Source organism: Nonomuraea mesophila, assembly GCF_004352805.1.
GTDB lineage: Bacteria > Actinomycetota > Actinomycetes > Streptosporangiales > Streptosporangiaceae > Nonomuraea > Nonomuraea longispora.
In genome coordinates, this window is sequence record NZ_SMLD01000080.1 from 1 (window position 1) to 40,915 (window position 40,915).

A 40,915-nucleotide genomic window follows, 5' to 3' on the forward strand; every position below is an offset into this window, starting at 1 on the left:
GGTTCAGGCGGGGGCGCCATGGAGCATCTCCTTCACGTGGTGGCAGGCGGCGTACCGGCCGGTTCCGGTCCCGAGCGGCGCGAGCACCGGGCGGGTGCCGGTGCACACGTCGCTCGCCCGCTCGCAGCGAGGAGCGAACGAGCATCCGGGCGGGGTGAGCGCGGGGCTGGGCGGCGCCCCGGGGATGGCGCGCAGCTCCGCCGCCGGCCTGTCCAGGTCGGGCACGGCGGCGAGCAGCGCGGCCGTGTACGGGTGGGCCGGCAGGTCGTACAGTTCCTCGGCCTGGCCGCTCTCCACGATCCGGCCCGCGTACATCACCGCGACCCGGTCGCTGACCTCGGCGGCCACTCCCAGGTCGTGGGTGATGAGCAGGACGGCGGTGCCGAGCTCGCGCCGCAGCCGGTCGATGAGCTCCAGGATCTGTGCCTGCACGGTGACGTCAAGGGCGGTGGTCGGCTCGTCGGCGATGATCAGGTCGGGTTCCAGCGCCACCGCCATGGCGACGAGGATGCGCTGCCGCATGCCTCCGGAGAACTGGTGGGGGTAGTCGCCGATCCGGGTGGCCGCCGCCGGGATGCCCACCAGGTCGAGCAGTTCGACCGAGCGTGCCCTCGCCTCCTTGCGGGACAGCCCCTGGTGCACGCGGAAGAGCTCCCCGATCTGGTCGCCGATGCTGAGCACCGGGTTGAGCGCCGACAGGGCGTCCTGGAAGACCAGGGTCATGGCGCTGCCGCGCAGCGCCCGGCGTTCCTCGGCGGACATGGCGAGCAGGTCGCGTCCGCCGAGCCGGGCGGTCTCCGAGCGCACCTCCACGCCGGGCTGGTCGAGCAGCCCCATGACGGCCTTGGCGGTGACGGACTTGCCCGAGCCCGACTCGCCGAGCAGGGCCAGCGTCTGGCCGCGCTCGATGGTCAGGTCCACCCCGCGTACCGCGTGGATCTCCCGCCCGCGCGCGGTGAACGTGACGTGGAGGTCGCGGATCTCCAGAACCGGTGACTCGCCCACCGCACCCCTTCCTCGCTGCGCCGATCGATTCACTGTGCCGAATGATGGCGTGTGATTCTCTTCTGACGCCGAAAAACACCATCGATGTTGTCTTATGCGCCCGATCCTGGCAAACTTCCGGCAATCGGACAAGAGGGGATACCAAGTGCTGGAAGCCGCGAAGAGCTACAAGGGCTACCGTTCCTACCAATACCTGGAGGCGGGCACCGACTACCGCGCGTTCGACCTGGCGCCCGAACTCGGCCGGGTCCCCGCGTACCAGGGGCCCGAGCTCACCACCGAGCAGTCGGAGCGCGCGCGCCGCCTGCTGACCGACAACCTCGTCGTCTCCCTGCACGACCACCCGTCGGTGTTCCCCGACGACATCCGCCAGACCGTCGACTACAACCGCACCGCCCGCCACCACACCGGCTACGAGGGCCTGGCCCGCTCCGGCATGACCGTCGTCTTCGACAACCTCATGGACGGCACCTGCTGCATCACCAGCCAGGCCGGCTGGAAGTGGAACGACGTGGTCGCCGACATCGGCATGCGCCTGTCGGACCTCGCCCACCAGGACTACGTCATCAAGGTCGAGCGCCTGGCCGACGTGCACGAGGCGCACTCCAGCGGCCGCATCGGCCTCGTGCTCGCCCTCGAGGCCGCCACCATGATCGAGAACGAGGTCGACAGGATCGACATGCTGTACGGCTTCGGCGTACGGCAGATGGGCATCGCCTACAGCGAGGCCAACACCCTCGGCAGTGGCCTCAAGGAGCGCGGCGACGGCGGCCTGACCCTGTTCGGCGAGAAGGCCGTGCGCCGCATGAACAAACTGGGCATCGCCATCGACGTCTCCCACTCCGGCGACCAGACCTCGCTCGACACCATCCGCCACTCCTCCAAGCCGATCCTCATCACCCACGCGGGCGCCCGCGCGGTCTGGCCGACCAACCGCATGAAGCCCGACTCCGTCATCAAGGCGGCGGCCGAGCGCGGCGGCGTGATCGGCCTGGAGGCGGCCCCGCACACGACGCTGTCGCCCGACCACCCCCGTCACAGCCTGGAGTCGGTCATGGACCACTTCACGTACTGTGTGGACCTGGTCGGCATCGACCACGTCGCGTTCGGCCCCGACACGCTCTTCGGCGACCACGTCGGACTGCACGACACGTTCGCCGAGCACCTGTCGCTCAACGAGGCGCACGCCGGCATCGCCTACGAGAAGGTGCCGTACGTCGACGGCCTGGAGAACCCCGCCGAGTGCTTCTGGAACATCATCGCCTGGCTGGTCACCCACGGTTACTCCGACGAGGAGATCACCAAGGTGGTCGGCGGCAACGTCATGCGCGTGCTGGAAGAGGTCTGGATCTGATGAGACGTGCCACCGTCCTGGGTGCGCTGGCCGCTCTGGCCGTCGCGCTGTCCGCCGCGTGCGCCCCGAGCGTGCCCGGCTCGTCGGAGTCGACCGGCGGGTCCGGCGCGCCCGCCGAGGCCGGCCGGCTGACCATCGGCACCACCGCCGACGTGGTCAACTACAACCCGCTGGTCGGCAACAGCCGTACGGACTCGTGGGTCACCAGCCTGATGTACCCGCACCTGACCCAGATGGACGGCGACGGCAAGCGCGTCCCCTACCTGGCGACGGAGTGGTCCTACTCCGACGACGGCAAGACCGCCACGGTCAAGCTGCGCGACGACATGAAGTGGTCCGACGGCAAGCCGGTCACCGCCGACGACGTGGTGTTCTCGGTGACGGCGGTGCAGAAGGAGAAGTTCGGCGTGGTCGCCGGGCTCATCACGGCGCTGGACAAGGCGAAGGCCGTCTCGCCCACCGAGGTCGAGTTCGCCCTCAGCCGCCCGGACGGCACGTTCCTGGACAACGTCGGCTTCTGGCTGCCGATCGTGCCCAAGCACGTGTTCGAGAAGGCGCCCAGCGTGCAGAAGTTCGCCAACGACTCCGACTGGGTGAGCGCGGGCCCGTTCAAGCTGACCAAGGTCGAGCGCGGCCAGCGCTACATCATGGAACGCGTCGACGACTTCGGCCCCGGCAAGCCGGCGGTCAAGGAGGTCGTCTTCCGGGTCTTCCCCGACGTGAACACCGAGGTGCTGGCCCTGCGCAACGGCGAGATCGACCTCATCGGCAACGTGCTGCCGCCCGCCACCGCGGCCGAGCTGAAGAACGACCCGAAGGTCAAGCTCCAGGAGATCCCGTCGCTGGGCTGGGCGCACCTGCAGTACAACACCAAGCGCAAGCCGCTGAACGACGTCCGCGTCCGCAGGGCGCTCGCGCACGCCGTCGACTACGAGGCCATCAGGAAGATCGCGCTCAAGGGCTACGCCAAGTCGTCCAACTCCAGCGTGCTCACCCCCTCGCTGCCCGACTACGCCGACCCCGCGGCGAAGGAGTACGCCTTCGACCCCGAGCAGTCCAAGAAACTGCTGGCGGAGGCGGGCGTGAGCAACCTCAGCCTGAACATGATCTACGACCAGGCCGACCCGAACATCGCCCGCTGGGCCCCCATGGTCCGCGACGCGGCGAAGAAGGCCGGGATCACGATCAAGCTGCAGGGCCTGGAGCGCAACACCTACCTCGACAAGACCGCCAAGCGGGACTTCGACATCTACGCCGGCTCGTGGGCGGTCATGGACAACCCGCCCGCCAACCTCGGCCTCGCCTTCAAGACCGGCGGGTTCATCAACTACGCCCAGGTCAGCGACCCCAAGCTGGACGACCTGATCGACCAGGCCCAGCGGGCGCTCACCCAGGAGGAGGCCAGGAAGCCGGTCCAGGAGGCCGCCAGGATCATCCACGACCAGGTCTACGACAACGTCCTCTACGTGGAGACGTTCAACATCGCCCACTCCACGAAGTGGACCGGCTTCAAGCCGATGCCGAGTGAGCTGCTGTCCATCCTGAACCCGCTCTCCCTCGCCGCGGCGAAGCCGGCGGGCTGATCCCATGCGGTTCATCGGCATCCGGCTGGCCCGCGGCCTGCTCACCCTCTGGTTCGCGGTCACGGTCACGTTCTTCCTGGTGCGCCTGCTGCCCGGCGACCCGGTACTGGCCGTGGCCGACCCGAACATGACCGAGGAACTGCGCCGGAAGCTGCTCGCCGACTTCGGCCTGGACCAGCCGCTCGGCGTGCAGTACCTCAACTATCTCGGGCAGCTGCTGCAGGGCAACCTCGGCATGTCGTTCCGGCAGTCGGTCCCGGTGACCACCGTGCTCATGGAGCGGCTGCCCTGGACGCTGATCCTGACGATCTCGGCCATGGTGGTGACGATCGCGCTGGGCATTCCGCTCGGCGTGCTCGCCGCCACCCGGGCCAAGGGCTGGATGGACCGCGTGATCCAGCTCACCGGCGTCACCGCGCAGTCGCTGTTCGTGCCGAGCGTCGGCATCTTCCTCATGTACGTGCTGGGCGTCTGGCTCGGCTGGTTCCCCATCGGCGGGGCGGTCGACCTCGACGCCACCGGCTTCGCCGCCACCCTCAGCATGCTGCACCACCTGGTGCTGCCGTGCCTGTCGCTGGTGCTCATCCAGCTCGGCGGCTACGTCCTGACGATGCGCACCACGCTGATCGACGCGCTCGGCGAGGACTACGTGTCGCTGGCCAAGGCGAAGGGCGTCAAACCGGGCAAGGTCGTGTGGAAGCACGCCCTGCGCAACGCGCTGCTGCCGACCACCACGATCGCCGGCCTCCAGCTCGGCACCCTGGTCGGCGGCGCGGTGCTGACCGAGACCATCTACGCCTATCCGGGCATCGGCCGGGCCGTCTTCGAGGCGGTCGGCCAGCTCGACTTCCCCGTCCTGCAGGGCGCGTTCGTGTTGCTCGCCGCCGCCGTCGTGGTGGCCAACCTCATCACGGACGTGGCCTACGGAATCCTCGATCCCAGGGTGCGTACCTCATGACCACGGTCGAGCTCACCCCCCGTCAGCGGACCTGGTCCGCCTTCCGCCGCAACCCGCTCGGCGTGGGCAGCGGGGCCGTGCTCCTCCTGCTGTCCCTGGTCGCCGTCCTCGCGCCGCTGCTCGCGCCCTTCCCCGAGGGGTACGGCTCCGACACCTCGCAGCCGCCGTCGGCCGCGCACTGGTTCGGCACCGACGACATCGGGCAGGACGTGTTCGCCCAGGTCGTGTGGGGCACCCGGGTCAGCATGGCGGTCGGCCTCAGCGCGTCCGTGCTGGCCATCGTCATCGGGTTGCTGATCGGCGTCAGCGCCGCCTACTTCAGGCGGCTCGACACGCCGCTCGGCGTGCTGGTGGACCTGTCCCTGTCGCTGCCCATGCTGCCGCTGATGATCCTGGTGGCGGCGCTGGCCGGGCCGAGCGTGCGCACACTGGTCGTCGTCATCGCGCTGTTCAGCTGGCCTGAGGTGGCCCGCGTGGTGCGCTCGCAGGCGCTGGCGATCGTGCCCATGCCGTTCGTGTCGGCGGCCAAGGTCGTCGGCGGCTCGTCGTGGTGGATCGTCCGCAAGCACCTGCTGCCCGGCGTCGTCCCCGTCGTCGGCGTGTCCGTCGTCCTGACCACCTCCCGCGCCGTGCTCGCCGAGGCCGGGCTCTCCTTCCTCGGCCTGGGCGACCCGAACAGCTGGTCGTGGGGCACGATCCTGCACAAGGCGCAGCAGTCGGGCTCCCTCGCCTCCGCCTGGTGGACCACCCTCTTCCCATCGGCGGCGATCTTGCTGCTGGTGTTGTCCACGACCCTGCTCTCCGTGGCCTACAACGACGCGCGCAACCACAGGAGCGATGCATGACCTTCTCCCAGAAGCTGCCCGGCGCCTTCTACGCCGGAGCACTCGGCCGGGTCCGGGCCGAGATGTCCGCCGAGGGCCTGGCGGCGATGGTGCTCGACGACCCGCTCGACGTCGCCTACCTGACCGGCTTCCACCACTTCCCGAACGAACGCCCGGTCGCCTGCTGGCTGCCGCTCGACGGAGACCCGGTGCTGCTCGTGCCCGACCTGGAACGGGAGTACGCCGCGGACCAGGGAGCGCGGGCCGAGATCGTCGCCTATCCCGAGTTCCCCGGCGTCAGGTCGCCGTTCGCGGTGCTGGCCGGGCACGTGCGCGCGCCGGGCCAGGCCGCGTACGCGCCCTCCACCAGCGTCGCCAGGGCGCAGGCACTGGCCGAGGCGTTCCCCGGCACCCGCTGGTCGGCCTCCAACGCGGTCGGCCGCGTACGGCTGCGCAAACTCCCCGAGGAGATCGCCCTGCACGAGGAGGCCGCCCGCATCGCCGACGCGATGATCGAGGCCGGCGTCGAGCTGGTCAGGGCGGCCGTCGAGGCAGGCGGCGACCTGCCCACCGAGACGGAGCTGGCCTCCCACGTCATCTCCCACGGCAGCTCCCTCATGTACGCCGGGCACACGGACGTCGTCGTCGTGCCCATGCTCACCGGCGGCCTCGTCTACGGCGGCCCCAACTCGGCCCAGCCGCACCGCCTGCCCGGCGGAGACCGGCTGCGCACGGGGGAGACGTTCATGCTCTCGCTCGGCTGCGCCGTCGGCGGCAGGTTCGTCGAGAGCGAGCGCACGTTCGTCATCGGCGAGCCGAGCCCGCGGCAGGCCCGCTACTACGAGGCCGTCCGCGAGGCGCAGGAGACCGGCACCGAGGCGCTCGTCGCCGGCACCACCTGCGAGGAGGCCAACCGCCGCTGCCTGAAGGTCATCGAGGAGGCCGGGCTGGCCGAGCACATCCGCCACCGGCAGGGGCACGGCATCGGGCTCGGCTTCCACGAGCCGCCATGGCTGTCCGACGGCGACGCCACCGAACTGGCCCCCGGCATGATCCTGTCCAGCGAGCCCGGCGTCTACGTGCCGGGCCACGCCGGCTACCGCATCTCGGACACCGTCCTGGTCACCGAGAGCGGGCCGCGCCGGCTCACGGCGTACCCGCGCGAGCTCACCGACGTCATCATCTGAAAGGCAGCCTGTGTTCGTCGACATCAACGACAACCCGCTCAACGTCGAGATCCTCGGCGACGGCGAGCAGACGATCATCGCCCACCACGGCGCCCCAGGACTCGGCTCGCTCGCCGAGCCTCGGGCCAGCTTCGGGCGGCTCGCCGACGCCTACCGCGTCGTCGTCTTCGACGCCAGGGGCTCGGGCGGCAGCGGCCAGGCGGGGCCGTTCACCCACGAGCAGTGGGTCGCCGACGTCGAGGGCCTGCGCCGCTGGCTCGGCGCCGAGCAGGTGATCGTCGCGGGCGGTTCGTACGGCGGCTTCATCGCCATGGAGTACGCCGCCCGCCACCCCGGCCGGGTGAGCGCCGTCGTGCTCCGCGACACCTCGGCCGACAACGCCAACCAGGAGCCGGCCGTCCGCAACGCCGCCGCCTCGTCCCGGGTGCGCATCGACCCGGCCAAGCTCGACCGGATCATGTCCGGCACCGTACGCGACGACGACGACCTGCGCGACTGCTGGCGGGAGATCCTGCCGCTCTACGACCACGACTACGATCCGGCCAAGGTGGAACAGCGGGCGGCCGCCACGCCCTACCACTACCGGACGCACAACTACGCCTTCGCCGTGAACCAGCCCGGCTACGACATCAAGCACCTCCTGCCCGGCATCACCGCCCCCACGCTGATCACCGTCGGGCGGCACGACTGGATCACCCCCGTCGAGTGCAGCGAGACCATCGCCGCGCTCATCCCCGACGCCGAGCTGCGCGTTTTCGAACGATCGGGCCACTCGCCGCAGGTCGAGGAGGCCGAGCTGTGGGAGGCCACCGTCCGTGACTTCCTGTCCAGGGTGCGCGAACGGTCCTGAACGCGCGATGATGCCACCGATGGAAGATCTCGACGACCTCGACCGCAAAATACTCGCCGCGCTGCACGTGAACGGCAGGGCCAGCTGGACCGACATCGCCCAGCTGCTCGGCATCTCCACCACCACGGTGGCGCGGCGGGCCCAGCAGCTGTTCGCGGCGGGGCTGGCCCGCGTGGCGGTGCTGCCGCACCTGGAGTGCGACGGCCCCGTCAACACCTTCATCGTGCGGCTCACCTGCGCGCCCGGAAGCCAGCTGCGGGTCGCCGGGCTGCTCGCGGCCAACCCCGACATCCGCTACGTCACCATCGTCACCGGCGGCTACGACATCGTCTTCGAGCTGGTCGCGCCCAAGGACCGCGACCTCTACTCGATGCTGGTCGAGTTCGTGCACGCCGTCCCCGGCGCCCAGCAGAGCAGCGCCGACCTGGTGCTGCACACGTACAAGGTCAGCTACGACTGGAGCGTTCCGGTGCTGGGGGAGCAGGCGGCGTCGTTCGCGGTGCCGCCGCGCGCCCGCACGTGCGGGCGCGGCCACCTCGACGACGTCGACCGCGAGGTGCTGGCCGCGATGCGGGAGGACGGCCGGGCCAGCTTCCAGTCGGTCGGGCGCCGCCTCGGCATCAGCGAGAGCACGGCCAGGCGGCGGCTGGAGAGCATGCTGGAATGCGGCTGCGCCACGGTGGCCACGTTCATCCCGGCCGCCGCCCTCGGCTACGAGGCCGAGATCCTGTTCTGGTTGTCGGTCGAGCCCAGCATGCAGGACAGCGTCGCCGAACGCCTGTCCGGCGAGCGCGGCGTACGGATGATCGCCTCCATGCTGGGGCAGGCCTCGCTCATGTGCGAGGTGATCGTGCCGACCACGGCCGACATCCACCACTTCACCTCCCGCACGCTCGCCTCGATCCCCGGCATCCACTCCTGGACGGCCGGCGTGCAGGTGCTGACCGTCAAACGCGGCTTCCTCATGGTGCCGTGGGCCGAAGACCGGATCGCCGCCGCCCTGGCGACGTAACCGGCGTTCCCCGGCGAACGGCGCGCCGCCGCTCCGGGCCGGCGCGGGCTCCCAGACACCGGGTTCGTACAGCATGGCGACCCCGGCGGCTTGGTGTGTCGGCGTCATGTTCGAAGGCAGGGTGGGCGGCCTGGGCGCCGTTGACGGCGGGGGCGGCGATGACCGGCAGGCTCAAGCCGATGTCTTCGACGATCAGCTCGAGCGCCAGGGTGTCACCGACGCCGGCCGCCCACTTGTTGATCGTGTTGAGCGACGCCGGGCACACGAGAAACCGTCTCCTCGCGCCGGCTGCTGCGCGGAGGTCGAGGTCAGATGTCGGGGTGCAGGTCCCGGCGTTCGAAGCCGCGTACGGCCGCCACCGTCAGCGCCAGTGCGACCGCCGTCAGGACGATCAGCGCCGTCGGCCCGGCGGTGGTTTCGGGGTAGTCGGGGCTCAGCTCTACGACGGACAAGCCGAGCAGCCAGCCGGGCAGCCCCAGCGCCCGCCCGAACAGCGAGGCGAAGAACGCGTACGCCACGACCGCCCAGACCAGCCCCGACCACCGGGGCGCCAGGCCGTAGAGCAGGAACGCGACGCCTGTCAGCAACGCGATCGCCGGCAGATGGACGTGCGCGCCGGCAACCAGCCGCAGCACCTGCGCCGCCTCTCCGGTAGCCGCACCGTAGGCGAGCCCGGTGCCCAGACCGGCCGACAGCAGCACTACGGCGCTGCCCGCGACGGCGACCGCGAGCTGGGTCAGGACCCACCGGTGGCGTGAGACGGCCGCGGCCAGCACGGCGTCGGCACGCCCCGAGCCCTCTTCGGCCCGCGCGCGTGACCCGCTCAGCACTGCGTACACGCAGGTGAACAGGGCCATCAGCCGCAGGTAGTAGACGAACACGTGGTCGGCGAACCGCTCTGAGCCCCCGCCGCCGAACAGTTGCCGGTAGACGTCGCTCTGCACGGTCTGGGCGGCGTCCAGCGCGCTCACCATGCCGCCGCCGAACAGGCCCAGCACGAACACCCCCGTAGTCCAGGCGCCAAGTGTGCCGCGCTGCAGCCGTACGGCCAGGGAGAAGGGGCCGCGCAGCCGGGCGGAGGCGCGCGCGCGTCCGGGCCGGGGCCGCAGTGACCCGCCGCCGAAGTCTCGGCGGGCGCCGAGCAGGAACGCGGCGGCAACTCCCGCGGCGGCGAGCGCCACCAGGAACAGCAGCGGCCACCACCGCTCCTGCGCGTAGGGCCGCATCGCCTGCGCCCACCCGATCGGGGACGACCAGGACAGAGCACCACCGGAGATGTCGCCGATGCCGCGCAGCACGAAAGACAGCCCGAGCACGCCGGCGAGCGTGATGCCGGTGACCGCCCGGCTGTGCTGGATGAGCTGGCCGACCGCGCCGGCGATCGCGGCGAAGGCCATGCCCACTGCGGCGACGCTCGACCCGAAGGCCGCCGATCCGGTCACGGGCAGGCCCATCCCGGCCAGCCCGGCGGCCAGCACCAGCCCGAGCGCCACGTTGGCGGCCGCCGCGACCGCGAGAGCCGCGGCCAGCGGGGCGTGCGGACCGACCGCGGCCGCGCGGACGAGCTCGGTGCTCCCGCTCTCCTCCTCCGCCCGGGTGTGCCGCACCACCAGCAGCACGCTCATCAGCGCGGCCAGGATGAAGACCGAGGAGCTGTCGTTGGCCACGAGAGGACCGAGGTTGCCCACCGTGGCCTCCGCCAGTCCGTATCCGGGACCGGTCGCCGCCAGCACCGCCGGGTTGTGCAGCACCGCGTCCACCCGGTCGGCCAGTGCCTGGTCGGCGCTGAACAGGTCGGCGTAGGTGCCGGCGTTTCCCAGGACGAGCCCACCGGCTAACAGGATCCACAGCGGGAGGCGCAGCCGGTTCTGGCGAAGGATGAAGCGCGCCAGCGTACCGGCCGCGGTCACGGCGCCACCCGCCGGGACCGGGGCGGTGGTGCTCATCGTGAAGCTCCTTCGGTGGTGGGCCGCTGGTCATAGTGGCGCAGGAACAGCTGCTCCAGCGTGGGCGGCCGGCTGACCAGCCCGCGCAGCCGGAAGCCGGTCACGTGCCGCATCGCGGTATCAAGGTGCTCGGCGTCGACGTCGAAGCTGGCGTGGGTGCCCTCGATGTGGGCGTCGTGGACACCGGGCAGGGTCTCCAGCCCGATGAGCGGTTCGACGGTGTCGATCTCGATGGTGGTCCGGGTGAGGTGCCGCAGCTGGGCCAGCGTGCCGCTCTCCACGGTGCGGCCCCGCCGGATGATCGTGATCCGGTCGCACAGCGCCTCCACCTGGCCGAGAATGTGGCTGGACAGCAGGACGGTGCGGCCCTCGTTGCTGACCTGGCGCACACAGTCCTGAAAGACCGCCTCCATCAGCGGATCCAGCCCGGAGGTCGGCTCGTCGAGGATGAGCAGCTCGGCGTCCGAGGCCAGCGCGGCGACCAGGGCGACCTTCTGACGGTTGCCCTTGGAGTAGGTGCGGGCCTTCTTGGCCGGGTCCAGGTCGAAGCGGTCGAGCAGGCTCGCACGGCGCCGCGCGTCGAGGCCGCCGCGCAGCCGGCCGAGCAGGTCGATCGCTTCGCCGCCGGTGATCGCAGGCCACAGGGTGACGTCGCCCGGCACGTAGGCGATGCGTCGGTGCAGTTCCACGGCGTTCTTGCGGGGGTCGCCGCCCAGGAGCACCGCGCTGCCCGCGTCGGCGCGCAGGAGGCCGAGCAGGATGCGGATCGTGGTGGTCTTACCGGCACCGTTGGGCCCGAGGAACCCGTGCACTTCGCCGGCCTGCACGGTCAGGTCCAGGCCGTCCAGGGCGCGGGTGGTTCCGTAGACCTTGACCAGGCCGGACAGCCGGATCGGATCAGCCATCTCGGTGGCGCGCGGCGCGCCGGTCCTGGCGATACTTCTCCCACTCTGAGATGAGTCGTGCACCGAATTCCTCCTCCATGAAGGTGTAAAGGTCCAGGAACTCCTCCAGCCGCTCCCGCCTGGCCGGATCCTCCCCGACGGCCTCCAGGCCGAGCTCGGCGAGCTGGCGGCCCCAGGCGAAGAACTTGCCGCGGTCCTCGATCATGCGCGACGCGTCCCCGCTCCCCTTGAGCTGGTAGTAGTGCTCCCGCGTGCCGGGGATCGGGGCACGCTCGACGAACTGCAGCTGCTCCAGCTGCCGGATCATCGGGCTCACCGAGGCCTTGCTCAACTCGACGACGTCGGCCAGCTGGGTCAGGGACTGATGCGGTGGGTCGCAGACCTGCAGCCAGCCGTGCAGGCGGCCGGCGGTACGCGAGACGCCCGTCGTCGACGCGAAGAACAAGGCGTAACGCTCGACGAAGTCGCGTTCTTTGGCTGTTGTCAATGTCCACCTCTATAGGATCTTTCGGATGTTTCTTAATGATCCTATCTTATGGAGGACGCCCGTGGGCCCGTTGGCCGGATCTACGGCCGGGACATGCTCGCCCCGGCTCGCACCAGCGCCGAGCAGGCAGGAGTGAACAACGTGGAGTTCCCGCACGGCCACATCGATGACGTCCCACTGTCCGCGGCCGCTGCCGACATCGTCATCTCCAACTGCGTCACCAGCATCTGACAGGCGAACTCCCGTACTGACCGAGGCCACCCGGTGCTCAAGCCCAGCGGCCGGCCGGACATCGCCGGCGTCATCACCGACGACGACCTGGACGACGACATGGACGTTGCCGCCCGCACCGCCGCACACGTCAACGGGTCCGTCAAGCCCGGGTCGTCGCAGCACAGTGACCAATCGCCGGCTGCGAGTACCCCCAGCCGACGGGCCGGCAAAGCGCGGATAACCCGTTTCGGAGCGCATGACCTGCGGAACTCCAGGCGTCGATAGACGCCTGGGGGGCTCCATGGAGGAAGATCCGCGCTGACTCGGCGCCTGCTGGAGTGAGTGACGGGTCTGTCGGCCGGGCGGCGATCCGGGCGGTGAGGGCCGTGAGGATGCAGACGACCCAGGTGATCTGCCGGCCGCAACGCAGGGCCACGGAGTAGAGGACCAGCAGGTAGGCCACGATCACGGGGGACGTGTAGGGAAGGGCTTCTGGCGGTCCGGCCGTCTTGGCACCCAGAGGACGAGGGGCATCGACACGAAGGCGACCCGCCACGCGGCCAGCGGCCACCGGTCGCGCAGCGCCACGAGCAACGCGACCGCCAGAGCGGTGAGGTAGGTGAACTGCTCATCGATCGGCAGCTGAGCTTGGAGGTTCCAGTCGTTCGCTGCTGGCTCGCCCGTCGCTCCACCTCGGCGAGTCACCCCTGACGTTCTCGTCGCCGGGCGCGGCGTCGGCCTCCGTCGCGGGCGCGTTGGACGGAGATCGCCTGGTCAAGGATACGGTCGGGCCCACATGCGCCGCGTCACACCAGGGGTTGATTCCACCGTCGCCCTCAGGTATCTGATTACATGATTACGATCGCCGTGAGCGAACATCGGCAAGGAAGGGAACAATCCGAGGCTCCGATGAATTGAGTCAGGTGTACTCAACCCTTTGGAGTTCGCATGAGTGAGAGCTTGATCCTTCCGGTCCTGCCGCTCGACGACGAGGTCGTCCTGCCGGGCATGGTGGTTCCGCTGGACCTGTCCGACTCCGACGTGCGCGCTGCCATAGACGCGGCCCGCGCATCCGATGGCAACAAACCGCGGGTCCTCCTCGTTCCCCGCATCGACGGCCGTTACGGCGCCATCGGCGTGCAGGCGGTGGTCGAGCAGGTCGGAAGGCTGCCCGGCGGCGAGCCGGCCGCCGTGGTGCGCGGCGTCGACCGTGTCCGCGTGGGCACCGGCACGACGGGCCCCGGCGCGGCCCTGTGGGTCGAGGCCGACACGATCGACACCGTCGCCGCCGGCGAGCGCGCCCATGAGCTGGCCAGGGAGTACAAATCGCTGGCCACGACGATCCTGCAGAAGCGCGGCGCCTGGCAGGTGGTCGACCAGGTCAACCAGATCGACGACCCCTCCGTGCTGGCCGACAGCTCCGGCTACACCCCCTGGCTGAGCACGGCGCAGAAGGTCGAGCTGCTCGAGGCCGCCGATCCGGCCGACCGGCTGGCCAGGTTGGTCGAGTGGTCGCGCGAGCACCTCGCCGAGCTCGACGTCGCCGAGACGATCCGCAAGGACGTCCAGGAGGGCATGGAGAAGCAGCAGCGCGAGTTCCTGCTGCGCCAGCAGCTCGACGCGGTGCGCAAGGAACTGAAGGAGCTCAACGGCGACTCCGAGACCGAGGAGGAGGACTACCGCGCCCGCGTGGAGGCGGCCGACCTGCCGGAGAAGGTGCGCGAGGCCGCGCTCAAGGAGGTCGACAAGCTGGAGCGGACCCCCGACCAGTCGCCGGAGACCGGGTGGATCCGCACGTGGCTCGACACGATCCTCGACATCCCGTGGAACGACCGCACCGAGGACAACTACGACATCGTCGGCGCCAGGGCCGTGCTCGACGCCGACCACACGGGCCTGTCCGACGTGAAGGACCGCATCATCGAGCACCTGGCCGTGCGCAAGCGCCGCCAGGACAAGGGCCTCGGCGTGGTGGGCGGCCGCCGCAGCGGCGCCGTGCTCGCGCTGGCAGGCCCTCCCGGGGTCGGCAAGACCTCGCTGGGCGAGTCCGTGGCCCGGGCGATGGGCCGCACGTTCGTCCGCGTCGCGCTCGGCGGCGTACGTGACGAGGCGGAGATCCGCGGCCACCGGCGCACCTACGTCGGCGCGCTGCCCGGCCGCATCGCCCGAGCCATCCGCGAGGCCGGCTCGATGAACCCCGTCGTCCTGCTCGACGAGGTCGACAAGGTCGGCGCCGACTACCGCGGCGACCCCACGGCCGCCCTGCTGGAGGTGCTCGACCCGGCCCAGAACCACACGTTCCGCGACCACTACCTCGAGGTCGAGCTCGACCTGTCCGACGTGCTGTTCCTGGCCACGGCCAACGTCCTGGAGGCCATCCCCGGGCCGCTGCTCGACCGGATGGAGGTCGTCACCCTCGACGGCTACACCGAGGACGAGAAGGTCGCGATCGCCCGCGACCACCTGCTGCCCAGGCAGCTCGAACTGGCCGGGCTCACGGCCGAGGAGGTCACCGTCGACGACGCGGCGCTGCGCAGGCTGGCCGCCGAATACACCCGCGAGGCGGGCGTGCGCTCCCTGGAGCGGGCGGTCGCGAGGATCCTGCGCAAGGTGGCGGCCAGGGACGAGCTGCCGGTCACGGTCGGCGACGACGACCTGGTGGGCTACATCGGGCGGCCGAAGTTCGTGCCGGAGTCGTCGCTGCCGGAGTCCCGCCAGCGCACCTCCGTGCCGGGCGTGGCCACCGGCCTGGCGGTCACCGGAGCCGGGGGCGACGTGCTCTACGTGGAGGCGTCGATGGCCGACCCGGAGACCGGCGAGACCGGGCTCACGCTCACCGGCCAGCTCGGCGACGTGATGAAGGAGTCGGCCAGGATCGCGCTGTCCTACCTCCGCTCGCACGGCGCGGAGCTGGAGCTGCCGGTCACCGCGCTGAAGGACCGCTCGGTCCACGTGCACTTCCCCGCGGGCGCCGTACCGAAGGACGGCCCTTCGGCCGGTGTGACGCTGACGACCGCGCTGGCCTCGCTGCTGTCGGGGCGGCTCGTCCGCGGCGACGTGGCCATGACCGGCGAGATCTCGCTCACCGGGCGGGTGCTGCCGATCGGCGGTGTCAAGCAGAAGCTGCTGGCCGCGCACCGCGCGGGCATCACGACCGTCCTCATCCCGGCCCGCAACGAGCCGGATCTGGACGACGTGCCTGAGGAGGTCCGCGACGAGCTGACCATCCACACGGTCAGTGACGTGCGCGAGGTGCTGGATCTGGCGCTCACCCCGGCCCAGGTCGCCTCCTCCGTGGCGGCCTGACCCGCCCGCTCGCGCAGTTCGCCGGACGACAGCGGCCCCGTGATCATGGGGCCGCTGTCGTCCGTGGCGCGGCACGGGCCGGTTCTCCGTGACGCGCCCGGCGGCAACCATGACCGTCGCCGCATCGCCAGAGATGTCTCTCGCGGGAGCGTGACGTAACTCACGGTGACGCGCCGGAATAGGGCGGGCTCACGGCGTCGTTGGCACGGGCGTGAACGAGGCATACGCGAACGACCAGGGCGCCCTGCGGGGCGTCGCGTGTTGTCGCATGCGTATGGGGCGAATGCCGGCCCGTTAGAGCATCCCCGTCCGCCCGTTCTCCTCGAAGGTCGTCATGATCACACCCGGTTACGTGCTGCGCAGGCTGAGCCATCGGCCCTTCCACCCCGGCATGCGCTGAACGCCTGCGGCTCCCCGTTCGATCCTGTACGTTTCCGCGGCCCCCGACGGCGGCCGCCCTTCAGTGGTGGGATGATCCGTGATCCACGCTTCCGGCCTGCGCAAGCACTATAGCGCCACCGTCGCCCTGGACGGCGTCGACCTGCACGTGCGCGAAGGTGAGATCCACGGCGTGCTCGGCCGGAGCGGCGCCGGCAAGAGCACGCTGCTGCGCTGCGTCAACCTGCTCGAACGCCCCACCGCGGGCACCGTCACCGTCGCGGGCCAGGACCTGACCGCGCTGGGCGATCGCGAGCTGAACCGGGCCAGGCAGCGCATCGGCATGATCCACCAGCACTTCGCGCTGCTCTCCTCGCGCACGGTCGCCGGCAACGTCGCCTTCCCGCTGGAGGTCATGGGCGTGCCCAGGGCCGAGCGCCGGCGCAGGGTCGCCGAGCTGCTGGAGCTCGTCGGCCTCGGCGGGCGCGGCAAGGACCGCCCCCACCAGCTGTCCGGCGGGCAGAAGCAGCGCGTCGGCATCGCCAGGGCGCTGGCGGGCAACCCGTCGGTGCTGCTGTCCGACGAGGCCACCTCCGCGCTCGACCCGGCCACCACCCAGTCGATCCTCGCCCTGCTCAAGCGGCTCAACGCCGAGCTGGGCCTGACGATCCTGCTCATCACCCACGAGATGGACGTCGTCAAGACCGTCTGCGACTCGGTCGCCATCATGGCGGAGGGCCGCATCGAGGAGTCGGGGGCCATCGCCGACCTCATCAGGACGCCCGGATCCCGCCTGACCAGGGAGATCTTCCCGCTGCCCGAGCCCGCCCAGGCCGGCACGGTGACGCTGACGTTCACCGGCGACCCGGGCCGGCCGGTCGTGTCGGAGGTCGTGCGCAAGTTCGACGTGGACGTGAGCATCATGGGCGGTTCGATCCAGGAACTGGCGAGCGGCCAGGCCGGCCGGTTGCGCGTCGTGCTCGACGGTGCCGACTCCGGCGCGGCGCTGGCCTACCTGCGTGACTCCGGGCTGATCGTCGAGGTCGCGGGGGAGACCCGGGAAGGCAGGGCCGCATGACCTGGGAAGAACTGCTGCCGCTGCTGTGGCCGGCGACCGTGGAGACGGCGCTGATGGTCGGCTGGTCGACGCTGTTCACCGCGCTGCTCGGGCTGCCGCTCGGCGTGGCGCTCGTGGTGTTCGACCACGGAGGGCTGCGGCCCGTGCCGGCGCTGAAGTCGGCGCTCGGGTTCGTGGTCAACATCGGGCGCTCGCTGCCGTTCATCGTGTTGATGATCGCCATCATCCCGTTCACCCGGCTCGTCGTCGGCACCACGATCGGGACCGCCGCCGTGGTGGTGCCTCTCACGGTCGGCGCGGTGCCGTTCTTCGCGCGGCTGGTCGAGACGGCGCTCAGGGAGGTCGGTACGGACGTCGTGCAGGCCGCCCAGGCCATGGGCGCGGGCCGCGCCGCGATCGTGCGCAAGGTGCTCCTGCCCGAGGCGCTGCCCGGCCTGGTGGCGGGCCTGACCGTCACGGTGGTCGCGCTCATCGGCTATTCCGCCATGGCCGGCACGATCGGCGGCGGCGGGCTGGGCGACCTGGCCATCCGGTACGGCTACCAGCGGTTCGAGACGCTGGTGATGATCGTCACCGTCGTGGTGCTCATCGTGATCGTGCAACTCCTGCAGAGCCTGGGCGACTGGGTCGCCAGGCGCCTATCGCACAAGTAAGGGAAAATCATGAAATTTGGTCGCATTGTGGGTGTGGTTGCGCTGGCGTTGTCGCTTACCGCATGTGGTACGTCGCAGTCCGCCACGACCGCCGCCGAGTCGGCCGACGACGTGCTCAAGATCGGCGCCAGCCCGGTGCCGCACGCCGAGATCCTCGGCTTCGTCAAGGACAACCTGGCCCCGGCCGCCGGCCTCAAGCTGGAGGTCGTGGAGTTCACCGACTACGTGCAGCCCAACACCCAGCTCGACGAGGGCCTGCTGACCGCGAACTACTTCCAGCACAAGCCGTACCTCGACGACTTCAACTCCTCCAAGGGCACCGAGCTGGCGTTCGCCGCGCCGGTCCACCTGGAGCCGCTCGGCCTGTACTCCAAGAAGATCACCGACGTGAAGGCGCTGCCCGCGGGCGCCACGGTGGCCGTACCGAACGACGCCACCAACCTGGGCCGCGCGCTCAAGCTGCTGGCCGACAACGGCGTGGTCAAGCTGAAGGATGGCGCGGGCACCGCCGCCACCGAGCGCGACGTGACGGAGAACCCGAAGAACCTGCGCTTCCAGCCGCTGGAGGCCGCGCAGCTCCCGCGCTCGCTGGAGGACGTCGACGCCGCGGTGGTCAACGGCAACTATGCGATCGAGGCCGGGCTCAAGCCCGCGTCGCAGGCGCTGGTGCTGGAGAAGACCCAGGGCAACCCGTACGTCAACGGCCTGGTCGTGCGGGCGGGCCACGAGAAGGACGCGAACATCGTGACCCTCGGCAAGCTGCTGCGGGACCAGCGGGTCAAGGACTTCATCCAGCAGAAGTACGCCGGCTCCGTGATTCCCGCGGAATGATATTGAGAAACGGGTGTGGCGGCCGGGAATAACGGACGATCAATTCCTTTCGAACGGCAAGCCATTTGTAAGCGGTGCGCAATCGGCCGGGCGTATTAAAACGGGGTCAGCAAAACCTCTCCCGAGGAGGCCCAAGTGCGATTCCTTACGCGAATCATGCTCGGCGTCGTCGCCACCGTCCTGGTGGCGCTCATCGCTCCGGCCGCCGCGAACGCGACGGCGGGCAGCACGGCATCCGACACCCGCTCGTACCACGTGAGCTGGGGATCTTATTACTCCACCGACCACAAGGCCAAGGCGTCAGGCCACGTGTCGGTCGACAAGAAGCGCGTCAAGCACTGGTACGTGAAGTGGGTTCCGGTGAAGAAGCGCGTGTGCTGGGAGGATTCCAAGGGCCACAAGCACTGCAAGTGGGTCGTGAAGAAAATCAAGAAGCACGTGTGGGAGTGGCGTTACGAGCGTTCCTACACCGTGCACAGCACCCTCTCGAACCACAAATGGCAGGGCCGCAGCAAGTGTGCGTGGGAAACGTTCAAGGTCGTGCGTGAGAACGGTTCCTCGTACGTCGAGCAGTTCCGTAACTGCGGCAGGCACCCGAGGCACTTCTCCTTCCACGCCGAGGACGCCGCCCGCATCTACGTGGACGTGATCAGAGGCAACCACCACCACTCGACCGGCCGCCACAGCGGCTGGCGGAACGTCTTCCACGCGGCCGCCTGACGCGCCCGCCCACGAGCCGCGGCCTCGACGACGAGGCCGCGGCTTCGCCGTACCACGCCAGAAGCCCGCGAGCCGGGGTTCTGGCGTGGTGGCCGAGCAACCGAATACTGTTCTGTTCATGTATCCGGGAGCCATCGCAGCAGCCACCCCAGACAAGCCCGCTGTGATCATGGCGGGCTCCGGGAAGGTTCTCACCTACCGCGAACTGGACGAGGAATCAAACCGGCTGGCCCACCTGTTCCGCGCGGCGGGACTGCGGCCGGGCGACCACATCGCCTTCATGCTCGCCAACCATCCGCTCTTCCTGGCCATCGCCTGGGCCGCGCACCGCTCGGGCCTCTACTACACGCCGGTCGGCTCGCGCCTGCAGGCCGACGAACTGGCCTACATCGTCGGCAACTGCGGCGCCCGGGTGTTCATCTCGAGCGCCGACCTGGCCGGCGTCGCCACCTCCGTCACCGAGGCCACGCCGGGGGTCGAGCTGCGGCTCATGCTGGACGGCGTGGCCGAGGGCTTCGCGTCCTACGAGGAGGCGGTCGCCGGTCAGCCGGTCACGCCCATAGCCGACGAGTGCCTCGGGGCGGACATGCTCTACTCCTCCGGCACCACGGGGCGCCCCAAGGGCGTCAAGCCCGCTTCCTCGCACGGTCCGCTCACCGAGCCCGGGATGTTGCTCAAGCTCATCGAGGCGCTGTTCGCGCCGTCGTCCGACAGCGTCTACCTCTCGCCGGCGCCGCTCCATCACGCCGCGCCGCTGCGCTACTGCCTGACGTTCCAGCAGCTCGGCGCGACGGTCGTGGTGATGGAACGCTTCGACCCGGAGCAGTACCTGGCGCTGGTGGAGAGGTACGGGGTGACGCACTCGCAGCTCGTGCCGGCGATGTTCATCAAGATGCTCAAGCTGCCGCCGGAAACCCGGGCAAAATACGATATTTCCTCGCTTAGGTATGCGATCCATGCCGCCGCCCCCTGCCCGGTCCCCGTCAAGGAAAAGATGATCGACTGGTGGGGCCCGATCATCCACGAGTACTACGCCGGCACCGAGGGTAACGGCTTCGTCTACGTCGGCTCCGAGGACTGGCTGCGGCACAAGGGCACGGTCGGCCGCTCCCTGCTCGGCATCGTGCACATCTGCGACGAGAACGGCGACGACCTGCCGCCGGGCGAGCACGGCACGATCTTCTTCGAGAACGGCGGCCGCTTCGAGTACCACGGCGACCCTGACAAGACCCGCTCGGCCCAGGACCCGCGGGGGAGGGGCTGGACGACCCTGGGGGACATCGGCTACCTCGACGACGACGGTTTCCTCCACCTCACCGACCGCCGCTCGTACATGATCATCTCGGGCGGCGTGAACATCTACCCGCAGGAGGCCGAGAACGTGTTGTCGGTGCATCCGAAGGTCGCCGACGTCGCGGTGTTCGGGGTGCCGGACGAGGAGATGGGGGAGCAGGTCAAGGCCGTGGTGGAGCCGGCGTCCATGGAGGAGGCGGGCCCCGGGCTGGAGGCGGAGCTGATCGCGTACTGCCGGGAACACCTCGCCCCTTACAAGTGCCCGAGGTCGGTGGACTTCCGCGAGCGCCTTCCCCGTCATCCGACGGGCAAGCTCTACAAACGCCTGCTGCGCGACGAGTACTGGCCGGCGCGAATGTAAAGGTCCGGTCACAACCTCCCGCATGCGTGCCGCGGCTCCCACGGTGCCGCGGCACCCCGTGGCGGAAAAAATCCTCCACGATCTCGCTCCATGCGACCAGCCCTTGACCAGCGGTGATAAACCACATGTCAACGGCCTTCTGACATCGCCGATCACGGCCTTAAACAGCTCTTACGCGAGACTTGGCACTCTTGAGTCATCGGGACTTGAGGGAGATGACAGATGGACGCGAACGAGCCTCGCGAGCAGAGCTCCGGCGGGTGGAGCCAGTTCGGCGCCGCCCCGCCGTCCGCCGGGGGCTTCCCCCCGCGCGACACGCACAGGATGGAGCAGCCGGCTCCGCCGCCCCCCGCGCCGCCGAAGAAGCCGGGGTTCTCCGCCGGCAGGAAGGCCATCGCCGGGCTGGCCCTGGCGGCGGTGGCCGTCGGCGGCGGCGTCGTGGGCGCCGCCGTGGCCACCTCGTTCCAGCCTGAGCCGGTGGCCGAGTCCAGCACGCCGAGCCCCGTCTTCAAGCCCGCCGCCGACCCGATGACGGTCGCCGACGTCGCGGCGAAGGTGCAGCCGACCGTGGTGATGATCAAGGGTCAGACCCGTGAGGGCTCCGGGGTCGTGCTGTCGGAGGACGGCCTGATCCTCACCAACAACCACGTGGTGGAGCCCCGCGGCGGGCAGATGACCGTCAAGTTCAGCGACGGCAAGACGGCCAAGGCCACCACGGTCGGCACCGACCCCGCCACCGACCTCGCAGTCATCCGCGCGGAGGGCGTCTCGGGGCTGGCCAAGGCCACGCTCGGCGACAGCGACAAGCTCAAGGTGGGCGACGCCGTGCTGGCCATCGGCAGCCCGCTCGGCCTGGCCGGCTCGGTCACGGCGGGCATCGTCAGCGCGCTCGACCGTACGCTGACCACCGGCGACGAGCCGCGCCAGCAGCTTCCCCCGTCCTGGCCCCAGCAGAGCCAGGAGAGCAGCGGCACCACGATCGGCGGGGCGATCCAGACCGACGCCTCGATCAACCCGGGCAACTCCGGCGGCGCGCTGGTGAACGCCGCGGGCGAACTGGTCGGCATCAACACCGCGATCGCCTCCGACGCGGCCGGCGGCGGCGTCGGCTTCGCCATCCCGGTCAACACCGCCAAGCAGGTGTCCGAGCAGCTCATCACCAGCGGCAAGGTCACCCACGCCTTCCTCGGCGTGAGCGTCACCGACGCCACCGGCGACGTGCCGGGCGCCCTGATCAGGCAGGTCACCGCGGGCAGCCCGGCGGAGAAGGCCGGTCTGCAGGAGGGCGACCTCATCACCAAGATCGCCGGGAAGGCGGTTGACGGCGGAGATACTGTGGTGGGACAGGTCAGAGGTTTCAAACCCGGCCAAGAGGTCAAGATCACATATATGAGGGACGGGAAGGCCGGCGAGGCCACCGTGACCCTCGAAGAGAAGAAATAACAGGACCCCCTCATGGACGGGTGTGCCGTTGAGATCGCTGCGGACTCGGCGGCACACCCCCCATATCAGGAGAACCGGCGGCCCTCGTCGCGGCGGTAGGCCCATCCTGCGGCCACCGCCGCCGCCAGGGTCCACACGGCGAGCATGATCACCGAGACCACATCGGGGCTGGTGCCCGCCGTCACCGCCCACAGCAGCTCGGCCGCGCCTCTCGTGGGCGTGTACGGTGAGACGACCGCGATGAAGTCGGGCAGGTAGGCCGGTGGCAGCAGCAGCCCGCCGAGGATCGCGAGCGGGAAGAACAGCAGCTGCGACACCGCGACGACGGCCTTCGACGTCAGCATGTAGCCGAGGAACAACCCCATCAGCATGAACGGGATCCCGCAGACGACCAGCGCGCCCAGCCCGGCCAGCAGCCTGAGCGGTGTGATCGTCGCCTCCGTGAGGAACGCCGCCACCAGCAGCACGGGCACCACCGATGCCAGCATGACGGCCAGCGTCGACACCATCCGCCCGGCGAAGCGGGGGAACGGGCCCGCGGGAAGCGTGCGCAGGTAGGGGTTCCACGGCTGCTCGCGCTCCATGGCGACGGCGATGCTGAGCCCGATGAGCGCCCCCGACGTCGCGCCGAAGAACATCATCGACGCCGACGCCATCGTGGCCGCCTGCGCTTGGTCGCCCGCCATCGGCACCACGAACACCACCATCGAGAGGGACGGGAACAGCGCGCTGGCCAGAAGCCCGATGGGCACCCTGAACTGCTCGATCATGAGATAGCGGGTGTGCGCGGCGACCAGGCTAGACATGCGCGACCTCCTTCGAGGTGATGGCGAGGAACGCCTCTTCGAGCGTGGTGGGCTTGATCTCGAGGCCGGTGAACGGGGTGCCGCCCGTCACCAGCTCGACGACCAGCCGGTCGGGTTCGGTGGTCACCAGGCTGATCCGGCCGTCGCCGGCGCGCTCGGCGCCGAGCACGCCCGGCAGCCCCTCCGGGTCGGGCAGATCGGCGGTGAACGAGACGCGCCGCACCCCCACGATGCCGCGTACGGACTCCATCGTGTCGTCGGCCAGCACGCGCCCGTGGCCGACGACGACGACCCGCCTGGCCAGCGCCTCGATCTCCTCGATGTAGTGGCTGGTGACGAGCACGGTGCCGCCCTCCTCGTGGAAGGAGGCGATGCCGTCCCACAGGGAGCGCCTTGCCTCGACGTCGAGCCCGGTCGTCGGCTCGTCGAGGAAGACCAGCTCGGGGTTGCCGGTGAAGGCCAGCGCTACGGCCAGGCGCCGCTTCTGGCCGCCGGACAGGCCGCCGACCTGCCGCTTGATGAGGTCGCTCAGACCGAAGCGGGCCAGCAGCTCGTCCTTGTCGCACGGCTCGGGGAAGTGCGCCGAGACGAAGTCGATGATCTCCCCTACGCGTAACGTCTCAGGCAGCCCGGTCTCCTGCGGGGTCATCCCGATGCGCCGCCGCATGGCCGGGTCCTGCGGCGAGCCGCCGAACAGCGTGACCGTGCCGGAGGTCGGGCGGCGCAGTCCCACGAACAGGTTGATGAGGGTGGACTTGCCCGCGCCGTTGGGGCCGAGCAGCCCGACGATCTCGCCTGCGCGGATGTCGAGCGTGACGCGGTCGAGAGCGAGCACGTCTCCGTAGCGGCGGGTGACCTCGGCCGCTCGGGCGATGACGGTCATGTGACGCCTCCGGCGTTGTCGAGCCCGGCGTTGTCGAGCAGGGCTCGGATCTGTATGGTGTATTCCTCGAAGGCCAGCCGCCCGCGCCTGGTGAGCGCCACGAACGTGACAGGCGTACGGCCCTTGTGGGTCTTGGTGATCCGCACGTATCCGGCCTCCTCCAGCTTGGTCAGGTGAACCGACAGGTTGCCTGCGGTCATGCCGAGCAGTTCCTTCATGGAACCGAAGGCCATCTCGTCGCCGTCGGCGAGCACGTTGAGCGTGGCGACCACCCGCAGCCTGGCCTGTGCGTGGATCACCGGGTCGAGGTCGGGGGGCGTCTTGTCCGCGCTCACGCCGGGCGCCTCCGCAGCCACACCCCGGCCACGACGAAGCCGCCTCCCAGCAGCACGGCCGTCAGCAGGGCGTGCCAGCCGGCGCCGAGCAGCACGCCCACCGCGTTGACGGCGGCGACCCAGGCCCCGATGAAGAACATCGGCCAGTTGAGCCAGAGCGCGCCGCCGGCCATGTGCAGCACGCCCACCACCAGCAGCGACGTGCCCGCCCAGAGCAGGCCGGTCTCGTCGGACGGCAGCAGGGGACCCATCCGGAGGCAGATGACGACCATGAGGATCATGCCGGCCATCCACGCGTAGCCGTACATCGCGCCGCGGGCCGTGCTGTCGCCCCGGACGAGGTTGTTCATCCGCACGATGCCGATCGCGGCGATCGCGGCTGCCATGAGCTGCGCGCACATCAGCACCGCCAGCGCCTGCATCTGGGAGATCGGCGCGTACGACCGGCCGTCCAGCCCGTAGTGCAGGAAGAACGCGGTGAAGCCGAGCAGCCAGGCCACGCCCCAGGGCGCGTAGAGCAGCAGCGGGTCGCCGTAGAGCCATCTCGTGGTGGCGGCGCGCTGCTCCTCGATGACGCGGAGCATCTCCTCGGGATCCGCCGTCCGGTCGTCGTCTACCACTGCAAACTCCTCGCTATCACAAACTGGTTTGTATCGTAAACCAGATTGCGTCGCCAACACAACGCCGCGAGGCGAGGGTCCGCGTGGTGCGGGTCTAACGCCTGGTCAGGACCTCGGACTCCCACAGGTCCCGGTAGTAGCCGGGCGCGGAGACGAGCTCCTCATGGCGGCCGCGCTGGATGACGCGGCCCTCGTCGAGCACGATGATCTCGTCGACCGTCTCCAGCCCTTTGAGCCGATGCGTCACGAGCAGCGTGGTGCGGTCCCTGGTCACGTCGAGCAGGTCCGCCATGAGCCGGTCGGCCGTCTCCTCGTCGAGCGCCTCCGCGGGCTCGTCGAGCAGCAGCACAGGAGGGTCGTACAACAACGCCCTGGCCAGGGCCAGCCGCTGCAACTGCCCGCCGGACACGGTTCTGCCGTCCTCGCCCAGCTCGGTGTCCCAGCCGGTGCGCTCCACCCACGTGCCGAGCCTGGCAGCGCGTACGGCGCGCCACAGCTCCTCGTCGTCCGCCTCCGGGCCCGCCAGGCGCAGGTTGTCGCGGAGGGCGGCACGGAAGATGTAGGAGTCCTGGGTGAGGCCCGTCATCAAGGTCCGTACGTCGTCACCGGTGAGCTCACGGATGTCGGTGCCGTTCACCGTGACCGTGCCCGACTCCGGCTCCACCAGGCGCATCAGAGCGGCCAGCAGCGTGCTCTTCCCCGCCCCGCTCGGGCCGACGACGGCGACCCGCCTGCCGGGCGTGAGCCGAAGCGACACGCCGTCCAGCGCCGGCCGGCCGCCGTCCACCGGCTCCCCGGGACCCTCAGGGCCGGGAGAGGAGACCGGGTCACCCGCCGGGAACGCCTCCCGGGCGGCGTGGCGTACCACCAGGTCGTCGATCTCGACGGTCAGGGGGCCCAGGGGCGGTGGCGCGGGCTCGGCCGGCTCGCCCACCGCGGGCTCGGCGGAGCCGACCTCGCGCAGCCGCCGCAGCGCCTCCATGATGCCCGCCATGCGCTCCCCGGCCGCGGCCAGGGGCAGCACCGGCTCGAAGGCCACCAGGGACGTCAGCGCCAGCACGGCCGTCCCGACCGAGCCCGCTCCCGCGCCCTGGGCGAGCAGGACGACGGCCGCCACCGTCAGCCCCTGCACCAGGGTGCCCCCGGCCAGGGCGGCGGCGTGGACGCGGGCCTGGCGGTGTTCGAGTGCGGCCAGCGACTCGTCCGCCGCCCGGGCCCGGTCCAGGGCGGCGTCGTCGGCGCCGTACGCGGCCAGGTCCGCGGCGCCGTGCACGAGGTCCGCCACCCGGCCCGCCAGCGCCGCCCTCGCCGGGGCGATCCTGGCCGACCAGCGGCGGGCGGCGGCCGCCGTGCCTGCGGGCAGGGCGACCCCGGCCAGCACCAGGCCCGCCACCAGCACCAGAGCGGCCACCGGCAGGATCGTGAGCCCGATGACCACGGCGGCCAGCCCGGCCATCGCCGCGGCGGCGGCCGGGAGCAGGCAGCGGACCAGCAGGTCCTGTACGGCCTCGGTGTCGTCGACCATGCGGCTGAGCAGGTCGGCGCCGCCGTGACGGGGTCGCTGGGGCGGGATGAGCGCCTGGTAGAGGCGCTCACGGGTGCCCGCCTGGGCGCGGAGCGCGACGTCGTGCCCGGTGAGCCGTTCGGCGTAGCGGAAGACGCCCTTGCCGGTGGCGAACGCCCTGGTCGCCACGATCGCCACGCTCAGCGCGGCCAGCGGCGGCTGCTCGGCGGCCCTGGTGATCAGCCACGCGGCGGCGGCGATCAGCCCGAGCCCCGCCAGGTCGGCCGCCGACCCGGCCAGCACGGCCCAGACGAGCCGCGTACCCATGCGCCGGTTCATCGTCCGCCCTCTTTGCCCCGCGCGTCCGCCACCTGCCGGCCGCCCCTGCCGTGCCCGGCCGTCCGCCCTTCCGCCGGCGCGCCTCCTGGGGAAGGGCCAGGCGGGCCGGCCTGTGCCCGGTCCGCCGTCGTGGCGGGGCGGGTGGTGTCGGAGACGACGCGGCCCTCGTGGAGGCGCACGACCCGGTCGGCGAGGTCGATCATCGCGGGCCGGTGCGCCACGATGACGGCCGTACGATCCCGGGCCAGGTCCGCGGTCGCCGCCACCACGGCGGCCTCGCTCCGCCCGTCCAGGCGGGCCGTCGGCTCGTCGAGCAGCAGCACCGAGGCGTCGGCACGGCAGAAGGCACGCGCGAGCGCGATCCGCTGACGCTGGCCCGCCGAGAACCCGGCCCCTCCCTCCCCGACCACGGTGTCGAACCCCTGGGGCAGGTCGGCCACGAAGCCGGCGTACGCGGCGCCGGCCGCCCGGCGGACCTCCTCCAGGGAGGCCGACGGCGCGCCGAGCCGGATGTTGCCCGCCACCGTCGTGGCGAACAGGTGCGGCCGCTGCGCCACGAACGCCAGCCGCGCACGCCAGCTCGCCGGGTCGAGGTCGCGCAGGTCCGTGCCGTCGATGAGCACCCGCCCCTCGGACGGCTGGACGAAGCCGAGGACGAGATGGAGCAGCGTGCTTTTGCCCCCGCCGCTCTCGCCGACCAGGGCGACCCGTTCGCGCGGGCCGATGGTGAGGCAGACGTCGTCCAGCGCGGCGGCGTCCCGGCCCGGGTAGCGCACGGTCACGCCCTCCAGCCGGATCTCCGGGGCCTCCGCCGGCGCGGGTGCGGGCGTCCCCGCCGGTACGGCGGCCGGACGGCGTATGGGCTCGTCCCGCTCCTCGGCGGAACGGTCGAGCACGGCGAAGGCCGCGTCGGCGGCGGCCACCCCTTCCATGGACGCGTGGAAACGTGTCCCCATGGCCCGCAGCGGCAGGTACGCCTCCGGCGCCAGCAGCAGCACCAGCAGCGCGGTCGTCAGGTCCAGGGAGCCGCCGAGCAGCCGCAGCCCGATCGGCACCGCCACCAGCGCCAGCGACAGCGACGCGCACAACTCCAGGACCAGCGACGACAGGAACGCCACCCGCAACGTCCGCATGGTGGCGCTCCGGTGGGCGTCGGCGACCTGCTGGATGACGCCCGCCTGGTAGCGGGCCCGCCCGAACGCCCGCAGGGTGGGCAGCCCGCGCACCACGTCGAGGAAGTGCCCGCCGAGCCGCGACAGCGCGAGGTACTGGCATTCGGTGACGGCCTTGGTCGTCATGCCCACCAGCGCCCCGAAGACGGGGATCAACGGCAGGGTGACGAGCACGATGACGGCGCTGGCGAGGTCGGCGGCGAAGAGCCGGACCAGCACGGCGACGGGCACGACCGCGGCGACCGCGATGGCGGGCAGGTAGCCGGTCAGGTAGGCGTCGAGCCCGTCGAGGCCGCGCCCGGCGAGCGTGACGAGCTCGCCGGAGCGGTGCGCGGCCAGCCTGCCCGGCCCCAGCTCGCGCAGGCGCGTGAGCAGCCGGTGGCGCAGCGCCGACTTGACGCCGGTCGCGGTGCGCCCGGCGAAGACACCCTGAGTCCAGGCGAGGAGCGCGCGCACGCACACCACCGCGGCGAGCACGGCCAGCGCGGCGGCGGTGAACCTGCCGGACAGCACCCCGGCGAGCAGTTCGGCCTGCACCAGTACGAGCAGGCCCGCCAGTACGGCCGCGGCCATGGTGACGGCGAGATGGCGGCGGACCGAGCGCTCGGCCCGCATGAGCCGCAGGAGATCCTTGTGCACGTGTCCTCAGAAGAACGACGGGAACCGGAAGGCGTCCTTACCTGGACGGAAAGTCCGCCATACCCATATTTGCGCGCCGAGGAGGATGGGTGCGACCGGCAGCACCATGACACTGAGCACATTCAGCGTGGCAGCGGGTGCACTGTGCTCCAGCAGGTACGGCATCGCGCCCGCCAGCACCCCCACCGCGGGGATCGCGGCGACCAGCCCCGTCCCGAGCAGCGCGAGGCCCGACCGCGTGGCGCCGAACTCGCCCGGCGTGCGCCAGGCCAGGAACGTCCATCCGTGCAGGGCGAACAGCAGCGTCATCACCACGCCCAGCAGCACACCGAGCGGGTGGACGGGCGGCGACGCGAACCCGGTGGCCGCCGCGTACAACGTCATCCCCCAGCCGAACGACAACCCCAGCGAGCCGAACGCGATCGCCGCGTCCCACAGGCCGCGCCACGCGGAGCCGTCGAGCCTGCGCCGGAACCACAGCCCGGCGTCGCGCACGACCCAGCTCAGCAGCATGGCCACGACCAGCGGGTACAGCCCGAACAGCACCTCGCCCTCCAGCAGCGGGTAGACCCCGAACATGGTCCCGGCGACCGCGACCAGCCACACCTCGTTGGCCAGCACGTACGGCGCCACGGCGGCCACCATGCGGTCCCTGGTCTCCCGCGTCCTGCCGAGCACCGGCAGCAGCAGCCCCACGCCGAGGTCGAAGCCCTCGAGGGCGAAATAGCCGGCCAGCAGCACGGTGAAGAAGACGAACCAGATCACTTCCATGTGTCACGCACTCCTCAGTAGCTAGGCTCAGTAGCTCAGCGCGGGGGATCGCGGCTCGTCCGCCGCGGGGGCGCCCAGGGCCGTGTCGCGCGGTCCCCGCCTGACGACCCGGGCGATGAGCACGTAGTCGACGACGGCCAGCAGCCCGAGCACGGCGGTGAAGGCGACGAGCGAGGTGGTGACCATGCCCGGGGTCAGCCCGGGCGACATGGCGTCGGCCACGGTGAGCCGCTCCCAGATCATCCACGGCTGCCGCCCGACCTCCCTGGCGGCCCAGCCCATGACCGAGACGGCGAACGGCAGCGGCGTCATCGCGATCAGGATCGGATGGGTCCAGCGCCACCTCGGCAGTACGCGGACCAGTGGCAGCATCCCGAGCAGCACGACCAGCGCGAGCAGGTGCCCGATCTCGATCATGACCGCGAGCGGCAGCGAGGCTCCGGTGTTCCCGTCGAACTTGCCGGTGACGATCCCGCCGAACTGCGCGTAGCCGAAGGCCAGCGTCACGAATATGCCGATGGCCGCGGTGTGCACCCCTATGCGCATCGACCGGGTGAAGAACTCCAGCTCGTCGGTACGGCGCCGCAACTGGTACGCGCTCGCGCCCACCAGCACCATGCCCCCGGTGAACAGCCCGGCCCCGAGCACGTGCGGGAAGGAGAAGACCAGGGCCTTGTTGGTGAGCAGGGCGCCGAAGTCGGTCAGCACCATCCGTCCGCCGCGCACCACGGAGCCGGCCGGGTTCTGCAGGAAGGAGTTGGCGACCATGATGAAGAACGCGCTGGCGTACGCCGTCAGGGTCACGGCCCAGATGCAGGCCACGTGCGCCCACCGGGGCAGCCGCCCCCACCCGAAGATCCACAGGCCGAGGAACGTCGACTCCAGGAAGAACGCGACCAGGGTCTCCATGGCCAGCGGCGCGCCGAACACGTCGCCCGCGTAGTGGGTCAGCCCGCTCCACGTCAGCCCGAACTGGAACTCCATCACCAGCCCGGTCACGATGCCCAGCGCGTAGTTGATGACGTAGATCTGCCCCCAGAACCGCGTCATTCGCTCGTGCACCGGCCGGCCGGAGGCCGCCCACCGGGTGTGCATGATCGCCACCAGCGGCGCCAGCCCCAGCGTGAGCACGACGAACAGGAAATGCAGGTTGCTCGTCACCGCGAACTGCGCGCGAGCCAGTTCGAGTACGTCCATCACGACTCCGTTGTTGTTCCTGATGCATAGACAGTCTACATATAGGCAGCCTACATGTAGGCTGTCTACATGAAGAACCGATGTCTAGGATCGGAACCATGAACCCGGACGCGCTACGCGGACACCTGGACGCGCTGCTGCTCTCCGTGCTGGAGCGGGAGCCGCTGCACGGCTACGCCATCATCGAGGCGCTGCAGGAACGCAGCGCGGGCGCGCTCAACGTGCCGACGGGCACCGTCTACCCGGCGCTGCGCAGGCTGGAGCGCATCGGCTACCTCGCCAGCGAGTGGGCGACGGTCGGCGGGCGCAGGCGCCGCACCTACCGGCTGACCGACGCGGGCAGGAAGCAGCTCGAGGGCGAGCGCTCGGCCTGGCGCGAGTTCACCAGCGTGATCGGCGGCGTGCTCCGCGCGAACGCCGTCGCCCCGAGGTGAGCCGGCGCCTCAGACGGCGTGCGCGCGCGGGACCCGCGTGATGCGCATGCACCGGGCGGCACAGTAGATCTGCATGCCCCACACGGCCCAGGTCACCAGGTTGGCGAGCAGGGAGGGCAGGTTGTCCAGGGAATTGGGGTCCTTCGTGCCGTAGGAGAGCATCAGTCCCAGGCCTCCGGTGATCGGCAGCGACGCCCACACGATCCAGCCCAGCGACCTGGTCACGAGCCGGGGCCGGTGCATCCACCGGGCGCCCCTGCTCAGCGCGAACAGCGCGATGCCGCCGTACAGGCCGGTGGCCAGCTGGATGCCGTCGAGCAGCTGCGAGAGCGTGTGATACCACGCCGGCTGGTGTGCCCAGGTGTCGTCGGAGGGCGGGTAGGCGCGCCACAGCAGCGACCACATGAGCACCGTGATCGGCAGGCCGGCGAACAGCAGGACGCCGAGCCGCCGGCCCGCGGAGGCGGTCAGCTCTGCCTGGTAGCCGGAGGCGATCTCGCCTACCTCCCCGAACTCGGCCACCGCGACCCGCTCCGCCTCCGCACGGTCCAGGCCCTCGGCCTCCAGCGCGTCGGCGGTGTCGGTCAGGCTGTCGCGCGCTTCGACGACCATGTCGCGCTTCAGGCCATGGGGGCCGGCCAGGGCGCGGTCGAGATCTGCCACGTAGTCGTCGATGCGCATGCGGTCAAGTCTAGGGAGCGAGAACCCGGGGGCCTATCCGGGACTTCCCCGATGTTGCGTCGGGGCGACCCGCTGGCCGCGCGGCTGCGCGGGAACGGCCCGCCACCCTCACGAGCGGCGGCTGCTCCCTACGGCCACCAGCGGTGGCCGGCCAGGCGGCGCATCTCCGCGGCGGCTGAGGCGAAGTCGGCGGAGGTGACGTGGTCGTCAGGGGACAACCCGGCGTAGAGGGCGGCGAGGTGGTCCGGCGTCGCGGCGGGGTCTGCCGCGTGCGGCCCGCCGCGCATGGTGTGCTCGTCGGCGAGTGCCCGGCGGCGGGAGAACCATCGCACCATCGGCCGGCGCAGGTTCACCCGCACGCCGCGCGGAGTCAGCGCGAACACGCAGTCCTCCACCCGTACGCCGGACGGATGGGCCAGGCCGGCGAACCGGCACGCCGACAGGTCCAGCCCCGACAGCGCCAGATCGACGGCCTCGACCCGGCGCAGCGAGGTGAGCGTGGACCTGCCCTTGCCCGCCACGACGGCGGGGCCGCGCAGCACCGCGCCCTCCAGGTCGGCCTGCGAGTCGGTCAGCCGCAGCGTCGTCGGGCCCGACACCGCCACCCCGCGCAGGTCCACGCCGCACCGGGCGACGACCACGTCGAGCAGGCCGTCGGCGCGGGCCCTGGCCGCCGAGAGCCGGCCGGTGGCCGACAGGTAGGCGTCTCCCGCGAAGTGGGCGGCGTCGAACCCGGCGTTCCCCATGACCTTGCGGAACGAGAGCGTACGGCCGAAGCGGGTTCCCCTGAAGGCGGCCCCGCCGCAGAGGCGGGCGCCGTCGAACGCGGCGTACCCGTCGAACCTGGCCCGCTCGCACGACAGCCCGCGGCCGAACACGGCCTGGCTGAACAGCGCGTCGCGGGACATCAGCGCCCGGTCGAGGGAGACGTGCCCGCGCACGGTGACGCCGTGGAAGGAGAACTCGCGGGCGAACCGGGCGCCGGCCATCGACACGTTGCCCTCGAACCGGGCGCCGAAGAACGAGGCCAGCCGGTCGAACCTGGCGTCGTCGAGCGACACGTCGCCGGTGAACGTCACGCCAGGCAGCCGGACGTCGCCGGTGAAGCGTGCCCGGTCGAACCGTGCCCGGCCGGGCCGGCCGCCCGCGGCCTCGATGACCCGGGACATCAGGTCGCCGTTGACGGTGGTGCCGCGCAGGTCGAGCAGGCGGCCGGGGCGCAGCGCGCGGAGCGCTTCCGAGAGTTGGTCGGGAGGGAGGTGGGCGAGGCAGCGGCCGGCCGGGCGGACGGCGACCCCGGTGCAGCCGGCGGAATGCGCGCAGGTGACCCAGTCCATCAGATCCTCCCGAGGGGACCGTCGCCTTGCGGCGACGGGTGGATCGGGAGCGGGAGGGCCGTCAAGGCCCGATCGTGCCCTGACCTGTCACATCTGCGCATCACGGATTTCCTTCCCGATTTTGTCGGCGCCAGCCAGTATCGTGGCGATGTCATTACCGAACGTGATGGCAGATGGGTGTGCGCAGGTCGTTCACATTCCTGCTGCGCCCCACGGCCCGGCAGGCGGCGGCGCTGGCGGCGTGCCTTGAGGACCACCGGCAGCTCTACAACGTCGCTCTGGAGCACCGGCGCACCGCCTATGCCAGGGCGGGGGTGAGCGTCCGGTACGGCGAGCAGTCGGCCGAGCTGAAACACATCCGCGCCGACGACCCGGACGGGCAGGGGCGTTGGTCGTTCTCGTCCCAGCAGGCCACCCTGCGACGGCTCGACAAGGCGTTCGCCGCGTTCTTCAAGCGGGTCCGCGCGGGTCGCGCGCCGGGCTTCCCGCGGTTCAAGGGGCGTGGCCGGTTCGACACGGTCGAGTGGCCGAAGGACGGCGACGGCTGCCGGTGGGACTCCCAGCCCGAGCACCCGACCGCCACCTACGTGCGGCTCCAGGGGGTCGGGCACGTCCGCGTCCACCGGCATCGGCCCGTGCGCGGCCAGGTGAAGACGATCAGCGTCACGCGCGAGGGCTCCCGCTGGTTCGTGGTGCTGTCGTGCGACGATGTGCCCGCCGAGCCGCTGCCCGCCACGGGTGTGGTGGCCGGGATCGACATGGGTGTGGCCTCGCTCGTCACGACCAGCGACGGGCAGCATCTGACCAACCCCCGCCACCTGGCCGCCTCCGCCGGCCGGCTGGCGGACGCGCAGCGGGTGCTGGCCCGCAAGCAACGGGGCTCCAAGCGGCGGCGCAAGGCGGTGGCCCGCGTGGCCGCGCTGCACGCCAGAGTGCGCAGGCAACGTCTGGACGGCGCGCACAAGGCCGCGCGCGCCCTGGTGGCCGCCTATGACGTGATCGTGCACGAGGACCTGCGGATCGCGAACATGACCCGCTCGGCGGTGGGCACGATCGAATCTCCCGGCCGCAACGTCGCTGCCAAGTCCGGCCTCAACCGGAGCATCCTGGACGCGGGCTGGGGGGTGTTCCTGACGATCCTCGCGTACAAGGCTGAAAGCGCCGGTCGCAAGCTGATCGCGGTGAACCCCGCCGGCACCTCCCGCACCTGCGCCCGCTGCGGGCACAGCGCACGGGAGAACCGCGTCACCCAGGCCGGGTTCGCCTGTACGGCGTGCGGTCATACCGCGCACGCCGACGTCAACGCGGCCAAGAACATTCTCAGGGCAGGGCTTGCCCTTCGCGAACCTGCGGAAGCGGCTTAGCGAGAAGCCGCCTCCTTCAGGGGGCGGAGGAGTCACGTACTCGTCATACCCGCGGCGGCCGATGTCAAGGTTCGGTGATTTAATGTTCTATCCACTTTTATGTGGAAATTTGCGGGCTACATTGCGTCTATTGTGCCGGGCATGCGCGCTTTATCCCGAGCATCCCTGACCGCCTCGATCACGGCGGTCCTGGCAGTGGTTCTGCCCGTGGCTCTCCTCACCACGCCGGCCCGCGCCGAGCCCCCCGCCCCTTGCGCCGCACCCGCCACGCACCGGATCTCCCAGGTGCAGGGCGAGGGCGACGCCACCCCGCTGGCCGGCCGGACCGTGCGGGTCGAGGGCGTCGTCACCGGCGACTTCCAGCGGACCGACCAGCTCGACGGCTTCTTCCTCCAGGACCCCCGCCCGGACGCCGACCCGCGGACCTCCGAAGGGCTGTTCGCGTACGCGGGGGAGGCGGTCAAGGACGTCCGGCCCGGCGACCGGGTCCTCGTCACCGGGCGGGCCACCGAGTTCAACGGGTGGACGGAGCTGTCGCCGGTCACCGCCGTGGACGTGTGCGGCACGGGGCGCGTGGCCGCGCGGCCGTACCGGCTGCCCTCCGGCGGGCTGGAGCCCGTCGAGAACATGCTGCTGACGTTCCCGCAGCCGCTCACCGTCACCGAGCACTACAACCTGGGCCGCTACGGCGAGGTCACGCTCTCCTCCCAGGGCCGGCTCTACCAGCCGACCGACCGGCGCGGCGTCGACCCGGCGGCCGGCGCCCGCCGGTCGCTGCTCGTCGACGACGGCTCCACCAGGGAGAACCCGGCCACGCTGCCACCGATCGTACGGGCCGGCGACGTGACGAGCGGGCTCACGGGCGTGCTGGGGTACGGTTTCGGCGCGTACCGGCTGCAGCCCACGAAACCGGTCGCGTACAGAAGCGCCAACCCGCGCCCGCGCAGACCCTCCCCGGTGGGCGGGAACGTGAAGGTGGCCTCGTTCAACACCCTCAACTGGTTCACCACGCCCGGCTCGCGCGGGGCGGGCGACGCCGAGGAGCAGCGCCGCCAGCTCGCCAAGCTGGTGGCCGCGCTCAAGGGCCTCGACGCCGACGCGGTCGCCCTCATGGAGGTCGAGAACAACGGCCGGACCGCGCTCCAGGCGCTCGTGGACGCCGTCAACGCCGAGGTCGGAGCGGGTACGTACGCCGCGCTCACGCACCCCCACCCGGGCACCGACGCCATCCAGGTGGGCCTGATCTACAAGCCCGGCAGGCTGACCCCGGTGGGGGAGACCAGGGCGTCGCAGGACGCGGTCTTCAGCCGGCCGCCGTTGATCCAGACGTTCCGCGGGAAGGGCGGCGGCCGGCCGTTCACGCTGGTGGTCAACCACCTCAAGTCGAAGGGCAGCTGCCCCTCCAGCGGCCCCGACGCCGACCAGGGCGACGGCCAGGGCTGCTGGAACGCCACCCGCGTCGCTCAGGCCGAGGCGCTGCTCGGCATCGTCGCGGACCTGCCGGGACCGATCGTGCTCGGCGACCTCAACGCCTACGGCGAGGAGGACCCGATCAAGACCCTTGAGAAGGGCGGCCTGACCAGCGTGACCAAGCGGTTCGTCCCCGCGCCGCGGCGCTACAGCTACGTCTTCGACGGGCTCGCGGGCGAACTGGACCACGTGCTCGTCGGCAGGGAGCTGCGCGGGCGGGTGACGGGGGCGACCATCTGGCACGTCAACGCCGACGAGCCGCGCATCCGCGACTACAACACCGAGTTCAACCCGCCGGACCTCTACCGGCCCGATGCCTACCGCTCCTCCGACCACGACCCGGTGATCGCAGGACTGGCTCTGTCCCGCGGCAGGAGATGAGAGGCTGAGGACCGCCGGGGTCCCCCCGGCCCCGGCGGTGGCGTAGGGCTGGAATCACCGGGCAGGGTATTGAGTTCTAACGGTTACAGACGTAGCGACGAACGAGGAGCCTCTTGTGGCGACCATCGAAGTGACAGAGAAGACCTTCAACGACATCGCCGACAAGGGGATCGTCCTGCTCGACTTCTGGGCCGAATGGTGCCCGCCGTGCAAGAAGTTCGGGCCGATCTTCGAGCAGGCGTCGGAGAAACACGGGGACATCACGTTCGGGAAGATTGACACCGATGCGGAGCAGGGGCTGGCGCAGGGGTTCGACATCACCTCGATCCCCACGCTGATGGCCATCCGCGACGGCATCGTGGTCTTCGCCCAGGCGGGCGCCATCCCGGCCCCCGCGCTGGAAGACCTGATCAAGCAGGTTCGGGCGCTCGACATGGACGCCATCCGGGCGGAGCTCAACGAGGAGTTGAAGAACGCCCAGAAGAACTGACCCTGGCGAGCCCCGCCGTCCCTGGCGGGGCTCTCGCGTGCCGCCCTCAGGGCTTGCGGCCGACTCCGACGTAGCCGAACGTGATGCCCTTGCCCGGGTCGCCCGGATCGTCCGTGCGCCAGTCGTACGGGTACACGAGGCCGGGCTCGGCCAGCTCATACCCGTCGAAGAAGCGTTCGATCTCCTCGCGGGTGCGCAGGTTCAGCGCGGCCGTGGCCCTGCGGTAGACCTCCAGGGCCTGCGGGGTGACGTCCGGCGTGGGATCCACGGCGTGGCTGACGACCAGGTGGCTGCCGGGTGCGCTCGCGTCCCGCAGCTTCCTCACCACCTCGTGAGCGTGGTCGCCGGGGACGAAGTGCAGCACGGTCAGCATCAGGAACGCCACCGGCCGGTCGAAGTCCACCATGCCGTCCAGCTTGTCCAGCAGCGCCTCGGGCTCGCGTACGTCCGCCTGGAGGAAGTCCACGTTGTCGCGGCGGGCCAGCAGCGCCCTGCCGTGCACGCACACCACGGCGTCGTAGTCGACGTACACGACCCGCGCCTCCGGGGCGATCTCGTGCGTGTTGCCCTGGGTCGGCAGGCCGGCTCCGAGGTCGACGATCTGCCGCGCGCCCTCGTCCACGAGATGGCGTACGGCGCGGCGCAGGAACGCCCGGTTCGACCGGGCGGCCTCCTTGGTGTGGGGGAAGGTCTTGAGGATCTGCTCCGCCGCTGCACGGTCGGCCGCGAAATTGTCCTTGCCGTCGAGAAAGTAGTCATACATTCGCGCGACGTTAGGGACGTTGGGGTCGACCCCCTCGGGGGCATCATCCACGTTTTTCTCCCGAGATTTCGCCGTGTTTGCGGCGATCATAGCGGGCTAAACCGCCAAAATCTCCAGAAAAGGGGATGACGGAGAGCGCCATTGAGACGCAAATCACCTTCTGCGGCGTGCGCGGCCGGCATGTGAACAGCGGAAGGCCCGGCCGCCCCGCGCGGGACGAACCGGGCCGTACGCGTCCGAGCCGGACAGGCGGGACACAGGGGCCAGAAGGTCAGCCGCGGTAGAGCTCGGCCACCTGGAAGGCGAGGTCGAGCGACTGGCTGCGGTTGAGCCGCGGGTCGCAGGCCGTCTCGTAGCGGGTGGCGAGATCGGTCTCCCCGATCTCGTGGCCCCCGCCCACGCACTCGGTCACGTCGTCGCCGGTGAACTCGATGTGGATGCCTCCGGGATGCGTGCCGAGCGACCGGTGCACCTCGAAGAAACCGGCCACCTCGTCGAGCACGTCGTCGACCCGCCGCGTCTTGTGGCCGCTCGGCGCCTCGAAGGTGTTGCCGTGCATCGGGTCGCAGATCCAGGCCACCCTGGCTCCGGTCGTGCTGACCTCCTTGACCAGCGCGGGCAGCGTGTCGCGGATCTTGGAGGCCCCCATCCGGGTGATGAACGTGAGCCGCCCCGCCTCGTTGCGCGGGTTGAGCTTCTCGACCAGCGAGACCGCCTCCTCGGGCGTCGTCGAGGGGCCGAGCTTCACGCCGATCGGGTTGCGGATGCGGGAGAAGAAGTCGACGTGCGCGCCGTCGAGCTGCCGGGTGCGCTCGCCGATCCAGACCATGTGCGCCGAGACGTCGTAGGGCAGCCCGGTGCGGGAGTCGATGCGGGTCAGGGCGCGGTCGTAGTCGAGGATGAGCGCCTCGTGGGAGGAGTAGAACTCCACCGTGTGGAACTCCTCGGGATCGGCCCCGCAGGCCCGCATGAACGCCAGCGCCTGGTCGATCTCCCTGGCCAGCTTCTCGTAGCGGCGCCCGGCCGGGGACTCGGCGACGAAGTCCTGGTTCCAGGCGTGCACCTGGCGCAGGTCGGCGTAGCCGCCCTTGGTGAAGGCGCGCGCGAGATTGAGCGTCACCGCCGAGGAGTGGTAGGCCTTGAGCAGCCGCCACGGGTCGGGCCTGCGGGCCTCCGGGGTGAACTCGAAGCCGTTGACCATGTCACCGCGGTAGGCGGGCAGCTCCACGCCGTCGCGGATCTCGGTGCTCTTGGAGCGCGGCTTGGCGAACTGCCCCGCGACCCGGCCGATCTTGACGACCGGCACCTTGCCCGCGTAGGTCAACACGATCGCCATCTGCAGCAGTGTCTTGAGCTTGTTGCGCACGTTGTCGGCGGTGGCTCCGGCGAACGTCTCGGCGCAGTCGCCGCCCTGCAGGACGAAGGCCTCGCCGCGGGCCACGGCCGCCAGCTGGTCCTTCAGCTGGTCGCACTCGCCCGCGAAGACGAGTGGGGGCAGGCCGCCGAGCTCGGCGACGACCTTGTCGAGCTCACCGGGGTCGGGCCACTCGGGCTGCTGCGCCGCGGGGAGGGCTCGCCAGGAATCGAGATCCACGAGATTGCTGCTCACGAGATACGAGGGTATTCCACTGCGTCGCCCCTACCGACCCCATTGTCCACGTTGTGAGAAGCCGGTTGTCCGGATGCGGGCTCAGAGCGGCGGGCTTTCCCTGACATTCACGTGCTCGGGACGCACACCGAACCCGATGAACCGCGGGATCAGCCGGTTGACCAGCGGAACCTTGCTCAGGTCGCGGGGCAGGCCCGACGGGTCGAACCGGCTCGACAACGCCGGTCGGATCACCAGATTGTGCACCACCCGCTGGGCCGCCTGCGTCACCCTGGTCGGCGCCATCCGCCTTCTCTGCAGCAGGTGCAAGGTCCGCTCGGGGATCGGCGCGCCGGACCTGAGCGAACCGGCCAGCAGGTTGGCGGCGGCCACCGCGTCCTGGACGGCCAGGTTGATGCCCACCCCGAACACCGGCGACATGGCGTGCGCGGCGTCCCCGATGCACAGCAGCCCCGGCCGGTGCCAGCGGCGCAGCCGGTTGAGCGCGACCGTGAGCACGCTCACGTCGTCGTAGCCGCCGATCCCGCCCGTCCGGTCCGCCAGCCACGGCAGCAGCCTGGCCACCGGCTCGCGCAGCGCGTCGATGCCGCCGCTCTCGAGCGCCGAGTATCCGCCCTTGGGGATGACGTACGCCAGCTGCCAGTACGTCTCCCGGTTGATCGCCACCATCATGGCGCCGCCCGAGATCCGCAGGAACGTGTCGTCACGGTCGCCGTCGTTCCTGGGCAGCGCGAACCACACCACGTCCATCGGCGCCTTGAGATCCTCGGGCACGAGGCCGGCCCGCTCGCGCAGGGTCGAGGAACGTCCGTCGGCGGCCACGGTCAGGGCCGCCCTGATCTCGTGCTCGCCCGACCCGTCGCGATAGCGGAGCCCGCGCACGGCGCCGTCCTCGCGGATCAGGTCGTACGCCTCGGAGTTCAGCGACAGCCGGAAGTTCGGGTAGGCGCCGGCCGCCGACGTGACGAGGTTGAGGAAGTCCCATTGCGGGACGAAGGCGATGTAGTCGTAGGGGCCGGGCAGGCCGCGCAGGCTCGCCAGCCTGATCTCGCCGGTGTCGGTGACGATGCCGACCTCGTACGCCTTCCTGTGGGGCAGCCGCAGGAACTCCCGCGCCAGCCCCAGCTCGTCGAGCACCTGCAGGGTCGACGGGTGGATCGTGTCGCCCCTGAAGTCGCGCAGGAAGTCGCCGTGCTTCTCCAGCAGCGTCACCTCGACGCCCGCCCTGGCCAGCACGAGCGCGAGGACAGCGCCCGCCGGCCCTCCGCCCGCTATCACGCAATCCATGAACCATCACCCAGTGAACTCGAAAGCCGGGGTCCTGGGCATCCGACATGCCCGGGCAGCCGAAGTACATGCGTGAGCCGTCCTCCTCACACCGTAGTCCTCCTCCCCGCGCCCGCGGGCGGCCCCACGGCCAGGCTTCTCCAGCGGCTCTCCAGCGAAGGAGGAACCGATGAACGACGACCTCCACGACCCCCACGCCCTCGCCGGCGCCCACGCCGCGCACGCGCTGCCGTACGTCGAGCGGCTCCTGTTCGAGGACCACCTGCGCGAATGCCCCGGATGCGAGGCTGAGGTGCGGCGGCTGCGTGAGACGCTCGCCGCCCTCGCGGACGCGGCGGCCGTCCCCCCACCCGCCACCTTGCGCGCCCGCCTCCTGACCGCCGCCACGCTTCCGTCGGGCCCCCCAGCGGACGTTCCGGCCGGGTGCCCGGCGGAAGCGTGGCGGC

General features: G+C 70.9%; 37 protein-coding genes and 1 pseudogene. 20 read left to right on the plus strand and 18 right to left on the minus strand.

What is annotated here, in order from left to right:
* Positions 1–3: 3 nt before the first annotated feature.
* Entirely contained in the window at positions 4–1,005 is a 1,002-nt protein-coding gene (locus E1295_RS26795) for an ABC transporter ATP-binding protein (RefSeq protein ID WP_246080385.1), read from the minus strand.
* A 145-nt stretch (positions 1,006–1,150) separates the two neighbouring features.
* On the opposite strand from E1295_RS26795, the gene E1295_RS26800 reads away from it, so the two are divergent.
* From E1295_RS26800 to E1295_RS26830, 7 genes are read left to right on the plus strand one after another with little or no spacing between them, the layout of a single operon-like run.
* Positions 1,151–2,359: a dipeptidase gene (locus E1295_RS26800; RefSeq protein WP_132633883.1), complete on the plus strand. Its 1,209-nt coding sequence runs from the start codon at positions 1,151–1,153 to the stop codon at positions 2,357–2,359.
* Positions 2,359–3,942 (plus strand): ABC transporter substrate-binding protein, encoded by a 1,584-nt coding sequence (locus E1295_RS26805; RefSeq protein ID WP_132633885.1) that lies wholly within the window; start codon positions 2,359–2,361, stop codon positions 3,940–3,942. The genes E1295_RS26800 and E1295_RS26805 overlap by 1 nt, the downstream gene beginning before the upstream one ends.
* A 4-nt stretch (positions 3,943–3,946) precedes the next feature.
* On the plus strand, positions 3,947–4,900 hold the full coding sequence (locus tag E1295_RS26810) for an ABC transporter permease (RefSeq protein ID WP_132633887.1): 954 nt from the start codon (positions 3,947–3,949) through the stop codon (positions 4,898–4,900).
* The gene (locus E1295_RS26815; RefSeq protein ID WP_132633889.1) at positions 4,897–5,745 is read left to right on the plus strand and encodes an ABC transporter permease; all 849 of its coding nucleotides are present in this window, start codon (positions 4,897–4,899) and stop codon (positions 5,743–5,745) included. Before E1295_RS26810 ends, E1295_RS26815 begins: the two co-directional genes overlap by 4 nt.
* Positions 5,742–6,911 (plus strand): M24 family metallopeptidase, encoded by a 1,170-nt coding sequence (locus E1295_RS26820; RefSeq protein ID WP_132633891.1) that lies wholly within the window; start codon positions 5,742–5,744, stop codon positions 6,909–6,911. Before E1295_RS26815 ends, E1295_RS26820 begins: the two co-directional genes overlap by 4 nt.
* Positions 6,912–6,921: 10 nt before the next feature.
* Entirely contained in the window at positions 6,922–7,761 is an 840-nt protein-coding gene (locus tag E1295_RS26825; RefSeq protein ID WP_132633893.1) for an alpha/beta fold hydrolase, read from the plus strand.
* 19 nt (positions 7,762–7,780) lie between these two features.
* Positions 7,781–8,773 (plus strand): Lrp/AsnC family transcriptional regulator, encoded by a 993-nt coding sequence (locus E1295_RS26830; protein WP_166427429.1) that lies wholly within the window; start codon positions 7,781–7,783, stop codon positions 8,771–8,773.
* Between the two features lie 308 nt (positions 8,774–9,081).
* Here E1295_RS26830 and E1295_RS48990 read toward each other — a convergent pair whose 3' ends face one another.
* Genes E1295_RS48990 through E1295_RS26850 form a run of 3 tightly spaced genes read right to left on the minus strand, consistent with a single transcriptional unit; the run spans position 9,082 to position 12,111 of the window.
* Positions 9,082–10,719, minus strand: coding sequence for an ABC transporter permease (locus E1295_RS48990; protein WP_166427430.1), 1,638 nt, complete (start codon positions 10,717–10,719; stop codon positions 9,082–9,084).
* A complete protein-coding gene (locus tag E1295_RS26845; RefSeq protein WP_132633899.1) occupies positions 10,716–11,624 on the minus strand; it encodes an ABC transporter ATP-binding protein in 909 nt (302 codons plus the stop codon). The genes E1295_RS48990 and E1295_RS26845 overlap by 4 nt, the downstream gene beginning before the upstream one ends.
* Positions 11,617–12,111 carry a GbsR/MarR family transcriptional regulator gene (locus tag E1295_RS26850; protein WP_132633901.1) on the minus strand — a complete coding sequence of 165 codons (495 nt, stop codon included), beginning with the start codon at positions 12,109–12,111 and terminating at the stop codon, positions 11,617–11,619. Before E1295_RS26850 ends, E1295_RS26845 begins: the two co-directional genes overlap by 8 nt.
* Before the next feature lie 93 nt (positions 12,112–12,204).
* Between E1295_RS26850 and E1295_RS48995 the strand changes: the two genes are divergently transcribed.
* On the plus strand, positions 12,205–12,342 hold the full coding sequence (locus tag E1295_RS48995) for a hypothetical protein (protein WP_166427431.1): 138 nt from the start codon (positions 12,205–12,207) through the stop codon (positions 12,340–12,342).
* Between the two features lie 447 nt (positions 12,343–12,789).
* Here E1295_RS48995 and E1295_RS26855 read toward each other — a convergent pair whose 3' ends face one another.
* On the minus strand, positions 12,790–13,029 hold the full coding sequence (locus tag E1295_RS26855; RefSeq protein WP_132633903.1) for a hypothetical protein: 240 nt from the start codon (positions 13,027–13,029) through the stop codon (positions 12,790–12,792).
* 243 nt (positions 13,030–13,272) lie between these two features.
* Between E1295_RS26855 and lon the strand changes: the two genes are divergently transcribed.
* The 7 genes from lon (at position 13,273) to E1295_RS26890 (ending at position 22,387) form a co-directional block, all read left to right on the plus strand.
* Entirely contained in the window at positions 13,273–15,630 is a 2,358-nt protein-coding gene (gene lon / locus E1295_RS26860; RefSeq protein WP_132633905.1) for an endopeptidase La, read from the plus strand.
* Positions 15,631–16,108: 478 nt separating this feature from the next.
* A complete protein-coding gene (locus E1295_RS26865) occupies positions 16,109–17,086 on the plus strand; it encodes a methionine ABC transporter ATP-binding protein (RefSeq protein ID WP_132633907.1) in 978 nt (325 codons plus the stop codon).
* On the plus strand, positions 17,083–17,739 hold the full coding sequence (locus E1295_RS26870; protein WP_132633909.1) for a methionine ABC transporter permease: 657 nt from the start codon (positions 17,083–17,085) through the stop codon (positions 17,737–17,739). The genes E1295_RS26865 and E1295_RS26870 overlap by 4 nt, the downstream gene beginning before the upstream one ends.
* 9 nt (positions 17,740–17,748) lie before the next feature.
* Entirely contained in the window at positions 17,749–18,570 is an 822-nt protein-coding gene (locus tag E1295_RS26875; protein ID WP_132633911.1) for a MetQ/NlpA family ABC transporter substrate-binding protein, read from the plus strand.
* 135 nt (positions 18,571–18,705) lie between these two features.
* Entirely contained in the window at positions 18,706–19,290 is a 585-nt protein-coding gene (locus E1295_RS26880; protein WP_132633913.1) for a hypothetical protein, read from the plus strand.
* A gap of 118 nt (positions 19,291–19,408) precedes the next feature.
* Positions 19,409–20,944, plus strand: a complete 1,536-nt coding sequence (locus tag E1295_RS26885; RefSeq protein ID WP_132633915.1) for an AMP-binding protein — start codon at positions 19,409–19,411, stop codon at positions 20,942–20,944.
* Between the two features lie 222 nt (positions 20,945–21,166).
* Positions 21,167–22,387, plus strand: a complete 1,221-nt coding sequence (locus tag E1295_RS26890; RefSeq protein WP_132633917.1) for a S1C family serine protease — start codon at positions 21,167–21,169, stop codon at positions 22,385–22,387.
* Between the two features lie 65 nt (positions 22,388–22,452).
* On the opposite strand, the gene E1295_RS26895 is transcribed toward E1295_RS26890, so the two are convergent.
* From E1295_RS26895 to E1295_RS26930, 8 genes are all read right to left on the minus strand, one after another.
* Entirely contained in the window at positions 22,453–23,193 is a 741-nt protein-coding gene (locus E1295_RS26895; protein ID WP_132633919.1) for an ABC transporter permease, read from the minus strand.
* Complete coding sequence (locus E1295_RS26900; RefSeq protein ID WP_132633921.1) at positions 23,186–24,076, minus strand: ABC transporter ATP-binding protein; 891 nt, start codon at positions 24,074–24,076, stop codon at positions 23,186–23,188. Before E1295_RS26900 ends, E1295_RS26895 begins: the two co-directional genes overlap by 8 nt.
* The gene (locus E1295_RS26905; protein ID WP_246080387.1) at positions 24,073–24,411 is read right to left on the minus strand and encodes a transcriptional regulator; all 339 of its coding nucleotides are present in this window, start codon (positions 24,409–24,411) and stop codon (positions 24,073–24,075) included. Before E1295_RS26905 ends, E1295_RS26900 begins: the two co-directional genes overlap by 4 nt.
* A complete protein-coding gene (locus E1295_RS26910) occupies positions 24,408–25,031 on the minus strand; it encodes a transporter (protein WP_132633925.1) in 624 nt (207 codons plus the stop codon). The genes E1295_RS26905 and E1295_RS26910 overlap by 4 nt, the downstream gene beginning before the upstream one ends.
* 94 nt (positions 25,032–25,125) lie before the next feature.
* The gene (locus E1295_RS26915) at positions 25,126–26,874 is read right to left on the minus strand and encodes an amino acid ABC transporter ATP-binding/permease protein (RefSeq protein WP_246080388.1); all 1,749 of its coding nucleotides are present in this window, start codon (positions 26,872–26,874) and stop codon (positions 25,126–25,128) included.
* Complete coding sequence (cydD, locus tag E1295_RS26920) at positions 26,871–28,685, minus strand: thiol reductant ABC exporter subunit CydD (RefSeq protein ID WP_181958047.1); 1,815 nt, start codon at positions 28,683–28,685, stop codon at positions 26,871–26,873. The genes E1295_RS26915 and cydD overlap by 4 nt, the downstream gene beginning before the upstream one ends.
* 6 nt (positions 28,686–28,691) lie before the next feature.
* Positions 28,692–29,456: a cytochrome d ubiquinol oxidase subunit II gene (locus E1295_RS26925; RefSeq protein ID WP_132633929.1), complete on the minus strand. Its 765-nt coding sequence runs from the start codon at positions 29,454–29,456 to the stop codon at positions 28,692–28,694.
* Positions 29,457–29,483: 27 nt separating this feature from the next.
* Positions 29,484–30,653, minus strand: a complete 1,170-nt coding sequence (locus E1295_RS26930; RefSeq protein WP_132633931.1) for a cytochrome ubiquinol oxidase subunit I — start codon at positions 30,651–30,653, stop codon at positions 29,484–29,486.
* Between the two features lie 98 nt (positions 30,654–30,751).
* Between E1295_RS26930 and E1295_RS26935 the strand changes: the two genes are divergently transcribed.
* Positions 30,752–31,087: a PadR family transcriptional regulator gene (locus E1295_RS26935; RefSeq protein ID WP_132633933.1), complete on the plus strand. Its 336-nt coding sequence runs from the start codon at positions 30,752–30,754 to the stop codon at positions 31,085–31,087.
* 9 nt (positions 31,088–31,096) lie between these two features.
* On the opposite strand, the gene E1295_RS26940 is transcribed toward E1295_RS26935, so the two are convergent.
* On the minus strand, positions 31,097–31,768 hold the full coding sequence (locus tag E1295_RS26940; RefSeq protein ID WP_132633935.1) for a permease prefix domain 1-containing protein: 672 nt from the start codon (positions 31,766–31,768) through the stop codon (positions 31,097–31,099).
* Between the two features lie 128 nt (positions 31,769–31,896).
* Complete coding sequence (locus E1295_RS26945; protein WP_132633937.1) at positions 31,897–33,105, minus strand: pentapeptide repeat-containing protein; 1,209 nt, start codon at positions 33,103–33,105, stop codon at positions 31,897–31,899.
* Between the two features lie 173 nt (positions 33,106–33,278).
* On the opposite strand from E1295_RS26945, the gene E1295_RS26950 reads away from it, so the two are divergent.
* The 3 genes from E1295_RS26950 to E1295_RS26960 all read left to right on the plus strand — a co-directional run bounded on the left by E1295_RS26950 (position 33,279) and on the right by E1295_RS26960 (position 36,810).
* Positions 33,279–34,469, plus strand: coding sequence for an RNA-guided endonuclease InsQ/TnpB family protein (locus E1295_RS26950; protein WP_132633939.1), 1,191 nt, complete (start codon positions 33,279–33,281; stop codon positions 34,467–34,469).
* A gap of 141 nt (positions 34,470–34,610) precedes the next feature.
* Positions 34,611–36,320: an ExeM/NucH family extracellular endonuclease gene (locus E1295_RS26955; RefSeq protein ID WP_166427432.1), complete on the plus strand. Its 1,710-nt coding sequence runs from the start codon at positions 34,611–34,613 to the stop codon at positions 36,318–36,320.
* Positions 36,321–36,435: 115 nt separating this feature from the next.
* The gene (locus tag E1295_RS26960; RefSeq protein ID WP_132633943.1) at positions 36,436–36,810 is read left to right on the plus strand and encodes a thioredoxin family protein; all 375 of its coding nucleotides are present in this window, start codon (positions 36,436–36,438) and stop codon (positions 36,808–36,810) included.
* 46 nt (positions 36,811–36,856) lie between these two features.
* Here the strand turns inward: E1295_RS26960 and E1295_RS26965 are convergent, their stop codons facing one another.
* The 3 genes from E1295_RS26965 to E1295_RS26975 form a co-directional block, all read right to left on the minus strand.
* On the minus strand, positions 36,857–37,663 hold the full coding sequence (locus tag E1295_RS26965) for an SAM-dependent methyltransferase (RefSeq protein ID WP_132633945.1): 807 nt from the start codon (positions 37,661–37,663) through the stop codon (positions 36,857–36,859).
* A 181-nt stretch (positions 37,664–37,844) separates the two neighbouring features.
* Positions 37,845–39,182 (minus strand): class II 3-deoxy-7-phosphoheptulonate synthase, encoded by a 1,338-nt coding sequence (locus E1295_RS26970; RefSeq protein WP_132633947.1) that lies wholly within the window; start codon positions 39,180–39,182, stop codon positions 37,845–37,847.
* 81 nt (positions 39,183–39,263) lie between these two features.
* Complete coding sequence (locus E1295_RS26975; RefSeq protein WP_132633949.1) at positions 39,264–40,469, minus strand: FAD-dependent oxidoreductase; 1,206 nt, start codon at positions 40,467–40,469, stop codon at positions 39,264–39,266.
* Between the two features lie 169 nt (positions 40,470–40,638).
* Between E1295_RS26975 and E1295_RS26980 the strand changes: the two are divergent.
* Positions 40,639–40,915 (plus strand): annotated as a pseudogene (locus tag E1295_RS26980) (anti-sigma factor); the annotation flags it as partial.

Excerpts from the sequence above, each read along its gene's own strand:
- E1295_RS26805 (WP_132633885.1), top strand. The coding sequence starts at position 2,359 with ATGAGACGTGCCACCGTCCTGGGTGCGCTGGCCGCTCTGGCCGTCGCG.
- E1295_RS26810 (WP_132633887.1), top strand. The coding sequence starts at position 3,947 with ATGCGGTTCATCGGCATCCGGCTGGCCCGCGGCCTGCTCACCCTCTGG.
- E1295_RS26815 (WP_132633889.1), top strand. The coding sequence starts at position 4,897 with ATGACCACGGTCGAGCTCACCCCCCGTCAGCGGACCTGGTCCGCCTTC.
- E1295_RS26820 (WP_132633891.1), top strand. The coding sequence starts at position 5,742 with ATGACCTTCTCCCAGAAGCTGCCCGGCGCCTTCTACGCCGGAGCACTC.
- E1295_RS26830 (WP_166427429.1), top strand. The coding sequence starts at position 7,781 with ATGGAAGATCTCGACGACCTCGACCGCAAAATACTCGCCGCGCTGCAC.
- E1295_RS48990 (WP_166427430.1), bottom strand. The coding sequence starts at position 10,719 with ATGAGCACCACCGCCCCGGTCCCGGCGGGTGGCGCCGTGACCGCGGCC.
- E1295_RS26845 (WP_132633899.1), bottom strand. The coding sequence starts at position 11,624 with ATGGCTGATCCGATCCGGCTGTCCGGCCTGGTCAAGGTCTACGGAACC.
- E1295_RS48995 (WP_166427431.1), top strand. The coding sequence starts at position 12,205 with ATGCTCGCCCCGGCTCGCACCAGCGCCGAGCAGGCAGGAGTGAACAAC.
- lon (WP_132633905.1), top strand. The coding sequence starts at position 13,273 with ATGAGTGAGAGCTTGATCCTTCCGGTCCTGCCGCTCGACGACGAGGTC.
- E1295_RS26870 (WP_132633909.1), top strand. The coding sequence starts at position 17,083 with ATGACCTGGGAAGAACTGCTGCCGCTGCTGTGGCCGGCGACCGTGGAG.
- E1295_RS26875 (WP_132633911.1), top strand. The coding sequence starts at position 17,749 with ATGAAATTTGGTCGCATTGTGGGTGTGGTTGCGCTGGCGTTGTCGCTT.
- E1295_RS26885 (WP_132633915.1), top strand. The coding sequence starts at position 19,409 with ATGTATCCGGGAGCCATCGCAGCAGCCACCCCAGACAAGCCCGCTGTG.
- E1295_RS26890 (WP_132633917.1), top strand. The coding sequence starts at position 21,167 with ATGGACGCGAACGAGCCTCGCGAGCAGAGCTCCGGCGGGTGGAGCCAG.
- E1295_RS26895 (WP_132633919.1), bottom strand. The coding sequence starts at position 23,193 with ATGTCTAGCCTGGTCGCCGCGCACACCCGCTATCTCATGATCGAGCAG.
- E1295_RS26900 (WP_132633921.1), bottom strand. The coding sequence starts at position 24,076 with ATGACCGTCATCGCCCGAGCGGCCGAGGTCACCCGCCGCTACGGAGAC.
- E1295_RS26915 (WP_246080388.1), bottom strand. The coding sequence starts at position 26,874 with ATGAACCGGCGCATGGGTACGCGGCTCGTCTGGGCCGTGCTGGCCGGG.
- E1295_RS26925 (WP_132633929.1), bottom strand. The coding sequence starts at position 29,456 with ATGGAAGTGATCTGGTTCGTCTTCTTCACCGTGCTGCTGGCCGGCTAT.
- E1295_RS26930 (WP_132633931.1), bottom strand. The coding sequence starts at position 30,653 with ATGGACGTACTCGAACTGGCTCGCGCGCAGTTCGCGGTGACGAGCAAC.
- E1295_RS26935 (WP_132633933.1), top strand. The coding sequence starts at position 30,752 with ATGAACCCGGACGCGCTACGCGGACACCTGGACGCGCTGCTGCTCTCC.
- E1295_RS26940 (WP_132633935.1), bottom strand. The coding sequence starts at position 31,768 with ATGCGCATCGACGACTACGTGGCAGATCTCGACCGCGCCCTGGCCGGC.
- E1295_RS26945 (WP_132633937.1), bottom strand. The coding sequence starts at position 33,105 with ATGGACTGGGTCACCTGCGCGCATTCCGCCGGCTGCACCGGGGTCGCC.
- E1295_RS26950 (WP_132633939.1), top strand. The coding sequence starts at position 33,279 with ATGGGTGTGCGCAGGTCGTTCACATTCCTGCTGCGCCCCACGGCCCGG.
- E1295_RS26955 (WP_166427432.1), top strand. The coding sequence starts at position 34,611 with ATGCGCGCTTTATCCCGAGCATCCCTGACCGCCTCGATCACGGCGGTC.
- E1295_RS26965 (WP_132633945.1), bottom strand. The coding sequence starts at position 37,663 with ATGATCGCCGCAAACACGGCGAAATCTCGGGAGAAAAACGTGGATGAT.
- E1295_RS26975 (WP_132633949.1), bottom strand. The coding sequence starts at position 40,469 with ATGGATTGCGTGATAGCGGGCGGAGGGCCGGCGGGCGCTGTCCTCGCG.